Consider the following 57,671-nt stretch of genomic DNA (forward strand, 5'->3'; position numbering starts at 1 on the left):
ACGGCAACTGGAGCGTCACCGCCAAAGTTGTCTTAAGCGGTGAGCTGGATCACCAGGGGAGCGAGTCCCTCAATTTGCCGCTCACCGTAACCCTGACCGACAAGGACGGGGACAGGGTCTCCACCGACTTGCCGCTCATCGTCAAGGACGGCAATGCGCCCGTCTTCGTGGCAGGCAGCGGGGTGAGCCTGGATGAGCGCCATCTCGACGGCAGCAACCCCCTGACCGGCACCGGCCACTTCCAGATCAATGCCGGCTCGGATCGGGTGAGCGAGGTGTCGTTTGCCGACATCAGCGAGCAGCCGGCCCTGACCGCCCTGGGTCAGAGCGTCAAATACGAGCTGGTCGACGGCGATGCCAGCATCCCGGGCAATCAGGTGCTGAAGGGCTATGTGGAAGTCAACGGCCAGCGCGTCGAGGTGCTTCAGGTCGAACTGGTGGGCAAGCTGGACAACGCCGCCAGCAACGGTTTTGACTACAAGGTGACCCTGTTCGAGGGGGTTCACCAGAGCGGCAACACCGTGACCGACCTGCCGTTCAAGCTCAATATCGTCGACAGCGACAAGGGCAGCGGCAACAACGACAGCACCACGGGCACCCTCAACGTCAGCATCGTCGAGGGCGATACCCCGACCCTCACCCTGACCGGGGTGACGCTCAGTGAAGGCCGCTTCGACGGCGCCGCCAACAACCAGACGGCGGACGATCAGCAGGCCACCGGCAGCCTGACCATCACGGCGGACTCCGATCCCGTGGTGGACGTGCGGCTGACCCTCTCGGGCCAAGTCGTGGATGGGAGTGGCAAGGCCATCACCCACAACGGCGAGACCCTCACCTGGCAAGAGGTGGCGGGCAGAAACGGTCACGGTTTCCAGGCAGTGACTGCGAGCGGCACCCTGGTGCTGACGGTGACCCTGCCGAGCGTGCCGGGGCGCATCGAAGCCCACACCCAGGCGACGCTCGACTACCAGGTGAAGGTGCACACCAACCTGGATCACGTGGCCGACGACAGGCTCGACCTGACCCTGCCGGTCAAGGTGACCGACAGCGATGGCTCGGTGATCACCGGCAGCACCACGGCGGTGATCACCGATGCCGCCGACCCCGTGATCTCGGCCATAGAGTCCGTGCGGGTCGAGGAGGCGGATCTGGATGGGAGCAGTATCCAGCATCCTGGCACCACTCCGACCGAAAGTGGGGAGACGGCCGGTGGCAAGGTGACCATCAGCGCCGGCTCGGACCGTGTTGCCTCTCTTGAACTCGATGTGGCGGCCTTCAATCAGGCGAACCATCTCAGCTCGGGTGGCAAGGCCGTGACCCTGGCGGCCCATAGCCCCGGCTGGTATCTGGCGAGTGCGGAGGGCGGCAAGTCGGTGTTCTGGATCCATCTCGACGTCAATGGCAGCTACAGCGTGCATCTGGTGGGCCAGCTTGATCACGGCGCCCAGGGCAAGGATGAACTGGGTATCGACATACCTCTGTTCGTGACCGACTTTGATGGGGATCGCAGCCCCAATGTGACGGTGGAGGTGAAGGTGCAGGATGACATGCCCATCGGCACGCATCTGACCCATCACCTGAGCGAGACCGGCAGCGCCGTGAGCGGCGATCTGCTGCCCCCCGCCAACGAGGGGGCCGACGGCGCCAGAGTGGCCTCGGTCACCGTGAACGGCCAGCAGCATGCCATCAACGGCAGCCTGACCCTGGATGTGATGAGCCCGGACGGCAAGCAGGTGATGGGATCCCTGACCATAGGGCAGGACGGCAACTACAGCTTCACGCCGAGGCCAGGCTTCGATCACGATGCCGCCAGCCTCAGCCAGATCATCAAGGCTCAGTTGGTGGACGGCGACGGCGATACCGCCGAGAGCACCCTGACCCTCCACCTGCAGGATGAGGCGGTGAGCTTCACTGTGAAGGCGGTCACCGGGCAGGAGGATCAGGGAGCCCAGGATCCGAGCCAGGGCATTGCCATCGACATGCGCCTCGATATCGGCGATTTCGACCGGGGCGAACACGTGGATCAACTGCTGATCCAGGCGCCGGCCAACGCCCACGGTACCTTCTACTACCACGGGGTGGCCCTCACCACCACGGCCGATGGCAAGTGGTTCATCGTGCCGCCGGCGGCCATGGTGACCGCAGACAACGTCAACTACCGGACCCAGGGTCTCACCTTCGTGCCGGCTGATGACTGGTCCAGCTGGAGCAACAACAAGCAGCCGCTGCACTTCCAGGTGCAGCTGCAGGTCGGGGTAAGCGAGGGAACGCCACCGCCCGCCGTGACCGGCGATCTCGCCATCACGGTGCAGGGCATTGCCGACAAGCCGCTGTGGGATGCGGGCAGCACGCACCAGCACTACAGCACGGACGAGGACAGCAGCGGCATCGCCCTCAACGTCAAGGCCAGCCTCACCGACACGGACGGCTCCGAGACCCTGAGCTACCAGATAGAGTGGGCTTCCGGTGAGGGCTCTCTGACCCTGAACGGCAAGGTACTCCAACCGGGTAGCAACGGCCTCTACACGGTGACGGCAGGGGATATCAACAAGATCACCGTGGTGCCCGGCAAGGACTACAGCGGTGACATCAGGCTCATCGTGACCCCGGTGAGCACGGAGAAGAGCCCTGTGGTCAGCGGCCAGAACAAGGCGCTCGGGGATCCCCAGGATCTGGTGATCAACGTCAACCCGCAGGCGGATGACGCCAAGCTCACCGTGCGCGAGATCCAGGGCAAGGAAGACACCCTGATCGATCTGGGCAGCAAGATATGGCTCGCCCATCTGGGAGACACCACAGATGGCTCCGAGCAGCTGTTCGTGCGCATCAGCGGCCTGCCCGCCGGCGCCACCCTGCTGCTGGGTGGGGTGGCGGTCACCCTGGATGCCAACGGCTATTACGAGGTGCCCTATGACCGCATCAATGACCTCAAGCTGCAGCCGCCCAAAAACAGCAACGTCGACTTCGATCTCACCATCAAGGGGGTGGTGAAGGACACCGCCATCCTGACCGATGCCAACGGCCAGACCCACACAGTGGTGAACGAGAAGGAGACCGGCAGCCAGAGCCTGCACGTGGATCTGGTGGGGGTGGTGGACGAACCCCATTTCGATCTCAATACCAGCGACTGGACCCAGGATGGCAACGGCTACAGAATCACCATCCAGGAGGATGGCCGGGCTCCCCTTGACTTCAAGCTCACCTCGGGGGAGTGGACCGACACCCCGCTCGATCACTCGGAAACCCTCAACCTGGTGCTGGAAGGGCTGCCGGAAGGGGCCAGGGTGTTCGACGGCAGTGGCAAGGAGCTGACCCTGACCTTCGCCGGACTCGATGGCAAGGGCAATCCTCTCTATCAGGTGGATGTCTCCAGCCTCGGCAACCTGCAGATCCAGCCGCCCCCCAACAGCACCGCCGATCTGCACCTGGTCGGCCACGTGGTGGTGACCGAGAATGACGGCGATCACAAGAGCTTCGACGTGCCCCTCACCATCAAGGTGGAGCCGGCCATCGACGCCACCGACTATGCCAGGACTAGCCATGGCCTGGAGGATCAGTTCACCGTGCTGGACTGGCATCCGGACCTGACCGACGGCGCCGAGCAGGTGACGCACCTCGGCCTCTCCGGTATCGAACCCGGTTATGAAGTCTGGATCCGGGCCGGGGGCGTGGATACCCAGCTGACGGTCACCGGTGGCGCCGTGGATCTGACCCCGAGCCAGCTCGACAGCCTGTTAAACGGCGGCCAGCTGCTGGTGAAAGGGCCCGAAGACAGCGACAGGGACACCACCCTCCAGAGCCATGTCACGGTGACGCAAGTGGATGTTGACTCCAGCGCCACCGCCCAGAAGGTGATCGACGGCACCCTGCACCTGGATATCCAGGCGGTGGTGGAGCCCGATGGCAACCTGGTGCAGACCGGCCAGCTGGAGAGCCCGGACGGGCACGCCATCTCGCTGGACGGCGTCTTCGTGTTCCAGGATCTGGATCCCAGCAGCGATGAGGTCATCGACTACCTGGTGATCAGCGATCTGCCCCCCGGCTTCGTGGTGGTGGGCGGCATCAACGATGGCAAGGGCAACTGGACGGTGCCCCACGACGCCCTCGGCAACTATGCCCTGCGCTCGCCGGACGGCTTCACCGGCACCGTCACCTTCAAGGTCAGTGCCAGGGTGATCGACCTTGGCGACAACAACGAGGGGGATGTGAGCGCCCCGGCCTATCGGGAGATCACCGCCAGCGCCGACTTCCATGCTGCGACCCACTCGGGCCAGGTGGCCGCCGATGTCGATTTTGACAACAGCGTCCCCATCACCGGGGTGGAGGATCAGGGCATCAACTTCGGCAGCCAGTTCAAGGACATGGTGACCCTGGGCACGGCGGACATCGGCGACGACGAGCTCAGCATCGTCATCACAGGTCTGCCCCCGGGCGTCAACGTGCAGGGGCTCACCTTCGACTTCGTCAACGGCGAGTACCTCATCAAGCTGCCGGGCGGCCTCGATGATCTCGACAAGCTGACCCTGACCCTGCCGCAAGACTATGCCGGTGACGGCCTGCACTTCAACGTGCGCCTGGTCAACACCGACACCGTGAGCGGCGACACCAAGATGGTGGAGAAGGACGTCACCCTCTCCATCACCCCGGAGGTAGACATCCACGGCGGGGCGGACGGCCTGCCCGAGCTGCAACTGGACGTGAAGGATGTGAACGGCGACGGCCAGTCTGACAACCTGGAAGACACCGAGATCCACCTCGATCTCTCGGTCAAGCTCGCTGACATCAGCCCCTCGGTGGCCGATGGCGGTCTCGAGACAGTGGAGCGGGTGGTCGTGACCGTGGATCCCCAATATGGTCACTTCCTCGACAAGAACGGCCAGCCGGTCTCCACCCTCAGGGTGGACGACCCGGCGGATCTCAAGGATCTGGTGTTCGTGCCCAAGGAGCACTTCAGCGGCAAGGTGCCGCTGGCGGTGACGGTGGATATTCTCGATACCGCCACCACTGGCACGGATCGGGGGAGCTGGAGCGGCAACGTGAGCTTCGAGGTGCTGCCGGTCAACGATCCGGCCCAGCTCACGGTCCAGAACGTCACGGGCCAGGAAGATGGCAGCGTGAGCCTGGGGGGGCTGGGGGCCAGCCTGATCGACAACGATGGCTCCGAGCAGATCGTCGGGCTGCAGATCAAGGGGGTGCCGGATGGCTTCACCCTGTCCGCCCCGGCGGTCAACAACGGCGGCGGGGTGTGGCAGGTGCCTGTTGGCACCGACTTCTCCACCCTGACCCTGATCCCGCCTGCGGACTTCAGCGGCACCCTGGATCTGACCCTGAGCGCCTTCACCCAGGACTTGGGGCTGACCCTGCCCCTTGAAACCAGTGCGGGCTTCACCGTCACCGTCAATCCGGTGGGGGATGCGGTCATCACCGACATGCAGGAGCAGGCGAGCGGCACCGAAGGGGATGTGATCACCCTGAACCTGGGGGTGGAGACCCGGGACACCCAGGCCACCGGCGGCAGCGTCGGCAATGTGCACGAGAACGGGCCCGAGCAGGTGCGCGTCACCCTGGAAGGGGTGCCAGACGGTGCAGAAATCCGCCTGCCGAGCGGGGTGAGCGGCACCGTGGTGGATCTCGGCGGTGGCCGCTGGCAGGTCACCACGGATGGGGGCAAGCTCGACGCGGTGGAGCTGGTGACCCATGACGCCAACGGCGCCATGGCGATCAAGGTGACGGCCCTGAGCCTGGACAACGGCGCCCTCGGCCCCGAGGTGAACGGCAGCATCCAGGTGGACGTGAGCCCGGTGAACGACGCCCCCGTCAACGTGCTGCCCGGGGAGCCCCAGGTGGCTCAGGAGGACGAGCCGTTCGTCATCCAGGGTCTGCAGGTCAAGGACGTGGATGCGGGCAACGGCATCATGGAGGTGCGTCTCTCGGTGGAGCACGGCACCCTGACCCTGCCGGCCGGCAGCGGCGTGACCCTGACCGGCAACGGCACCGGCGATGTGGTGCTGACCGGCACCCTGGCGGATCTCAATGCCCTGCTCGCGGGCGGGGTGACCTATCAGGGCGAGCGGGACTTCAACGGTCAGGATGCCCTGACCATGGTGACCAACGACAGGGGCAACACCGGCAGTGGCGGCGCCCTGAGCGACACCGACGTGCTGCCCATCGAGGTGCAACCGGTCAACGATGCCCCGATCAACCAGGTGCCGGACGCCATGGCGGTGAAGGAGGACGGTTCGCTGTCGCTTTCCGGCATCAGCGTCAAGGATGTGGATGCGGGCAGCGCCCCCATGTCCATGGTGCTGCGGGTGGAGCACGGGGTGCTGACCCTGCTGGGGACGGCCGGCGCCGTCTCGGTGCAGGGGGCGGGTACCAACGTGGTGACCCTGGTGGGGTCGCTCGATGATCTCAACAGCCTGCTCAACGGCAATCTGCACTACGAGCCGGCCAGGGATTTCTGGGGCGAGGACAACCTCACCATCACCACCTCGGATCAGGGCAACACGGGGGCGGGCGGTGCGCTGACCGATACCGCCACCGTGGGCATCACGGTGACCGCCGAGGCCGATGAGCCGCGGCTCGGCCTCGGGACCCACGACATCCACGCCCTGCAAGGGGCCTGGGTGCCGCTCAACCTGAGCGCCAGCGTGGTCAACCCGGCAACCGGTGAGCTGTCGGTTCGGATCCAGAACCTGGGCGGTGCCCAGGTGGTGGACGAGCACGGCCAGAGCATGGGCCATGCCGACAACAACGGCGACTGGTTGCTACCCATGGATCACTCGGTGCCGCTCTATGTGAAAGACCTGGCGGCCGGGGAGCACAGCCTGATCCTGACCGCCGAGTCGAGTGCGGGGGGGCGCACCCTGAGTTCGGCCCAGGAGACCCTCAACATCCACAGCCAGAGCGGCCACGACCTGGTTGGCTCGGATCAGGGAGACTGGTTGTTCGGCTCCACCGGCAGTGATCGGATCCTGGGCGGTCTGGGAGACGACCTGATCCGGGGGGGTCAGGGCAACGATAGCCTGAGCGGCGGTGCGGGCAGCGATCTCTTCGTGTGGGGTCAGGGGGACGAGGGCACGGCGGCGCAGCCTGCCATCGACACCATCACCGACTTCCGCCCCGAAGAGGGGGACAGGATCGATCTGGCGGACCTGCTCAAGGGGGTGACCGGCAACAGCCTGGATGGCTTGCTCAATCACCTGTCGGCCTCCGTCACCACCGGCAACGGTGGCCTGGGAGACGTCAATCTCTCGGTGTCGCCGGCAGGGGATGGCCACGTCACCCAGCAGATCACCCTGAAGGACGTGGATCTCAGCGGCTGGAACCTGAGCGGCGGCTCCTCCTCCCACGAGATCCTCCAGTCCCTGCTGGATCAGCACAGCCTGATCATCCAGCATCCCTGATGGGAGCGCGCTGAATAAAAAGAGCCGGCAATTGCCGGCTCTTTGTTTATCTGGGTGGAGGACTATGGCTAGCTCATGCCTGCGCCCGGGCCAGCAGGTGGCAGGGGCGTTCACAGGGGAGCATGGCGGTGCTCATCTCAAGCCAGGGCTCTTGCCAGCAGGTGGATCGGATGTTCACAGGGGAAGGCAGTGCTCATCTCGATCTGCCACTTGCAGGTTTCGCAGTCGGTGATGACCAGATCGGGCTTGAGCCGGTTTATCTGATCAAACAGCCCCTGGCCTATGGCCTGGCTGGTGTCGTAGTTTTCCGACTTGAAGCCGTAGGTGCCGGCGATGCCGCAACACTGGGAATCGAGCACCGTCACCTTGACCCCGGGAATGGCGCGCAGCAGTTCCAGGGTGTAGATGACGCCCCCCATCTTCTCCATGTGGCAGGGGGTGTGGTAGGCGATGTGCAGATTGAGCGGCTTCATCGCCGGCTTGTTGCCCTGATAGAACTCGTTCCAGATAAAACGGGTTACCAGCGAGATGCGATCCCGCACCTTGTGGTTGTCCTGCTCCAGCAGGTGGGGATATTCGTCGCGCAGGGTGAAGCCGCAGGTGGAGGAGGTGGCCAAGAGCGGCATCTCGTTGCCGAGCAGGGTGTTCTCCAGTTGCTGGATGTTGAAGGCCGCCTGCTGCTTGGCCTTGTCCATGAAGCCGTTGGCAATCAGCGGCACGCCGCAGCACTTCTCCCGCGCCAGCAGCTGGACGCCGATGTTCATGGCGTTGAGCACCTGCACCAGCTCCTTGCCGAGCTGCGGGTGGTTGTAGTTGACGTAGCAGCCGTGGAAGTAGGCGATTTGGCGCTCGAAGCGGGCCTGACTCGCTTTCTGCTTCTTGTACCAGCCGCGGAAGGTGCCCTGGGAGTATTTGGGCAAGGAACGGTGGGAGGAGACCCCCAGTGCCTTGTCCAGCACCAGCTTCATCGGCTTGAGGCCGGTGGTGAAGTTGACCACCGGGGCCATCAGGGTGGACATGCTGCCCATCAGATCGGTGTGGGAGAGCACGAACTCGCGGATCCCCGGTTTGAAGCCGCTGTACTGGTGCTTGGCCCGGGCTATGATGTCGCCGATGCGCACCCCGCTCGGGCAGACCACTTCGCAGCGCTTGCAGTTGGTGCAGTATTTGAGGGCGCTGTCGAAGAGTTCCGGGCTCTTGATGCGCAGCCGTTCCCCATCCGGGCCCGCCTGCTTGGGGCCGGGGTAGGCCGGGTTGGCCTTGGCCACCGGGCAGTAGGCGGTACAGACGGTGCATTTGATGCACTGATCGAAAGTTTGGTTGGCATGATCCAGTAGCATGTCAGTTCTCCTCCCGTAGGATGTGAAGGCACGGGATATGGGACAAATACATCATTGTGCTGCGTTCAGAATATGGCCGGCGGCCTGCCAGCCGGTGGCGACCGCCACGCCTGAGCCGGAACCCTCCTTGGATTGGGCATCGTCGTGGGCCAGCACGCCGTGTCGTGCGAGTGGGAATGTGTGATTCATCTCAGCCCTCCGCCAGAATATGGCCGGCGGCCTGCCAGCCGGTGGCGACCGCCACGCCTGAACCTGACCCTTCCTTGATGGGGTCATAGTGGGCCAGCACGCTGCCGGCGCCAAAGAGGTTGGCGAGGGGCTTGCCGCCCCGCAGCACCCGCAGCTGGTCGTCCGTCTTGACCCCGAAGCCCATGAAGGGGTGGTGATCGAACAGGCGGCGACCGGCCCAGGCGTCGCGCTCGGACAGGCTCAGTACATCGGCGTCGAAGATGGGCTCGCGGATGCCGCCAAGGCGTGACTCCAGGCCGCGGCTGAAAAAGCTGCCGGAGGCGAGCACGAAGTTATCCGCCTCGAACAGCTGGTCGTCGCCGTTCTGGCTGTGCACCCCGAGCACCCTGTCCCCCTGGTAGCGGGCACCCAGCACCCGCTCGCTGGTGAGGAAGGTGTCGCCGAGGGCCATGAAGCGCCGCTTGAGGGCCTCCTGCATCCGCATCCCGATGAGGGACGGCGGCATGGTGGCGACTTCGCGAATGGTGCAGCCGGTGCGCTTCTCCAGCTCCGCCAGGCGGGGCCCCACCAGCCCCAGCGACAGGCAGGCGGGCAGCACTATATGGCGGCAGCCCGGCTCGCCACACTCCTTGACCATGCGGCCTATCTCGCGGGCCAGATCCGTCAGCAGGTCCTGCTGCTGCCTGTCAAACAGACGGGCGATGTCGGCGGAGCGAAACTCGTGGGGATTGCGGCTGAACGCGGCGAGCTGGGGCAGGCGGATCTCCCCGGTGAGGATCCGGCTGTGGGCGAATCGCGCGTGGGTCGCGAGATTCGCCGCCGCCAGCGCCGGATGAAAGTCGCGAAAGCCGGCCAGGGTGGCCAGCAGCAGGACGTCCGGTGCGGGGGCCTCTGTGATGCAGGCGCAGGTCTCGGGGGAGAGCCAGGTGGATTTGAGGGTGCCGATGGGGGTCAGCCGCTGGTGGTTGCGCTCCTGGCGAATGAGGGGCAATCCCTGCAGGGCGCAGTGGCGCTGCAGGTCATCCAGGCTCGCCATGATGTTGGTGATGCCGACCTTGGCATAGGGGTGTTCCGGCCGCTCGGCCATAAAGGCGGGCAGGGCGGCGCGGGGATCGCCGTCGCTCTCCAGCAGATCCACCGAGCCGGAAGAGAAGTGCAGGGCGCTCTGGCCCGAGGCCATCAGCAGCGCCTTCTGGCCCGCTTCGGCCAGGCGCAGGGCCGCCGACAGGCCCGCCATGCCGCCGCCTATCACTATGCTGTCAAATTTCATGGCTGCACTCCTTGGTGGAATTGGCGGTGCTGGCATCGAGCGGGAAGGGGGGCTCGCTCACCAGGTGGGGGGCCGTCCACTCACCAAGGCCGAACAGCCCCTCGTAGATCCAGTAGGTAAATTCCGCTTCCCGCAGGGCATCGCCCCAGAGCACGGGTCGGGTGCCCTTGTAGCGCTCCTCCAGGAACTGGCGCAGCATGACGCAGGCCTGACGACCGTCCGCCTTGCCGTACTCCTGCATCAGGCCGGCGGCGCGATAGGCGCACAGCTCCCCCTGACAGGGGCCCATGCCGAGGCGGGTGCGGCGGCGCAAGTCCACCAGGTTGTCCACGTCGAGCTCGCGCAGGGCGTATTCAATCTCCCCTGCGGTCACCATCTCGCATTCGCAGATGAGGGCGTTGGCCTTGGGGTTGTCGCGGAAGAAGGCGATGACCCGCTCGCCGTGACGGTATTGGGCCGAGCCTTCGGCGGGCACCGAGAGACCCGGGGCTGAGACCTTCTCCGGATCCCGCGAGCCCGGCAGGGCCAGCTCGGCGGTGCGGCAGGGCTTGCTGTTGCCAAGCTTCCTGGCCAGCAGGTCGGTGGCCCATTCGGCCATCAGGCGGTAGGTCATCAGCTTGCCGCCGGTGATGGTGTTGAAGCCCTGAAGACCGTCGCGCTCCGCATGATCCAGCAAGACGATGCCGCGGCTGATGTTGCGGCCCGACTCGTCGCCGTCCACCGCCACCAGGGGGCGTACACCAGCATAGGCGCGCAGCAGCCGGGTGCGCGCCATGACGGGGGCGAGCTTGATCCCCTCGCGCAGCAGCACCTCCACCTCGCCGGGCTCGACGGTGAGCTGGTCAATCTTGTCGTAGTCGATGCGGCTCGAGGTGGTGCCGATGAGGGAGATGGTGTCGCCCGGCACCAGGATGTCCGCATCCGCCGGCTTGCGGCAGCGGTTGAGCACCAGCTGGTTGAGGCGGTAATCCATGATGAGCAGGGAGCCCTTGGCCGGGAACATGCGGATGCCGAGGTCGGCGTACTCGCAGATCTGCTGGCCCCAGATGCCGGCGGCGTTGATCACCTCCCGGCACTCCACCTCGAACGCCTCTCCGGTGCGGGTGTTGATGGCCCTGACCCCGTGCACCCTATCCTGGGTGCGCAGCAGCCCCAGCACCTTGCTGTGGGTGAAGATGCGGGCGCCGTGTTCTTTCGCGTCCAGCACGTTGGCGGCGGCCAGGCGGAAGGGATCGACCGTGCCGTCCGGTACCTGTATGGCCCCGATCAGCGCCGGGTTGACGTTGGGTTCGAGGCGCAGCGCCTCTCGGGGATCCAGCTGGCGAGTCTCGATGCCCGCCAGGGCGCAGGCATCCATGAAGGTGCGCTGAAAATGGAGGTCATCTTCCGGCAGGGTGATGAAGAGGCCGCCGGTATCCTCCACGCAGTGGCTGGCGATCCGCTTGAGGATGCGGTTCTCCTGAATGCACTCGCGGGCGGACTCCTGATCCGTTACCGCGTAGCGGGCCCCCGAGTGGAGCAGGCCGTGGTTGCGCCCCGTGGTGCCGGCGGCGATGTCGTCCCGCTCCAGCAGGATGCAGTCGATGCCGCGCAGCGCGCAATCGCGCATGATGCCGGCACCGGTGGCGCCCCCCCCTATGATGACGACTTCCGTGGTTATTCTTTTCATTCTTGCCCGTCTCATCTCTTCCAGATGGGGCCAGTGTGGCGCTTCCCTGGTTGGAAATGTTTGATATGGGCCAAGTTAATGTTCGTAAACGCTCATAAAAAGGGGTGTTAATGAGCAAAGCGTGATTGTTGTCACACTCCAGCAACAGCAGAGGGGGCCACCGGGCCCCCTCTGTCGACACGAGTCACGGCGCTCAGCCGCAGCACTTCTTGAACTTTTTGCCGCTGCCACAGGGGCAGGGGTCGTTGCGACCAACCCGCAGCGGCGCCGGATCCTGCTCGCCGTCGGTGTAGACCCAGCGCCCCTGATGACGCACGAAGCGGGATCGCTCGTGCAGGCAGTGACGCTCGTTCCCCTCCAGGAACCAGGCCTTGAACTCCACCGTGCCGGTCTCATCAAGGGGGCCGCCCTGGCTGGCGAGGATCTCGAGGCCGTCCCAGCGGGTATCGGTCCGGGAGAGCTCGGCCGCCGTCAGGCCGTGCAGAAAGTCAGGGTGCCAGCTGTGGACCAGGTACTCCCCCAATCCCAGCACGAAGGCGCTGTAGCGCGAGCGCATCAGCTGCTCCGGGCTGGCGGCGGGCTGGCCTGCGTGGAGCACGCCACAGCACTGGGAGAGGGGGAGGGAGGAACCGCAAGGACATTGGCTCATGGGTCAGCTCATCGGGTCGATAATAAAAGGTGGCGGGATTGTAGCGAAGGCACTCCCCCCTCGGCCAGCACTCCATGGCTGAGCGAGTAGGAACGAAGCACCCACAATAAAATGGCTAAAGGAAGTACAAGATGACGCTAAAGCAGAAAATTCTGTTGCTGGGGGCCATCCCCGTGCTGCTGATGGCTCTGGTGGTCAACCTCAGCAACTACCTGGTGGCCAGGAACGGTCTGGAGTCCGATCTGGTGGTGGCGAGGGAGAAGGCGGTCAAGGAGCGCAAGGCCCTGCTCAGCAGCTACCTGATGCTGGCCAAGACGGCCATCGAGCAGGCCTATGCCGGGCCAGACAACCCAGAGACCCGCCAGCGGGTGACCGAGATCCTGCGCCCCTTGCGCTATGGCAGTGACGGTTACTTCTTCGTCTACGACTACCAGGGGAACACTGTGCTGCTGCCGACCCGCCCCGAGATGGAGGGCAAGAATCGCTGGCAGGACAAGGATGCCAAGGGCACCTTCCTGATCCAGGGGATCATCAAGTCGGCGCGGGAGGGAGACGGCTTCTCCGAATACTGGACCAACAAGCCGTCCCTCGGCCGGGATGCCCCCAAGCTCTCCTTCAACCTGGTGCTCGACAAGTACCAGTGGGTGGTGGGCACGGGTTTCTACATCGACGATATCGACAACGAGCTGGCGGCCCTGCGCAGCGAGCGGGAGGAGACCATGCACGCCTCCCTGCAAAGCAGCGTGCTACTCATCCTGGTGATCTTGGGGGTGACCCTGGCCGCCACCGTGGTGATCGGCAACCGGGTCACCCGGCCGCTGGCGGACGCGGTCTCGGCCCTCAACGACATCGCCGACGGGGAAGGGGATCTGACCCGGCGCCTCAAGGTGCAGAGCAAGGATGAGGTGGGTCAGCTGGCCACCGCCTTCAACCGTTTCGTCGAGCGGATCCAGTCGGTGGTGAGCCAGGTGGGGGAGACCAGCCATCAGCTGCTCGGCGCCGTGGACAGGTTGCACAGCCTGAGCGAGCACGCAGACAGGCAAATGCAGGGCCATGGCAAGGAGACGGATCAGGTGGTCACCGCCGTGACCGAGATGAGTTCCACCGCCCAGGAGGTGGCGGCCAGCGCCTCCAACGCGGCCTGCGCCACCAGCGATGCGGCCCGCGAATCTGACGCCGCCCGCGGTGTGGTGAACAGCGCCATCGGCAGCATCAACCGGCTGGTGGACGAGGTACACGTGGCCGCCGGTGTCATTGAGCAGCTCGCCCACGAGACCGGCAAGATAGGGTCCGTGGTGGAGGTCATTCGCGGCATCGCCGATCAGACCAATCTGCTGGCGCTCAACGCCGCCATCGAGGCGGCACGGGCCGGCGAGCAGGGCCGCGGCTTTGCGGTGGTGGCGGACGAGGTGCGCTCCCTGGCCGGTCGCACCCAGCAAAGCACCAAGGAGATCAACGAGATGCTCCAGCGGCTGCAGGGCGGGGTCAGGCAGGCGGTGGAGGTGATGCAGGCGAGCGAGGCCCGCAGCCAGGAGACGGTGCAGGAGGCGAGCCACATCGCCAGCTCCCTCGACAGCATGGTGGCGGCCGTCGGTACCATCAACGACATGAATATCCAGATAGCGACCGCCGCCGAGGAGCAGCACGCGGTCTCCGAGGAGATCAACAAGAACCTGGTGGCCATCCAGCAGATCGTCAGCGAGCTGACCGAGGCGGCCGGGGAGTCCAACACCACCACCCGCGCCCTGGCCGGCACGGGTGACAAATTGCGTCAACTCGTCTCCCGCTTCCGTTACTAGTCACATTTTTGCCGTCTGGACGGGATATCCAGACGGCAAATTTGGGGATCGGCACAGAATGTGGGAAAATCGCGCCATTCGTTCCTTTCGTTAGCCCCAACCCTATGAATGAGATCGTGAAAGGCAGTATCGATTTGATCCGTCAGCTCAACTACGGCCTGGTCTACGCCAGCCTGGAGGAGCACAAGGAGCTGTCCCGTACCGATCTGTCCCGTTTGACCGGCCTATCTCCCGCCAGCATCACCAAGATCACCCGCGAGCTGCTCGATGGCGGTCTGGTGGTTACCTGTGGCGAGAGCTCGGTGGGCCGTGGCCGCCGTCAGACCCTGCTGCGCATCAACGAGCGCCGCTTCCAGTTTCTCTCCATGCGCCTTGGGCGCGGCTATGTGGACATGGCCCTGTTCGATCTGGCGGGCCGCTCCATGGCGCGCCATCGCCACGTCTTCAACGAGGGGGAGCGGGCCTCCCTGCTGGCGAGCCTGGTGCGGGCCATCGAGGGCTTCCTGCCCAAGAAGGCGCTGCGCCTGGCCTGCATCGCCCTCTGCCTGCCGGGGCAGGTGGAGCGCCACTCCGGCATGGTCAAGCACTTCCCCTATTACGATCTGCGCAACTGGCCCCTCGGGCCCACCCTGCAGGAGGCCTTCTCGGTCCCCGTGCTGGTGAGCGGTGACGTGCGCACCTGGATCCAGGCCGAGCGGGAGTGGGGTGCCGCCAAGAACTGTGCCGATGCGGTGCTGGTGTTCGTGCACAACGACATAGGGGTGGGCATGGTGGTCAACGGCCAGCTCATCGAGAGCGAGGCGGCCCTGCTCGGGGATCTCAGCCACCTGCAGCTCGAGCCCTACGGCCAGCGCTGCTACTGCGGTGGCTTTGGCTGCGCCTGCACCCTGGTGACCAATCAGGCGCTGGAGGCCCAGTACCGGGACCTGCGCGAGCGGATGCAGGAGCACGATCTGCCCGAGGTCGTCACCATCCGCGAGCTGTGCGAGCTGGCGCTGGCGGGCAACAGCCTCTGCCAGGACATCTTGCACCAGGCGGCGGGGCGCCTCTCCCGGGTGCTGGCCAACCTCATCTGCCTGCTCAACCCGGGCAAGCTGCTGCTGGGGGGGGAGATCACCCGGGCCGATCGCCTGCTGTTCCCCATGCTGCACCAGTCCCTGGCGAGCCAGCTGCCGGCCGAGTACCTGGTGCGTCTGCAGATCGAGTCCACCCATTTCTATGAAGACCCCACCAAGCCCACCTCGGTGCAGGTGCACAAGGCCCTGCGAGACGGCAGCCTGCTGCTCGAGCTGCTGCGAGGCGAAAAGGAGGCCTGACTGCCTGCCGCAGTGCCGCTCCATCCTGCACTGGCCGTCTTAACTCCGTGGGAGGAGGGGGGCTCTGATTAGGGGGCAAACAACAGGCGGGCCTTCCGAGGAAGGCCCGCCTGTTGTTTGCAAACGCCGGGTGGCGGCTCTAGGACTTGGTCTCCTTGGCGGTCGCCTTGTCGGCGGGTTGCTCCTGCCGTTTGAGGGTCTCGCTGGCTTGCTGTCTCAGCTGCATCTGCTCCATCACCAGCTTGTAGGCGATGTAGTACTTGTAGATGTTGCCCACATAGGTGACGGTCTCGGCTCCTATCTTCTCCGCCGCCACGTATTCGACGTTGTGGAACCAGACGTTGGGATCCAGCCCCCGTTTCTTCGCCTCGGTGCGCAGCCGCGCCACCCGGGCGGGACCGGCGTTGTAGGAGGCAAACGAGAATAATGCCTTGTCGAGGGCGGTCATGGGCTCGTCGGCGTAGTAGTGATCGATCATCCAGCGCATGTATTTGACGCCGCCGTGGATGTTGGGCTCGAGCTGGCGGATGTCGCCCACCTTCAGCCCCTTGCCGGTGGCGGGCATGATCTGCATGATGCCGATGGCGCCGACATGGCTGCGCGCCTTGTGGTTGAGGGCGGACTCCTGATAGCCCTGGGCGACGACCAGCAGCCAGTCCACGTCGTATTTCTCGCCGTATTCACGAAACAGTTCCACCACCTGCAGGAACTTCTTGCGCTCGGCCTCGGCGGCGGCGCTCTTGACGAACTTGTTCTGCTTGAGATAGCGCGCCAGTACGTCCTCCCCCGTCGCCTTGCCGCGGATCGCCTTGATCTGCTCGTTGAGCATGGCGAGCAGCTTGGGACTGTCCTGGCGTACCGCCCAGGCGATGATGCCCCCCTCCCGGAACACCGGGGTTTCATGAATGGTGATCTTGGGGAAGATCTTCTGCCAGAAGCGGGCCTTGTGCTCGTCCATGACGATGAAGGGAAGCAGGCCCGCGTTCACCATCTCCACCAGATCTTCATCTTCCAGCACTTCGGAGGCGGGCTGGATGTCGATGAGGGGCTCTCCCGCCGCCTTGCGGGCCTGGTTATAGGCCATGAGGCTCTCGAAATAGCTGGAGGAGGGGCGCACGAAGATGGTCTTGCCACCCAGATCGGCGGCACTCTCCACCTTGGGGGAATCGGGGCCCGAGACGAGCAGCTCCCGCACGTTCTCGAGCAAGGGATCGCTGAACACCACCCCCTGCTTCTTGCGCTTGTCCGTGATGGTGAGGTTGGCGGCGGCGATATCCCCCTTGCCTTCGATGAGGGAGGTCAGCAGGGCCTCGCGGGCGACGGGAATGAAGACGAAGTGCACCTTGAGGTGACGCTTGATGGCCTTCTGCTTGCGCAGTTGTTCGTTGAGGCGTTTCTCCACCTGCATGAAGGCGTCGTAAGTGACCCCCCGTTGCACCCCCTTGTTGATGAAGTAGCCGGTCTTGTTGTAGGTGGTGAGCACCCGTATGGTGCGCCGCTCCAGCATGGCGTCGAGATCCCCCAGCATGGGTTTGGCGAGTTCCTCGCTGTCAAAGGCCAGGGCGCTGCGCTCCTCTTCTTCCTCGGTGGTGGCTTTTTTATCTGGCTCGGCACTCCAGGCCGGGGACAGGGAACAAAGCACCCAAAAAATGACAATCCATAAGCGTTTCATGATGTTCACCTCACTCGTTTTATTGAGTGTAAGCGTGGCTCAGAGGACCCCTTAGCTCGTTGGGTTTGATTGCGCTCGGGTGATAGCACGATCTTCACTATCGGTTGGGGGCCTGGCCGGGGAGAACACCAAATGAAGAGGGAGCCCGTGGGCTCCCTCTTTTCATTGCATATTCAAGACCCGAGCCGGCCTAGAACCAGAAGCCGATGATGAAGGAGCCCGCCAGGGTCAGCATGACGTTGGCCACCGCATAGGTGCCGGCATAGCCGAGCGCCGGGATGGAGCTGTTGGCTGCCTCGTTCACCACGTCCATGGCCGGGGCGCAGGTGCGGGCCCCGGTGATGGCCCCCAGCAGCAGGGCCGGGTTCATCTTCAGCACCCAGACCCCGAACAGGTAACCCACCAGCACCGGCAGTGTGGTTACCAGCATGCCGGAGAAGAGCACCACCATGCCCACCTCGCTCAGGTGATCCAGGATGCCGCCCCCCGCTTTCAACCCGGTGCTCACCATGAAGACGGCGAGGCCGAGATCCTTGGCCAGACGCAGGGCGCCCGGCGGCACATAGCCCACAGTGGGGTGGTTGGCCCGAAGATAGCCCATCAGGATGCCCGCCAGCAGCAGGCCGACGGCGTTGCCGAGGCCGAATTCTATCTGGCCGAACACCAGGGAGACGGAGCCTATCAGCAGGCCCAGCACGAAGAAGGTGGTGAAGGCCACCAGATCCGTGGTCTGGCTATGGATGCTGATGAAACCGATCTTGTTGGCCAGGAGCTTGACCCGCTGTTTCTCGCCGCTGATCTGCAGCACGTCACCCTTCTGCAGCATGATGTTGCGATCGAACGGCATCTCGATCTGGGATCGCACTACCCGGTTGAGGAAGCAGCCTTTCTCGGTGAGGTTGAGCTCCACCAGGTGGCGACCCACCACAGCGTCGTTCTTCACCACTATCTCTTCGGTGACGATCTGCAGGTCAAGCAGGTTGCGGTCGAACACCTCCTTGCCGTTGCGGTAGTTGACGTCGAGCTTCTCGTGACTCTCGGGGTAGCCCACCAGGGCGATCTCGTCTCCCTCCTGGATGACGGCGTCACCATCCGGACTCGCCAGGATGCCGTTGCGGCGGATCCGCTCCACGTAGCAGCCGGTGTGAGGATAGATGCCGGTCTCGCGCAGGGTGCGACCGCCGATCCAGGCGGCGAGCTCCGGGCCGACCCGATAGGCGCGGATGATGGGCAGGTAGGTCTTGCGGCTCTCGCTGTCGGAGAGGCCCCGCTCGCGGGCGATCTTCTGGGCCTCGGTGTTGAGGTCGAGCCGCGCCAGGGAAGGCAGGTAGCGCACCACCAGCATCAATCCCACCAGCCCCACCAGATAGGTGAGCGCATAGCCGATGCCCATGTTGTCGAGCACCGACTGCATGTCGGTCTGATGGGGGAGGTTGAGCAGGCCGCTGCGCAGGGCATCCTGGGCGCCCACCAGCGCCGGGGTGGAGGTGAGCGACCCCGCCAGGATGCCGGCCGCCATGCCGGGCCCCAGGTTGAAGAACTTGGCCAGCCCCACGGTGAGCAACAGGGCGCTCAGCAGGATCACCAGGGTCAGGGTGATGTAGTGGATGCCGTCGCGCAAGAAGACGCTGAAGAAGTGCGGCCCCGCTTCAATCCCCACGCAGAAGATGAACAGCATGAAGCCGACGTTTTCGGTGGAGGTGGAAAACTGGAATCCCATCTGGCCGAACAGCAGGGCGGTGAACAGCACCCCTATGGTATTGCCTATCTGGAAGTTGCCGATGCGGACCTTGCCCAGCAGCAGGCCGAAGGCCAGTACCACGAACAGCAGCAGGGAGTCGCTTTGATGTAGCAGTGTCACGAAATCTATGGTCATGCCCGGAAAAACCGAGGAAAAAAGTGGGGCCGATATTGTGCCGTATCCCTTGGCAAGAAAGAAGCGCCAAAGCGGATCGACAGCCAGTTAAGTGGCGCCTCGACCAGAGGGGTGAGGGATGCGCGGCGCCCAGGAGGAAAAATACTCTACTTTACGCTGCCGGATCCGGTGTCAATGAGTGATTTCTGCTGTCGGGAGGGGAAGGGCCGACGGCCCTGTGGACAATTTATTACCTGCTGTATGGGGAGCGATTGGGCATGGTTTTCAGCATTTTTCACTGAGGTCAGTGAAGGGATACAAAAGAACCCCATTTGTCGTCCGGCGAGGGCTGACCCGTGGCACGGGGCATGGCGAAAAAAGACCGCGCCGGGGTGGGGGCGTTGCCCTGGTTGACCCCATTTAGGGGGGCGGACAAAAACAGCAGAAAATGGGGCGAGCGGTGCGTCGCCTCGCCAAACCGGAGACAATCGCTGCCAACCCAGATGAACATTGGCTTTGGTCAACTTACCCACAGAAACTGTGGATAACCCTGTTCATGAAACTTGGTGATCAGGCTGTAGCCCGCGCTATTACTGGGCTTCAAGGGCTGTTCAAAAAATACCGGCAATAAATTGTTTCTATAAAAATCAAATAGTTATGCGCGACAGAACAAAACGCTGCCGGTCAGTGACGGGGGTTCAAAAGGGAGGCGTGCAGCAAGGCAGGGCTTGTGCATTAAAATTGGCAGAGGAAAGCACTAAAGTGGATAACTTGCACCGAGATGGTGAGGAATTGGCTCCCCCGACTGGACTTGAACCAGTGACATACGGATTAACAGTCCGCCGTTCTACCGACTGAACTACGGGGGAACATCAGGCAAGGAGGTGCATCATACAGAGGTCGTATTTCGGGGTCAATAGCCATCAGGGCAGGCCGGCGGATACCCAGGCCCGTCAACTCGGGGTACACTGCACTCTTGCCGTTTTTTGCCGGGAGTCGTCATGAATAAGCCTTTCAAGCTGGCCAGCCAGTTTCAACCCGCCGGGGATCAGCCGAGGGCCATCGCCCAGCTGCTCGACGGCATAGAGTCCGGGTTGGCCCACCAGACCCTGCTCGGGGTGACCGGCTCGGGCAAGACCTTCACCATGGCCAACGTCATCGCGACTCTCAATCGCCCCACCATGATACTGGCGCCCAACAAGACGCTGGCGGCCCAGCTCTACGGGGAGATGAAGGAGTTCTTCCCAGATAACTCGGTTGAGTATTTCGTCTCCTACTACGACTACTACCAGCCGGAAGCCTATGTGCCGACCACGGACACCTTCATAGAGAAGGATGCCTCCATCAACGATCACATCGAGCAGATGCGGCTCTCGGCCACCAAGGCGCTGCTGGAGCGGCGCGACGTGGTGATCGTCGCCTCGGTGTCGGCCATCTATGGCCTGGGGGATCCCCAGGCCTACCTCAGCATGATGCTGCACCTGAAAGTGGGGGACCTGATCAATCAGCGGGATATCCTGCGTCGCCTCGCCGAGCTGCAGTACACCCGCAACGACATGGCGTTCCAGCGCGGTACCTTCCGGGTACGGGGGGAGGTGATCGACATCTACCCCGCCGAATCGGACAAGCTGGCCCTGCGGGTGGAGCTGTTTGACGAAGAAGTGGAGCGCCTCTCCCTGTTCGACCCGCTGACCGGCGCCATCGAGCAGACGGTGGTGCGCTACACCATCTACCCCAAGACCCACTATGCCACCCCGCGCGAGACCATACTCGGCGCCATCGAGCACATCAAGGAGGAGCTCAAGAGCCGCCGTGAGCAGCTGTTGTCGCTGGGCAAGCTGGTGGAGGAGCAGCGCATCAGCCAGCGCACCCAGTTCGACATGGAGATGATGCAGGAGCTCGGCTACTGCTCCGGCATCGAGAACTACAGCCGCTACCTCTCCGGCCGCGCGCCGGGGGAGCCGCCGCCCACCCTGTTTGACTACCTGCCGGGGGACGGCCTGCTCATCATCGACGAATCCCACGTCACGGTGCCGCAGATAGGTGCCATGTTCAAGGGCGACCGCTCTCGCAAGGAGACCCTGGTGGAGTACGGCTTTAGGCTTCCCTCGGCGCTCGACAACCGGCCGCTGAAATTCGACGAATTCGAGGCCCTGATGCCGCAGACGGTGTTCGTCTCGGCGACCCCAGGCCCCTATGAGCTGGAGAAGTCTGGCGGCGACGTGGTGCAGCAGGTGGTGCGTCCCACCGGCCTGCTGGATCCCGAGGTGGAGGTGCGGCCCGTCAGCACCCAGGTGGACGACCTGCTCTCCGAGATCCGCAAGCGGGTGGCCGTGGAGGAGCGGGTGCTGGTGACCACCCTCACCAAGCGGATGGCGGAGGACTTGACCGAATACCTGGCGGATCACGAGGTGCGGGTGCGCTACCTGCACTCCGACATCGATACCGTGGAGCGGGTGGAGATCATCCGCGATCTGCGCCTCGGCAAATTCGACGTTCTGGTGGGCATCAACCTGCTGCGCGAAGGCCTCGACATGCCAGAGGTCTCCCTGGTGGCCATCCTGGATGCGGACAAGGAGGGCTTCCTGCGCTCCACCCGCTCGCTGATCCAGACCATCGGCCGGGCGGCGCGCAACCTCAACGGCAAGGTGATCCTCTACGGGGATACCATCACCAACTCCATGCAGGTGGCCATTGAGGAGACCGAGCGGCGCCGCGCCCTTCAACACGCCCACAACCTGGAACACGGCATCGTGCCCAAGGGGCTCAACAAGTCCATCGGGGACGTGATGGACATGGGGGGCAGCCGCACCGCGGGCAAGGCCGGGCGGGGCAGCCGCAAGGCCGCCGAGCCGCAGGGGGAGTACCATGCCCGCTCCGCCAGCGAGATCGCCAAGGAGATCAAGCGGATGGAGGAGCAGATGTTCCAGCATGCGCGGGATCTGGAGTTCGAGCAGGCGGCGGCGCTGCGGGATCAGATCCAGCGGCTGCGCAGCGAGTTGATCGAGTCGTGAGCGCCAGACGCTGGCTTATCTGGCGGCGGCTGCGCCGCCTCTACCTGGGGTTTCGCCATCCGTCCACCCCCTGGTGGGCGCGGGGGCTGGTCATCTTTATTCTGCTCTACGGCATCAGCCCGGTGGATCTGGTGCCCGACCTGGTGCCGCTCTTTGGCTGGCTCGACGATATCAGCCTGTTGCTGCTTCTGTTATGGGGCTGGGAGAGGTGCTTGCCCGATGCCGTGCTGACCTCTCTGGACAAGGCCGATTGACCCCGATCTGACCCCGTTCATGGCAGTTTTTTTCTTGCCACCGGGGGCGCCAGTTAAGGGTATTGAATGGCTCCTTTTGTATGGGGGCGAAAAAGGGGACCCTGGGGTGATTGTGAGCCAGGTCTCATTGGCGTAGACTCCACGCCGTTCACTTCATGAGTACCCAAAAAATGGATCTGATCCTCTTTGCCATCGACTTTATCCTGCACGTTGACGTGCACCTGAAAGAGCTGTTCGAACACTACGGGATCTGGGTGTACGCCATCCTGTTTCTCATCATCTTCTGCGAGACAGGCCTGGTGGTCACCCCCTTCCTGCCTGGCGACTCCCTGCTGTTTGCCGCCGGGGCCCTGACGGTGGGCAGCGTGCTGGACGTGCATACCCTGGCAGGGGTGCTGATCATCGCCGCAGTGCTCGGCAACGTGGTGAACTACACCATAGGACACTTTTTCGGCGAGCAGCTGTTCCGCAATCCGGACTCGAAGATCTTCCGCCGCGATTACTTGGTCAAGACCCACGCCTTCTATGCCAAGCACGGGGGCAAGACCATCATCATCACCCGCTTCCTGCCCATAGTGCGCACCTTTGCGCCCTTCGTGGCGGGGATGGGTGCCATGACCTATCCACGCTTCCTGGCGTTCAATCTGGTGGGCGGCCTCCTGTGGGTGCTCTCCTTCGTCTATGCGGGTCACTTCTTCGGCAATCTGCCGGTGGTGCGTCACAACTTCACCCTGCTCATCTTCGGCATCATCGGCATTTCCCTGCTGCCCATGGTGGTCGGCATGGTGAAGGCTAGGATGGATGCCGGCAAGGTGGCCTCCTGAGCTTCTTGTTCCGTGGCGCAATGAAATGAGAAAGGGAGCCGATGGCTCCCTTTCTGTTTGTGGCCTGCTCACTGTCAGATTGCCGATGGTCACGATGGCAATCGGCAATCTGGAGACGAAGATGGCAACTCACCGCTGAGGAACCAGAGTCCAGGCGTGATCTGACGCATAAACAAAGGAGGGAGCCATCGGCTCCCTCCTTTGTTTATGCGTGCCTCCCGGCTCAGTTGCAGCAGCGACCCTTGATCAGGTTGCCGATGGCGACCACCACAAAGACCAGCAGGTATGCGGCGAAGATGGCGACCAGCCACTGGGGCATGGAGAAGCCGAGGAATTGCCAGCTGATCTCGCTGCAATCTCCGTCCGGATAGAACATCCAGGGGATCCACTGATCCAGCTGCGCCCAGCTGGGGAAGTCGACAAAGCCCTCGCACACGTTGAAGGGGGAGGGGTTCATCTGATAATCCACATGCTTGAGCGCCAGCTTCAGGCCCCAGAAGGCGCTGTAGCCCCACAGCAGCATGGCGCTCCAGCGCACATACCACTTCTGGGGCGCCACCATGCCGAGCAGGCCGGCCACCAGCACGCCCAGGATGGCGATCCGCTCGTAGATGCACATGACACAAGGGTGCAGGCCCAGCACGTGCTGGAAGAAGAGGGCGCACAGTTCGAGAAAGAGGGCGGACGCGGCCAGCAATCCCCAGGCCAGGCGATGGCTGGCAATGCGGCGAAGAAACTCGATCATCTGATTGATCTCACAGAGAAAATAGTGGCTGAATTAGAGCAGAGCCCCATCCAAAAAGAAAGGGGCCGTACAGCCCCTTTCACCATCAGTGTGCCGCCGGCGCCGACAGGGGCACGGCGGCGTGCTCCATCAGCCAACCCGCCTGGTAGAACCATTCGGTGGCGGGGCCGAGCAACAGCTCCACGGAGAAAAAGCCGACCAGGCCCAGCACCAGGGTATAGGGCAGGGCCATCCATACCATGCGGCCGTACGAGAGGCGCAGCAGGGGGGCCAGGGCCGAGGTCAGCATGAACAGGAAGGCGGCCTGGCCGTTGGGGGTGGCGACCGAGGGCAGGTTGGTGCCCGTGTTGATGGCCACCGCCAGCAGATCGAAGTGGGCGCGGCTGATGGCCCCGTTGATCAGCGCCGTCTTCACCTCGTTGATATAGACTGTGCCGACGAAGACGTTGTCACTGACCATGGAGAGCAGGCCGTTGGCCAGATAGAAGAGGGCGAGCTGATCCTCGGGCTTGGCCGCCAGCACCCACTGGATCACCGGCTTGAACAGCTGTTGATCGATGATCACTGCCACCACGCTGAAGAAGACGGTGAGCAGGGCGGTGAAGGGCAGCGCCTCATGGAAGGCCTTGCCGAGGGCGTGTTCCTCTGTGATGCCGGTGAAGGCAGTGGCGAGCACGATGACGGTCAGGCCGATCAGCCCCACGGCGGCCAGATGCAGGGCCAGCCCCGTGATAAGCCAGGTGGCGATCAGTGCCTGGACGATCAGCTTGGCCTTGTCTTGCGGGGTACGCTGGGCTTCTTCCTCGCGTTCGTACGCTTCCATGATGTGGCGTACGGGCTCGGGCAGCCGGGTGCCATAGCCGAACCAGCGGAACCTTTCGACCAGGATGCAGGTGAGCAGACCGCAGAGGAACACGGGGATGGTGACGGGAGACATGCGAACAGCAAACTCGCCGAAATGCCAACCCGCCTGCTCGCCGATGATGAGGTTCTGGGGCTCGCCGACCAGGGTACAGACGCCTCCCAGTGCGGTACCGATGGCCGCGTGCATCATCAGGCTGCGCAAGAAGGCCCGAAATTCGTTCAGATGCCGACGGGAGAGCTCGTCGATCTCCTCGTCATCGTGGTGCAGATTGCCGGACTCATCCCGTGAGGCCACCTTGTGGTAGATGGCGTAGAAACCGGTGGCGACGCTGATCACCACGGCGATCACGGTCAGGGCATCGAGGAAGGCGGACAAAAAGGCCGACACCAGGCAGAAGGCGAGGGAGAGCAGCGTCTTGGAGTGGATGCGCACCAGCATCTTGGTGAAGACATAGAGCAGCAACTGCTTCATGAAGTAGATGCCGGCCACCATGAAGACCAGCAGCAGCAGCACTTCTATATTGGCCACCAGCTCATGCTTGATCTGGTCGGCCGAGGTCATGCCGATGAGTACCGCCTCGATGGCCAGCAGACCGCCGGGTTGCAAGGGGTAGCACTTGAGGGCCATGGCCAGGGTGAAGATGAACTCGACGACCAGCAGCCAGCCAGCCAGGAAGGGATCAAGGTGAAAGACGATCGGATTGATCAGCAGGAATAGGACGATGGCAAGCTTGTACCATCGCGGGGCATTGCCCAGAAAATTCTTTGTAAACGCGCGCCCTAGGCTGATTGGCATAATGATGGTTCTCGGTTCTGTTGTTGGTATCTGCGTCTATGCAGTCGAGCCCGGCTCGACCCGAACTTCCGGATATTCACCTGTATCAGATTGATTGCACATGATTTTAATCAAGGGAGCGATAACTATAAATAACGTGGCGAAACTTGCACAGGGATGAAGTGCGTATTACACCCCCATTGGGGGTTGGTTGGCTCTCGCGTTGTCGCCGCATACATATTTTTAACAAAAAGATCGGGTTAATGTGAGCAGAGGACTGACCTTCTGCTTGCCAGCATGACCGGCTTTGCTATTATTCGTGAGCCTTTTTACGTACTACAACAGAGTCACTACATGGTCATAAAAGCGCAAAGCCCTGCCGGGTTTGCCGAGGAATACATCATCGAGTCCATCTGGAACAATCGCTTTCCTCCTGGATCCATTCTGCCGGCGGAGCGTGAATTGTCCGAGCTGATTGGCGTGACTCGCACTACCTTGCGCGAAGTGCTGCAGCGCCTTGCCCGCGATGGCTGGCTCACCATCCAGCATGGCAAACCGACCAAGGTGAACAACTTCTGGGAAACCTCAGGCCTCAATATCCTGGAGACCCTGGCGCGCCTCGATCAGGACAAGGTGCCGGATCTGGTGGCCCAGTTGCTGTCGGCTCGCACCAACATCTGCACCATCTTCATCCGTGGCGCCATTCGCAACAATCCGGATCAGGCCGCCGAGATCCTGCGCGGTGCCGACGAGGTGGAGAACACGGCCGAAGCCTATGCGGACTTCGATTACCGTCTGCACCACCAGCTCTCGTTTGCTTCGGGTAACCCCATCTATGCCTTGATCCTCAACGGGTTCAAGGGGCTCTATAGCCGCGTCGGGCGTTATTACTTCTCCGACAAGCAGGCGCGCGAGACGGCGGATGCCTACTACAAGACGCTGCTGAAACTGGCCGAGACCAAGGACCACGAAGCCGTGTTCATGACGGTGCGTCAGTACGGCATCGAGTCGGGCAAGTTGTGGACCCGGTTGCGCCAGGACATGCCAAGCAATCTGTGTGACAACTGATTGCCGCGATCAAGAAAAACGCGCCTGATGGCGCGTTTTTTTATGCTTGCGACTCCCGCCTTGCCCATCAGGTCGCGCTCTTGCGATCCGGGCAGCGACCTATGATGTCCGCGGAGAGCTCGCCGTTGTCCTGCTCCAGTATCACATCGAACCCCCACAGCTGGTGCAGGTGCTTGAGCACCTCGTGGCGCGACTCACCCAGGGGAATGCGGTTGTGGGGCACGTAGCGCAGGGTGAGGGAGCGATCGCCCTTCACCGCCACGTTGTAGACCTGAATGTTGGGCTCCAGATTGCTCAGGTTGTACTGGGCTGACAGCGTGTTTCGCACCAGCCGGTAGCCCTCCTCGTTGTGGATGGCGGAGACCCTGAGGTAGTTCTTCAGATCGTCGTCGTCGATGGCAAACAGCTTCATGTCGCGCATCACCTTGGGACTGAGGAACTGGCTGATGAAGCTCTCGTCCTTGAAGTTCTGCATGGCGAAGTGCAGGGTATCGACCCAGTTGGTACCGGCATAGTCGGGGAACCAGTGCCTGTCCTCCTCGGTCGGGTGTTCGCAGATGCGGCGCAGGTCCGTGAACATGGCGAAACCGAGGGCGTAGGGGTTGATGCCGGAGTAGTAACGGCTGTTGTAGGGGGGCTGGTATACCACATTGGTGTGGCTGTGGAGCACTTCTATCATGAAGCGGTCGCTGATCTTCCCCTCGTCATAGAGGTGATTGAGGATGGTGTAGTGCCAGAAGGTGGCCCATCCCTCGTTCATCACCTGGGTCTGTTTCTGCGGGTAGAAGTACTGGCTGATCTTGCGCACGATGCGCACCACTTCCCGCTGCCAGGGCTCGAGCAGGGGAGCATTCTTCTCGATGAAGTAGAGAATGTTCTCCTGGGGCTCGGCCGGATAACGCCTGTCCTCGACACCGGAGATCTTGTGCTGCTTGGGCAGGGTGCGCCACAGCTCGTTGACCTGGGTCTGCAGATAGTCTTCCCGCGCCTTCTGGCGCCGTTTCTCTTCGGCCAGCGAGATCTTCTGGGGGCGCTTGTAGCGATCCACCCCGAAGTTCATCAGGGCATGACAGGAGTCGAGCAGGCGTTCGACCGCATCGATACCGTGTTTCTCCTCGCACTCGGTGATGTAGTTCTTGGCGAACAGCAGGTAATCGATGATGGAGGAGGCATCGGTCCAGGCCTTGAACAGATAGTTGTTCTTGAAGAAGGAGTTGTGGCCATAGCAGGCATGAGCCATCACCAGAGCCTGCATCGGCATGGTGTTCTCCTCCATCAGGTAGGCGATGCAGGGATCCGAATTGATGACGATCTCGTAGGCCAGCCCCATCTGGCCGCGCTTGTAGTTGCGCTCGGTGTGGATGAAGCGCTTGCCGAACGACCAGTGCTGGTAGCCGATGGGCATGCCGACGCTGGAGTAGGCATCCATCATCTGCTCCGCCGTGATCACCTCGATCTGGTTGGGGTAGGTGTCCAGCCGATAGAACTTGGCAACCCGGGCAATCTCCTGGTGATAGATCTCCAGCAGATCGAAGTTCCAGTCAGGACCATCGTCCAGCGGCGCTATTTTTCTCGCGGTTTCTACCATATGTGATCCCTCAAGCCGCTTGCTTCTTGAACAGCTCCCGGAAGACCGGATAGATGTCTTCCACCTTGCGGATGTGCTCCATCGCGAAGTGGGCATACTGCTCGGCCACCGCCTCGTACTCGTGCCACAGGGTCTGGTGGGCGCGGGTGGTGATCTCGATGTAGGAGTAGTAGCGCACCCTAGGCATGATGTCGCGCATCAGGATCTCCCTGCACTGGGGGGAGTCATCAGCCCAGTTGTCCCCGTCGGACGCCTGTGCCGCATAGATGTTCCACTGATTGGCCGGGTAACGCTCGTTGATGATGTCGTTCATCATCTTGAGTGCGCTGGAGACTATGGTGCCGCCGGTCTCCTGGGAGTAGAAGAACTCGTGCTCGTCCACCTCCTTGGCCTGGGTGTGGTGACGAATGTAGACCACTTCCACATTCTTGTAGGTCCGACTCAGGAAGAGGTAGAGCAGAATGTAGAAACGCTTGGCCATCTCCTTGGTGGCCTGATCCATGGAGCCGGAAACATCCATCAGGCAGAACATCACCGCCTGGCTGGAGGGAACGGGTCGTTTGACGAAGTTGTTGAACTTGAGATCGAAGGTGTCGATAAAGGGCACTGCCTCGATGCGCCGCTTCAGCTCACGGATCTCTTTCTCGAGCTGGGCCATCTCGGCGAAATGGTCGTTGGGTTCGCGAACCAGCTGGGCCAGCCGCTCCTCCAGTTCGCGCAGCTGGCGTTTCTTGCCTGCCTGCAGCGCCATGCGGCGTGCCAGCGAGTTCTGCAAGGATCTCACCACGTTGATGTTGGCGGGCACCCCGTTGGAGGTGTAGCCCGCCCGGTAAGTCTTCATCTCCATCAGCTGGTTGAGCTGGGTCTTTTGCAGCCGTGGCAGCTCGAGATCCTCGAACAGCAGATCCAGATACTCGTCCTTGGAGATCTGGAAGACGAAATCATCGACTCCCTCTCCTTGATCCGAAGCCTGGCCCTCGCCACTGCCCTGGCCGCCGCCCCCCCCTTTGGGCCGGTCAATCTTGTCACCGGAGACGAACTGGTCGTTGCCCGGATGCACCATCTCCCGTTTGCCGCCTTGCCCCTGATGAAAATGGGGTTCCCCGATGTCCTTGGTCGGGATGCTGATGCTCTCTCCCTTGTCCACGTCCTGAATGCTGCGCTTGGAGACAGCATCCGAGACCGCTTGTTTTATCTGCTTCTTGTAGCGGCGAATGAAGCGCTGCCGATTCACAGCGCTTTTGTTTTTGCCGTTGAGCCTGCGGTCGATAAAATGCGCCATAACTCCCCCTTGAACACGGCAGGGTCAGGATGACTTGCGTACCCTGAGATACCACTCGGAGAGCAGGCGCACCTGTTTGCGGGTGTAGCCCTTCTCCATCATCCGTTCGACAAAGTTATCGTGCTTCTTCTGCTCCTCGGCCGAGGTTTTGCTGTTGAAGGAGATAACCGGCAGCAGCTCTTCCGTGTTGGAGAACATCTTCTTCTCGATCACGGTGCGCAGCTTCTCGTAACTGGTCCAGTTGGGGTTACGGCCTGCGTTGTTGGCCCGGGCACGCAGCACGAAGTTGACGATCTCGTTGCGAAAATCTTTCGGGTTGCTGATCCCGGCGGGTTTTTCTATCTTCTCCAGCTCGCTGTTGAGGGATGCGCGGTCAAACAGCTGGCCGGTCTCGGGGTCACGATACTCCTGATCCTGGATCCAGAAGTCGGCGTAGGTGACGTAGCGATCGAAGATGTTCTGGCCGTACTCGGAGTAGGACTCGAGGTAGGCGGTCTGGATCTCCTTGCCGATGAACTCCACGTAGCGCGGGGTCAGATAGCCCTTGATGAACTCCAGATAGCGATCGTGCAGCTCCTGCGGGAACTGTTCCCGCTCGATCTGCTGCTCCAGTACATAGAAGAGGTGCACCGGGTTGGCAGCTACTTCCGCGTGGTCGAAGTTGAAGACGCGGGAGAGGATCTTGAACGCGAAGCGGGTCGACAGGCCGTTCATGCCCTCGTCCACCCCGGCGTAGTCGCGATACTCCTGATAGCTCTTGGCCTTGGGATCCGTGTCTTTCAGGCTCTCGCCGTCATAGACCCGCATCTTGGAGTAGAGGCTGGAGTTTTCCGGTTCTTTCAGGCGAGAGAGCACCGAGAACTGGCCCAGCAGCTCCAGGGTCCCCGGGGCGCACTTGGCATCGGTCAGCTCGCTGTTGAACAGCAGTTTTTCATAGATCTTCACCTCCTCCGAGACCCGCAGGCAATAGGGCACCTTGACGATGTAAACCCGGTCGAGGAAAGCCTCGTTGTTCTTGTTGTTGCGGAACTGCTGCCACTCGGATTCGTTGGAGTGGGCCAGCAGGATGCCGTCGAAGGGCAGGGCGGACAGCCCCTCGGTGCCGTTGTAGTTGCCCTCCTGGGTGGCGGTCAGCAGCGGGTGAAGCACCTTGATGGGGGCCTTGAACATCTCCACGAACTCCATCATCCCCTGGTTCGCCTTGCACAGGGCGCCGGAGTAGGAGTAGGCGTCGGCATCGTCCTGGGCATAGTGTTCCAGCATGCGGATGTCGACCTTGCCGACCAGGGAGGAGATGTCCTGGTTGTTGTCATCGCCAGGCTCCGTCTTGGCGATGGCGATCTGATCCAGGATGGAGGGGTTGACCTTCTCCACCTTGAACTTGGTTATGTCGCCGCCAAATTCGTGCAGGCGCTTGGCGACCCAGGGGGACATGATGGGCCTCAGGTAGCGGCGCGGGATGCCGTATTCCTTCTCCAGGATCTCGCCATCCTCTTCGATGTCGAACAGGCAGAAGGGGTGATCGTTGACCGGTGAGCCCTTGATGCGATAGATGGGGACTTTCTGCATCAGGGACTTGAGTTTTTCTGCCAGCGAGGATTTACCACCGCCGACGGGGCCAAGCAGGTAGAGGATCTGTTTCTTCTCTTCCAGGCCCTGGGCCGAGTGCTTGAGATAGGAGACGATCTGCTCGATGGCATCTTCCATGCCATAGAAGTCTTTGAAAGCGGGATAGCGCGCGACGACGCGGTTGGAAAAGAGGCGGCTGAGGCGCGGATTGGTCGAGGTATCGATCATTTCCGGCTCGCCGATGGCGGTCAGCAGGCGTTCTGCGGCGGAGGCGTAGCAGGATTTGTCCTGTTTGCACATATCCAGAAACTCCTGGATGCTGTACTCCTCCTCTCTGGCCTTCTCATACCGCTGTTGATAGTGCTCGAAGATGCCCATAACTTAGCCCTCGTTATAGTCGCTTGCCCTGAAAAAGAGTGGATCACTACTTTTGTTCTGTTTACCTCTTAAGCCTAGTCAACAGCCCCCAGTAATCCATCGCCATCATTGGTTTAAGTTTGTACGGGAGCTTCCCGATCCTGGTGCGGGAAGAGACAGCCAATGACATACCTATGTTACTGACTGTTAAATTATTTTTGCCACGACAATGATGCCGATGTCAAAGACATAAAAAAATAAATATTTGTGCGGTACGGGCGGAAAACGCAGGTTGTCCGCCTTGCGGTGGCGTGCAGCAGGCGGGGCAAGGGATAGACGCGTAAGGAGAGGAAATGCGGTGTCGTTTACGTCAACGTAATGCACTTGGTTTGGTGTTTTGACTCTAATTTTTACATTGACGCTACATTTTGGCTGCTTTAGATTGGCCCTGTGTCGAGCAGCCATCGCTTTAGCAAGAGAGTGGGTGACTGTGCAGATACTAAGCTCTGTTTAAGCACGTTTCCGTTGGCTTGACCCTCGCACCCGCGAGGGTCTTATTTTTTCAGCGTCCGGCAGATCAGGATTCGTCGGGATAGAGGCGGGAGACCGCCGTCAGCACGTCCGCGAAGGGATGGGCCGCCAGCTGGCCAAAACCGGCCAGGCTCCTGGCCTTGAGCCGGGTGGTCAGCGGGGTGGCGATGCCGCACAGGAAGCGGGTCAGCAGGCGGGGATCCCGGCTGTGACACAGGGCCACCAGGGGATCGCACCAGGCGCGCAGGCCATGCTCGTTCGGCAGGGCGGGCGTCGGCAACGGGGGCAATAGAGCGACCTCTCCCCGGCAAACGGAGCAGTGCCCGCACCGCTCGGGGGCCGCATCATCGGCAAAATAGCGGGCCAACTCATGGCTGAGGCAGGTGGTCGAGGAGAAGAAGGTCAGCAGGGCTTGCAGCCGGGCCAGTTCACTCTGCTCTTTTTGCTCGAACAGGGCATGGAGCTGATCTGCCAGCGACGCCACGTCGATCCCCTGGCGCAACACCCTATACACCTCGGTCATCTGTTTGCTTTCAAGCTCTATCCAGCCCTGCTGCTGCAGATAATCCAGCGCTGCCGCGGCGCGCTGGCGTTCCCCCTGATAGCCTTGCCACAGCGCCTCGAAGTCCATGGTGCACCAGGTGCGCGCCTGGGGGGCGCAGGCAAACACCTGCTCCAGAAACTGGCGGCGCTTGGGATCGAACCGGGCCAGGATCGCCTGCTTTTCCAGCACGAACCTGAAGCGGTACTCGGCAAAGTAGTTGTAGGCCGGCGCTATGATGCCCGCCATCTCCAGATAGACCAGCAGGGTCTTGAGGGGCAACTGGCGGATGTTGGTCTCGTTGGAGAGGCGCAGCAGACCAAATTCCCACTCGCTGCCAGCCTCTTGCAGGATCCCGAGCAGCCCCAAGATGGCGGTGCGGTCGGGTGTATCCCCATAGACGAAGTTTTCCAGTACCGGCAACTGGACGCGGCTTGCCAGCACGGTGCAGCGGGAGGGGAGGCCATCGCGCCCGGCGCGGCCTATCTCCTGGCTGTAGTTCTCGATGGATTTGGGCAGATCGTAGTGAATGACCCGGCGAATGTCGGCCTTGTCGATGCCCATGCCAAAGGCGATGGTGGCGACGATGCAGTCTAGCCTGCCCGCCATGAAGTCGTGCTGGATCTGGCTGCGCAGGGCGGGATCCAGCCCCGCATGGTAGGCACACGCCCGGATGCCGCTGGCCTGCAACTGCGCGGCGCACTGCTCTGCACTGTGCTGCAGGGTCACATAGACGATGGTGGGGGCGGCCGGATCCCGGTGCAGCTCCTCGCGCAGCCAGGCGTCGCGGGCGCTGCCGGCCAGCGGGATGACGGCCAGATCCAGGTTCGGACGATAGAAGCCGGTCACCACCAGATCGTCCCCGTCGATGGCGAACTTGGCCTGCATGTCGGCCATGACCGCCGGGGTGGCGGTAGCGGTCAGCAGCAGCACCTGGGGAATGGCCAGCTCGTGGCGATGATCCGGCAGCTTCAGGTAATCGGGGCGAAAGTTGTGGCCCCACTCCGAGATGCAGTGCGCCTCGTCCACCACCAGGAGGGACAGGGGGATCTGGGCAATGAAGCGGCGAAAGCGCTCGTTCTTGAGGCGTTCCACCGAGATCATCAGGATCTTGAGCCGGCCATCGCTGGCCTGCTGCATCACGCGCCGGCTCTCCTCCGGCGTCTGGCTGGAGTCCAGGGTCGCGGCGGCGATCCCCTTGCGCTGCAAGAAGGCGAGCTGATCATGCATCAGGGCGATCAGCGGCGAGATCACCAGAGTCAGGTGGGGCAGGGCGAGGGCGGGTAGCTGATAGCAGAGGGACTTGCCGGCCCCGGTCGGAAAGATGGCGGCCGCACTCTTGCCGGCCAGCAGACGGCTGATCACCGCTTCCTGCCCGGGCCGCAAGCGATCGAAACCGAAGTGTCGGCTTAACAAAGAGGTGATCATGGCAAGGCTCCCTGAGAAAGGGCCGCATCATACCACTTCTGGTCCAGCGTTGACCGAGGATCGGACTGGTTTGGTGACATTTTGGTCGCGGTTGATATTGTGTTATCACATTGTTGTAGATTTTTTGTGAGGTGACCCTGATATTTTTCAGTGATTATGTGGAAAAAAACGGTGGCAGATGGGATATTCCTTGTCCGCAACCCCACGCGAACGGACGGATCCAGCAGAAGATCTGCCGACGGCGCCATGGTCCCCGGACCGGTGTCCTTGCGTGGGCGGGTTGCCAACAGGACTAATGATTCACGCACCATGGGTGCACAGGGACTATTTGATGACACAACAACACCCCCTCATTCGACTGGTGAACAGCACCAGTCTGGTTAGCCAGATCCTGGTCGGTCTGGTACTCGGTATCCTCCTTGCCATGTTCATGCCGGAATGGGCGAAGGCGGCGGGCCTGCTTGGCAGCCTGTTCGTCGGTGCCCTGAAGGCGGTTGCACCCTTGCTGGTCTTCGTGCTGGTGATGGCGGCGATCATCGGGCACAAGCAGGGTCAGAAGACCAACATGAAACCCATCCTGATGCTCTATCTGCTGGGAACCTTCCTGGCGGCTGCCGTGGCCGTGGTCGCGAGCTTCCTGTTCCCCTCCAACCTGCACCTGGTGGCCAACAGCGCCGAGATCTCCCCGCCGGGCGGCATCACAGAGGTGCTGCAGACCCTGCTGTTCAACGTGGTGACCAACCCGGTGAAGGCGCTGCTGGAGGCGAACTACATCGGCATCCTGGCCTGGGCCATCGGCCTTGGCATCGCCATGCGCCACGCCAATGAGAGCACCAAGGCGGTGATCACCGACCTGTCCCACGGGGTGTCTACCATCGTCAAGGCCGTGATCCGCTGCGCCCCGCTTGGCATCCTGGGCCTGGTCGCCTCCACCCTGGCCGAGACCGGCTTCGATGCGCTGTTCGGCTATGCCCAGCTGCTGGTGGTGCTGATCGGCTGCATGCTGTTCATCGCCTTCGTGGTCAACCCGCTCATCGTGTTCTGGAAGATCAAGCGCAACCCCTATCCCCTGGTGCTGACCTGCCTGAAAGAGAGCGGCGTGACCGCCTTCTTCACCCGCAGCTCCGCCGCCAACATCCCGGTCAACATGGCGCTGGCCGAGAAGCTGCGCCTGCCGGAAGACACCTATGCGGTCTCCATCCCGCTGGGTGCCACCATCAACATGGCCGGTGCGGCCATCACCATCACAGTGCTCTCCATGGCGGCGGTGCACACCCTGGGGATGGAAGTGGATCTGGCTACCGCCATTCTGCTCTCCGTGGTCGCCACCGTCAGCGCCTGCGGCGCCTCCGGCGTGGCCGGTGGCTCCCTGCTGCTGATCCCGCTGGCGTGCAGCCTGTTTGGCATCAGCAACGACATCGCCATGCAGGTCGTCGCCGTGGGCTTCATCATCGGGGTGCTGCAGGACTCCGCCGAGACGGCCCTCAACAGCTCCACCGACGTGCTGTTCACCGCGGCCGCCTGCATGGCCGAGGATGAAAGCCTGCTGGACATGGCCCCGGTCCCCAGCCGCGAAGCCTGATCCCCTCGCGTGCCATGAGTTGCCAGCGCCCTCCTCGGAGGGCGCTTTTTATTGCTGGCCCTGTCCTCCACATTCCGCATGTCCCGCATTCCCTGGATCTAGCCTTCCACCCCACAGGGTCGCCATGGCCGCGGTGGGGGCTCCCCAAATTGACCTTGGGCCGCCAGCGTGCCGCTGCCAAGGCCGGTCTGCGTGCGCGGCTTCCCGTGGTTCCGCCATGAGTGACGTTGCTTCCTGCTGCCTGAGCGGCGGCGTGGCGCATCGCATCAGAGGATGGGCAATCGCGGGGGCAGGCGATACGGCCGGGCAGCCTGTACGGCGAAGTGCAGGGCCACGCCACCGGAGCGCGCCTGCGCCCTGTGGCCACCCCATCCCTTGAGTCGGAGGGCTATTGCCAAGCGGGATCCTGCCGTCCTGCGCAACCCGGTCAGAGGGACACGTCGTGCTGGGGCCTGATCCGATGCAAGCCGATGCCGCTGCGCCTGCAAGGGCCAGGGCAAAAGGTTGGTGAGGGGAGAGGGCAGGAGCCCCTCTTTGGGTGAGGGGGATGGGCAAGGCGGAGCTGGGTACTCAAGAAGGCTGGGAGCTGGGCCGAGGAGTGCGCCATGAGCCGCGGGAAGGGACTATCTGAACGCCTGCTCCCGGGAGCATGATCCTCACAACGAACACAGCCCGGCAGAGGGGATCTGCCGGGCTGCGGGGAGTGTCGGGCCAGAGGCTGGCCCGACGCTATCGGTGGCGGGATTAACCGACCAGCTGATACAGGATGGCGGAGATGGCGATGAGGCCCATGACTGCCACGAAGACGTTGCTGATCTGACCCTGGTATTTCGCCATGGCCGGCACGCGCTTGATGGCGTACATGGGCATGAGGAACAGGATGGTGGCGATGATGGGGCCACCCAGGGACTCGATCATCCCGAGGATGGAGGGGTTGATCACGGCCACGGCCCACAGGGTCAGGATGAAGAAGGCGATGATGAACAGCTCGATCTTCTTGTGGTTCGGGGTCTTGCCGGAGTTGCGCATGTTCTGGACGATCATCCCCTTCAGGCCTTCACGGGCACCCAGGTAGTGGCCGAAGAAGGAGGAGACGATGGCCACGAAGGCAACCAGCGGGCCGAAGTAGGAGATGATGGGGCTCGCATGCTGGTTGGCCAGGTAGGAGAGCACGGCGATGTTCTGGGACTTGGCCTCCGCCAGCTGGGCCGGTGTCAGGCTCATCACGCAGGAGAAGACGAAGAACATCACGAAGCCCAGCAGGATGACGGCGGTACGCTTGAGGATGGCGTCGGACTTGGCGACCGCATGGTCACCGTGATCGCGGCGCTGGGCCAGGGCGAAGCTGGAGATGGCCGGGCTGTGGTTGAAGGAGAAGACCAGCACCGGAATGGTCAGCCACAGGGTGGTGGCGAAATCCTTGGCGCTCGGCACTTCACTCAGGGCCGCGCCGGTCCAGTCCGGAATGAGGTAGAGGGAGATACCGGCCAGGATGGCGATGAGCGGGTAGACCAGGAACTCGGTGACCTTGAGCATCAGCTTCTCGCCGGCCAGCATCACGGACATCATGGCCATGATCAGCACGATGGAGAGGATCCAGCGCGGCGGCGCCGTCATTTGCAGCTGGTTGACCAGGAAGCTTTCCACCGTGTTGGTGATGCCCACCCCGTAGATCAGCACTATGGGGTAGATGGCGAAGAAGTAGAGCAGGGTGATGAGCTTGCCGGCACCCATGCCGAAGTGCTCTTCCACCACCTCTGTGATGTCGGCATTGGGCTGCTTGGAAGAGAGCACGAAGCGCGCCAGACCGCGGTGGGCCAGGTAGGTCATGGGGCCGACCAGCAGCGCCATCACCACCAGTGGCCAGAAGCCGCCCATGCCGGCGTTGATGGGCAGGAACAGGATGCCGGCGCCGACGGCGGTACCGAACAGGCTGATGACCCAGGTGGTGTCTTGTTTGCTCCAACCGCGAGCCTGGGTTGAGCGGGTTCCTTGCTCCTGTACGGCTGCAACATCCTGTGCGCCAGTGACTGTATTGGACATGTGTCTCACCCCGAATGTGTGGTTTTAATTAATCGGCGCAAGAATACTTTTTTTTTCATCAAAAATGTTGATCAAATTCACCTTTATGAGGCAGAAACCCGTACTTCCTTGTAGAAATGTGATCAAAAGAATAAAAAATCAAAATTTATTTATCAAATGCAGTGTTATTTGAATGTTAATTGGTCGATTCTTCATCCCTGCATGTTGTCAATATGTTGCTCGGAGAGGTGTTGGGACAGTTGGCGGATCATGCTGGCGGTCGCCCCCCAGATGAAAGAGTGCTCCCAGGGGATCCAGTAGATGGTGTGGCGTTTTCCCGCCCTGGGCAGGGTCAGGGCGATGTGATGGGCCGGATCCAGCACATGGCTGAGGGGCACTTCGAAGGCCTGATCCACCTCGTCCGGGCTCAGGGTCACCCGATAGCCGGGATCGAGCATGGCCAGCACCGGCAGCACATCGTAGCGGGAGATGGTGTTGAGGGGGGTGAGGCTGCCGATGACCCGGATCTGGGAGGCGGGAATGCCGAGCTCCTCCTCGGTTTCTCGGAGCGCCGTGTGGATGAGGCTCTCATCGTCCGGATCCTGGCGTCCGCCGGGGAAGCTTATCTGCCCCGGATGGTGGCGCAGGGCGGGACTGCGACGGGTCAGCAACAGGTGCAGGCCCCGGGGGCGCTCCACCAGGGGGATCAGCACAGCCGCCGGTTTGAGCCCCCCCAGCGCCAGGCGATGGGCGGGGGCGGGGCGTTGCAACAGGAAGCGGGTCAGCAGCTCGCTGCTCGTCATCTCCATGGGTCTCCATATTGCGGCCCTGAGGGCCTGGGTTCACAGGGTATCCAGCAGCGGCAGGATGCGGGCCACCTTGTCGAAGGTCTCCTGGTACTCGGCGTCGGGGTCGGAGTCGGAGATGATGCCGCCCCCCGCCCAGCAGTGGAGCTGGCCGGCCTCGGCTATCAGGGTGCGAATGCAGATGCTGGTGTCCATCCGCCCGTGCTGGCTCAGGTAGCCGATGCTGCCGCAGTAGGCGTTGCGTCTGTGGGGCTCCAGCTCCTCGATGATCTCCATCGCCCGGATCTTGGGGGCGCCTGTGATGGAGCCGCCGGGGAAGCAGGCCCGCAGCAGATCCACCCCTTGCCAGCGCGGGTCCAGCTCCCCGTGAATGGTGGAGACCAGGTGATGCACCGCGGGGAAGGACTCCACGGCGAAGAGGTGCGGCACAGTGACCGAACCCGGGCGGCTCACCCGGCCGATGTCGTTGCGCAGCAGATCCACGATCATCAGGTTTTCCGATCTGTCCTTGTCGGCGTGGGCGAGTGCGTCGGCCACCCGGGCGTCGATGACGGGATCCTGATGGCGGGGGCGGGTGCCCTTGATGGGCTTGGTCTCGATATGGCGCTCGTCGAGCAGCAGGAAGCGCTCCGGGGAGAGGCTCATAATGGCGCTCCGGGGCAGGCGGACAAAGGCCGAGAACGGCGCCTTGTTGGCGGCGCTGAGGGCGCAATAGGCGGACCACTCGCCTCCCTCATAGGGGGCACTGAAACGCTGGGTCAGGTTGATCTGGTAGCAGTCTCCCGCCGCCAGATATGCCTGGATGCGGGCAAACTTGTCACCGTATTCGGCTCGCGTCATGTTGCTCTGCCAGGGGCCCAGCAAGGCGAGAGGGGCAGATGAGCGCCCGGTCTGCGCCATCAGCCAGGCGAGGCGACGGGCGAGTCCGGTCTCGTCTCCCCAGTGCACCAGTTGCCAGCGGTCGGTCGCCACGTCCCGCAGCAGTGCCCAGTCGTAGATCCCCACCGCCATGTCCGGCACCTGGATGTCCGCCTGTGCCTGCGCTGGCAGGCGCTCGAATCGCCGTCCCAGATCGTAGCCAAAGAGCCCCATGGCACCCCCGATAAACGGCAGACCCGAGTCATCGTCAACCAGATCCCCGAGCAGGGCCCGCTGGACGTCGGCGAGCAGGGCGAGGGGATCGTCGTCATGGTGGCTCAGGTTGCCAGCCTGGTTCAGGCAGGTACTGTCACCCCGGGTCTCCAGGGTGGCGAGGGGATCGGCGCTGACGATGTCAAAGCGGTTGTCGGGCCCCTGGGGACCGGCGGACTCCAGCAGGATGGCCCAGGGCTGGTGCTGCAACCGGGCGAACAGGCCATGCAGCGAGGTTTGCGGGTCGAAATGGTGGATATGCAGTCTTGGTTTCATTTTTTGTTACATAGGCAACAGTTTGCACCCGGCTCCCTAGCCGGTTCGGGTGCTCAAGCGTATCATGGCCGCCGGCATTTTTAAGAAAAACACCGTTATAAAAACACGCCGTAGTCTGCCGGCTCCGGGCGCGCCTGCCGCCTGCCGAAGGCCCGGCTCATATGGAAGCCCTTGCTCGCGCAAGCGAGGACAAGGACCAGTGAGGATGATATGAGCATCATTAGAAAACAGGACTTTATCGATTCCATTGCTGACGCCCTGCAGTACATCTCCTTCTACCACCCCCTCGATTTCGTTCAGGCCGCCAAGGCCGCCTATGACAGGGAGATCAACCCGGCTGCCAAGGACGCCCTGGCCCAGATCCTGATCAACTCCCGCATGTCCGCCGAAGGTCATCGTCCGCTCTGCCAGGATACCGGCATCGTCACCTGTTTCGTGAAGATCGGCATGCAGGTGCAGTGGGACAGCGACATGACGGTACAGGAGATGGTGGATGAAGGCACCCGCCGTGCCTATACCAACCCGGACAACCCGCTGCGCGCCTCCGTGCTGGCCGATCCGGCGGGCAGCCGCAAGAACACCAAGGACAATGCCCCTGCCGTCGTGCACATCGACATGATCCCCGGCGACAAGGTGGAGGTGAGCATCGCGGCCAAGGGGGGCGGCTCCGAGAACAAGTCCAAGATGGTGATGCTCAACCCTTCCGACGACATCGTCGAGTGGGTGCTCAAGACGGTGCCGACCATGGGGGCCGGCTGGTGCCCACCCGGCATGCTGGGCATCGGCATCGGCGGCACCGCCGAGAAGGCGGCCGTGCTCGCCAAGGAAGCCCTGATGGAGCACATCGACATCCAGGAGCTGATCGCCCGTGGTCCGCAAACCACCGAAGAGAAGCTGCGGGTCGAGCTCTACGATAAGGTCAACAGGCTGGGGATAGGTGCCCAGGGCCTCGGCGGCCTCACTACCGTGCTGGACGTGAAGGTGAAATCCGCGCCGACTCACGCCGCCTCCAAACCCGTGGTGATGATCCCCAATTGTGCCGCTACCCGTCACGTGCATTTCGAGCTCGATGGCTCGGGCCCGGCCGAGCTGACCCCGCCCAAGCTGGCCGATTGGCCCGAGATCACCCGCGAGGCGGGGGGCAACGTGCGCCGGGTCAACGTCGACGGTATCACCAAGGCCGAGCTCGCCAGCTGGAAGAGTGGCGATACCGTGCTGCTCTCCGGCAAGATCCTGACCGGTCGCGACGCCGCCCACAAGCGCATCGCCGACATGCTCAAGAACGGTGAAGGGCTGCCGGAAGGGGTCGATTTCACCAACCGCTTCATCTATTACGTGGGCCCTGTCGATGCGGTGCGTGACGAAGTGGTCGGCCCGGCCGGCCCGACGACCTCCACCCGGATGGACAAGTTCACCGACATGATGCTGGGAGAAACCGGCCTCATCGGCATGATCGGCAAGTCCGAGCGCGGCCCCAAGACGGTCGAGAGCATCAAGCAGCACCAGGCCGTTTATCTGATGGCGGTCGGTGGCGCCGCCTATCTGGTGGCGAAAGCCATCAAGAAGGCGCGGGTAGTGGCCTTTGCCGATCTCGGCATGGAAGCCATCTACGAGTTCGAGGTGGAAGACATGCCGGTCACCGTGGCGGTCGACTCCCAGGGCAACAACATCCATGAAACCGGGCCGGCCTACTGGTCCGCCAAGATTGCCGAGCTGGATACCAAGCTCGCGTGATCCGCAGCCCCCGTCGGGGGCCGGGCAGGGAAACTGCCACCGGTATGGAGATGACAGAAGGCGACCTCAGGGTCGCCTTTCTTGTGCGCCTCGTTTGCCGATCGCCACGCCTTGATAATGGTGCTCTGGTCTTATGACCCTATGACGCAAGGGGCTTTTCAGAGACCAGCCCGGAGCCGTAGGCCTACTCAATGGTTCAGGTAGACATCCTGGCCGCCGTAGCCAAGGGCGCCTCCCCGGGAGGGCACGGGTTCGAAGAAGCGGGTCAAGACGCCGGCGCGCTGGCCCAGGGTGTTCAGTCTGCCGCGATCCAGGGCAACCTGTTCGGGCAGCCAGGTCAGCACGGCGGCACAGTGGCCATTGATCAGGCTCTGCTCCAGCAGACGCTGCCAATTCTTGATCTTGCGACCGTGCACGACCAGCACCCTGGCAGGGTTGATCCCCTGTGCCTGCAACTGCTCGGCGACGGGCAGGCCGGGCGGCGCGATGAGCAGGATCCAGCCGCGGTCGCTCTGGCTCAGGCGGCCCAGCGCATCGAGCAGCGGTGTCTCGTGAAGGTTGGCACCGAGCCGCTGATCATGCCCCATCTTGCTCTGATGGCGGGTGGGCCAGGTGGTGATCAGACCGGCAGAGGAGGAGAGAGGGCGGTGACTCAGGGGCTGGCTCATATGTCGTTCCTGTATGAATAACCATGCTGTATGTGCATACAGTAGTTCCATCTTGCGGGAGTGACAAGTCGCTTGTGGCTAAAAATGTGAGCGGATTGGCAATATCAATACTTAAGGTTATGAATAAAAAGAATATTTTTATTTGGCATGAGGTGGGTGTTTTGTGAGCTGTAGACAAATAGCGGGTCGGCGCCCATGGTTATACAGTCTGTATGACGAGAGGAGGGAGCAAGATGGACGTCAGTACCTTGCAGCGGCTGGATGCCAACATTCTGCTCGGGATCATCAACGAGAAGCTGCGGCTGGAGTGCGATGGTCTGGAAGAGCTGCTGGCTTATTACGACATGACGGAGGATCAACTGGCCACCCGTCTGCAGCAGATTGGGTATCACTATGATCCCATGAGCAACCAGTTCAAGGCCCATGGCTAATTGGCAGGGCAGGGTGCTCCGCTTGGAGCACCTTCCTTTTATTGCCGCCTGAACATGGCAAGCATTGAAAGCGGTTTCACCTTCAATCATATTGGCAGTTATTTTCACGTATTTTCAGCCGCAGGCAAACATTGAAAACCTATTCATGAATTTATCTTTTGTGAATTCATGCATTGTGTTGATTTAAAAGGTTATTTTTATTTCCCGCCCCGAAATTTAAGGAAAGGGTTTTCATGGTGAAACTGTCATTTTTATGCGTTAAAGTGTGACTCACGTTAACTTTTCAACCCCTGGCTTTAGCTAGTATGCCCACGCCGGAGCATATTCTGAGATAACAACAGCGCCGGTCCCCAATGGGATGACATTTTTATTTGTAACGAAGGAAAATGGTTTATGGCTACCAAGAAGAAGACAGACCAGGATCTCCAACTGGATAAAGATCAGCTCAAGGCGAGTATCGTGCGTCACCTGCGTTCTACCTTGGGTACAAGCGAACAGAAAGCCTCTCCGGATGCCTGGTGGAAAGCGACCGCTGCCGCCGTCAATGAACAGGTGTACGAGCGCCTGACCCGCACTCAGCAGACTCACTTCAAGAAAGATACTCGTGCGATTCACTATCTCTCTGCTGAATTCCTGATGGGGCGTTTGACCTCCAACAACCTGCACAACCTCTCCCTGTACAAGATCTGCGAAGAGGCGCTGGGTGAACTCGGTCTGGAACTGACCGATCTCTGCGAGCAAGAGCCCGACATGGCCCTCGGCAATGGCGGCCTGGGCCGTCTGGCCGCCTGCTTCATCGATTCCCTGGCCACCCTGAACTACCCGGCGGTGGGCTATGGCATCCATTACGAACACGGCCTGTTCCGTCAGGAAATTCAGGATGGCCGCCAGATCGAGCGTCCGGACTCCTGGCGCGAATATGGCAACCCCTGGGAGATCTGCCGCCCCGAGTCTGTGCAGGAGATCCCGCTCTACGGCTACGTGGAGACAGTGTTTGGTGACAAGGGCGGCCTGAAGAAGGTGTGGCACGCCGGTCGCAAGATCAAAGGGGTGCCCTGGGATATCCCGGTCGTCGGTTTTGGCGGCAGTACCGTCAACATCCTGCGCCTGTGGGAATCCCGCGCCTCCGAGTTCTTCGACTGGGACGTGTTCAATGCCGGTGGTTACGTCGACTCCCAGGCCGAGAAGGCCCAGGCTGAGACCATCTCCAAGGTGCTCTACCCGAACGACGAAACAGACGCGGGCAAGGAGCTGCGCCTGATCCAGCAGTACTTCTTCTGTGCCTGCTCCATCAAGGACATCATGCGTCGCTACAAGCGGGTCCATGGCGCCGAGTTCGGCAACTTTGCCGCGCAGATCGCCATCCAGCTCAACGACACCCACCCCACAGTGGCCATCCCCGAGCTGATGCGGGTGCTGGTGGATGAAGAAGGGCTGACCTGGGATACCGCCTGGGGTATCTGCTATCAGGTCTTCTCCTACACCAACCACACCCTGCTGCCCGAAGCGCTGGAGAAGTGGTCCGTCAGCCTGTTCGAGAAGGTGTTGCCCCGTCATCTCGAGATCATTTATGAAATCAACGCCCGCTTCCTGAACGAGCTGGTCGAGCCGAAATGGCCGGGCAACGACGCCATCAAGGCCAAGCTCTCCATCATCGAAGAGGGTGACGTGCGCAAGGTGCGCATGGGCAACCTGTGCGTCATCGGCTCCTCCAAGGTGAACGGCGTGGCCGAGATCCACTCCAAGCTGGTGAAGGAGGATCTCTTCCCCGAGTACGCCGAGCTGTGGCCGGAGAAGATGTGCAACGTCACCAACGGCGTGACCCCGCGTCGTTGGCTGCTGGCCTGCAACCCCGAGCTCGCCGAGCTCTACAACGAGGTGGTGGGCAAGGAATGGCCGCTGCAGCTCGACAAGCTGCGCAGCGTGGTGAAGTTTGCCGACGACCAGGCCTTCCAGCAGCAGTTCATGACCATCAAGCGTCACAACAAGGAGAAGCTGGTCAAGGTCATCAAGGCCGAAACCGGCATCGAGGTGAGCGCGGAGGCGATCTTCGACGTCCAGATCAAGCGTCTGCACGAGTACAAGCGCCAGCAGCTGAACCTCATCCACATCATGGCGCTCTACCGTCGTCTGCTGGCGAACCCCGACTATGACATGCACCCGCGCGTGTTCATCTTCGGCTCCAAGGCGGCGCCTGGTTACAAGCTGGCCAAGGATATCATCTACGCCATCAACAAGCTGGCGGAGCGGGTCAACAACGACGCCCGCATCCAGGGCAAGCTGAAAGTGGTGTTCATGCCGAACTACCGCGTGAGCCTGGCCGAGAAGCTGATCCCGGCGGCCGACGTCTCCGAGCAGATCTCCACCGCCGGTTATGAAGCGTCCGGCACCGGCAACATGAAGATGGCACTGAACGGCGCCATCACCATAGGTACCCTGGACGGCGCCAACATCGAGATCGCCGAGGAAGCGGGCGCCGAGAACTGCGCGATCTTCGGCCTGAACGTGGACGAGGTGAAGTCCCTGAAGGCGCGCGGTTACAACCCGTACGACTTCTACTACGCCAACTCCGAGCTCAAGGCCGTACTGGACTGGTTCGATACCGACTACTTCACGCCGGGTCGCCCGGGGGAGCTCGCCTCCATCAAGCGCTCCTTGCTGGAAGGGGGGGATCCCTACCTGACCCTGGCGGACTTCGAGTCCTACTCCGAGGCGCACAAGCTGATCGATGCCTGGTATCGGGATCCGGCCCTGTGGGCGAAGAAGGCCATCATCAACTCCGCCACCATGGGTAAGTTCAACTCCGACCGCTCCATCCAGGACTACGTGGACCGGATCTGGAAGCTCAAGAGCTGTAGCGTCGGCTGATCGCCACCCCTATGAAAAACCCCGCGATGCGGGGTTTTTTTATGCCATCAGCTCCAGAGCTCTGTCATCAGGGTCTGTCGACCACCCGGGTGCCTGCCGGCACGCGCTTTTTGCCGGTGATCATCCCCCTGACGAGATCCCCCCGCACCAGGCGATCGAGGGCGATGACCGCCAGCACATGGACGAAGATGGCGATCTGCAGCGCCTTGGCAAAGAACTCGTGCACCTCCTCCATGAGATGGCTGCCCGCCAGCGGCCCGTATTCGGTCATGATCCCGCTCGCGGCGGTGCCTGCCAGGCAGGTCAGGAGCAGCAATACCATCAGGGAGCCCAGCGGATTGTGGCCGGCGTAGTAGGGATGCCGTCCCTGCAGGGTGCTCTTGAGATAGGCGATGACGCCAGCCGGCGTCGGCAGCCACTGGGCAAACCTGGCATGGTAAGAGCCGATGAACCCCCACAGGATGCGCAGCACCAGCAGTCCGGCCAGCGCATATCCCGCATAACGGTGGTTGCGCTCCCCCTCCTCGAGGATGAAGAGGTTCAGCACGCATAAAAGCACGGTGGCCCAGTGAAAGCCCCTGACCACCCAGTCCCACACCTTGATTTCATTGCCGCTCTGCATCGTGTTCCCCATGACATGATCCTCTCGTCGTGATGTGTCGAGCCCTCCGCGTCACGGGTGGCTCGCCTGTCGTTGTCCTGCATCATGGGAGGGATTTCTTAAGGCAGTGTTAATGCGAGCACGGCCGGGAAGCCGAGGGGGCTGGTTGCCATGTCGGCGCGATGAGGGAGGCGACCGCGGGAAAAACAAAGCCCCGGCGAAGCGGGGCTTTGAGGGTCATCAGGGCCGCCTGCGGGCGAACATCAGTGGAGGATGTCCCCCATGAAATAGGCGAGCAGGGTCAGAATGACGGTGAACACCAGGTTCAGCACCAGACCGGCCCGCATCATCTCCCGCTGCTGGATGTGACCGCTCGCAAAGACGATGGCGTTGGGCGGGGTGGCCACCGGCAGCATGAAGGCGCAGGAGGCGCCGACCGCGATGAGCACGGACACCACCACGGGGGAGACCCCCAGCGCCTCGGCCACCCCGGCGAACAGCGGCACCAGCAGGGCGGCGGTGGCAGTGTTGGAGACCAGCTCGGTCAGGAACACCACGAAGGCGGCCAGGCAGAGCAGGATGACGAAGATGGGCATGGCGGAGAGGCCGCTGGAGAGGTGCTCCGCCAGGAAGGCGTTGGCCCCGGTCTGTTTCAGGATGGCGCTCAGGGTGAGGCCGCCTCCGAACAGCAGCAGCACGCCCCAGTCGGTGTTCTGGTTGATGTCATCCCAGCTGGCGACCCGGCTGACGGCGATGGCCAGGATGGCACCCATGGCGATTAGGGTATCGAATTGGGGAATGCCGCCCAGGGCCGCGGCGAGGGGCTGGGAGCCGATCCACAGCAGCACAGTAGTGAGGAAGATGAGCAGGGTCGTCTTGCGCTGGCCTGTCCACTCTATGGTGACCCGCTCGGTGCTGACCTGGTGGGAGAGATTGGGACGGGTCACCCAGTAGAGCAGGCTTATGCCTACCGGCATGAAGATGAGCACCACAGGGATGCCGAATTTCAGCCAGTCGGTGAAGCCAAGGCCCATCTGGGCGGCGGCGATGGCATTGGGCGGGCTGCCCACCAGGGTGCCGATGCCGCCGATGCTGGCGCTGTAGGCGACACCGAGCAGGACGAAGACCAGGGTACGACGCTCCTTGTGCACATCCAGGCCCTTGAGCATGCCGAGGGCGAGCGGCATCATCATGGCGGCGGTGGCGGTGTTGCTGATCCACATGGAGAGGGCTGCCGTGATGGTGAAGAGCACGATGGCGGCCCAGCCGAGGTGCCCCTTGGCGAGCTGCATCACCTTGCCGGCGATCTGGGTATCGAGTCCCTGCTTGGAGAGCGCCGCCGCGAGGGCGAAGCCGCCGAAGAAGAGGAACAGGACGGGGTTGGCGAAGTCGGTCAGCGACTTGCTCATGTCAAAGACCCCGAGCAGGGTGGCGAGCACCGGGATGGAGATGGCGGTGATGGTGATGTTCACCGCCTCGGTCAGCCAGAGGATGGCGATGAAGATCAGGATGCCGAGCCCCTTGTTGACCATGGGATCAAACGGGAGCCAGGCGAGCATGGCACAGAGCAGCAGGAGATCCAGGATGACGATCCCGGACTTGATGTCCAGCCAGCGTGAGGGGGTGGAAGGCAGTGCAGAGGTTGGCATGTTGTTCTCTCGGTTAATTTATGGTTGTTGTTGTGTTGCCGAGATTACATTCAAGCCCCTGTTTGAAACAGGGGCTTGTGGTCAAACCATGTGGCGACTCACAGAGTCAAGTGAAAATGGATCTGAAATTAAACACAAATAAAACATTTCATTTTCATTCTGGCGTGATCGCGAAGGAGAGCAGCCACTCCTTGAACATCCCCTTGGGCAGGGCCCCGCTGCGCTGGGCCAGGATCTCCCCCCGCCGGAAGATCATCAGAGTCGGAATGCTGCGAATGGCGTAGCGGCTGGCGATGGCCGCCTCCTGCTCGGTGTCGAGCTTGACGAAACGGATGCGGGGTTCGAGCTCCCGGGCCGTCTCCTGAAAGACGGGGGCAAATTGCAGGCAGGGGCCGCACCAGCTGGCCCAGAAGTCGACCACCACCGGAATGTCGGACTGGATCAGGGCATCGAAGTGCGCCAGCCGGCCGGTGACGGGGGTGTGCGCAAACAGGGGATGCTGGCAGCGACCACACTTCGCATTTGAGTCTGTTTTTTCGGCGGGCAGGCGATTGCGGGTAAAGCATTGGCTACAATAGGTAGTGACAAGTGACATATTTGCTTCCTTATTTCATGGCCCGGCAACATCTTTATTGCATTCAGAGCGCCGACTAACGGTAACATAGCACCCAGTTGTTTTTCACAGTGGGCCCTCCGGCCGTGACCCCGTGTCACCGGATGGCCGACCATGACATGAGAATCGAGACGGGATGAAGAGTGTGGCACGGGTCAATCGTGTGGTCTTTGGCCTTATCATCGTATCGCTGCTGGCGTTTTCTGCCTATTGCTGGCAATTGCTCAGCCAGCAGCAACGCGCCTTCGATCTGAGTGTGGCCGCAGAGTTGGTACTCAATCGGGTCAATGCCGACACCGTTTATCTGCTGGGGCGCGAGAAGGCCAGCGATGGCAGCGTGCAGCAGCGTCTCAGCCTGCTGTCGAGCAGTCTGGACCGGTTCGTGAGCCAGGTGCGCGACGATCCGGCGTCGGCTGAGGATCCAGGCGCCCAGACCCTGCAACGGGACATCGACGGCTATCTGCTGGATCTCGCCAGGCTCTACACCATGGAAATGACCATAGAATATCTGGCGCCTCGCTTTCAGGGCCAGCTCAAGGCGCTGCAGACGACCCTGCCGGCCGGGGAGGGGCAATACCGCGACCTCACCGAGCTGGTCCGGCTGAGCCACTATCTCAGGCGCAGCTGGGACACAAACGAGCAGAAACACCTGTTGCAACTACAGCAGCACCTGCTGGACACCTATGGCGGGCAGCCCAGGATGGTGGCGGTGGTCCGGCTGAGCCAGGAGCTCAACCAGCAGGTGATGGAGTACCATCGCCTGCGCAACCAGATCGTCGAGATGAAGGGGCTGAGCTCGCTGCCGGCCTGGAAGCAGAGCAAGCTGGAGCTGGCCTCCTCCCTCAAGAGCCGCTTCTATCTGATGGTGCTGGGGGGCGCGCTGCTCTGCTTCTCGCTGGTGGCCGCGACCCTGTGGCGCCGCAACCAGAAGTTGAGCGATCTTTCCCGCCATGCCGGCTTGCTGGCCCAGGCCAAGAGCGACTTCCTGGCCAACATGAGCCACGAGATCCGCACCCCCATGAACGCCATCATCGGCTTCAGCGCCCTGGCGCTGCAGACCAACCTGGATCCGCAGCAGCGGGACTATCTCAACAAGATAAAATCCTCGTCTGACACCCTGCTGCTGCTCATCAACGACATCCTGGATCTCACCAAGGTGGAGTCCGGCAAACTGACCCTGGAGGAGATCGACTTCGATCTCAGCGAACAGCTCGACTCCCTGGCCGCCATGTTCGCGGATCTGGCGGAGCGCAAGCAGATCGAGGTCATCATCAACAAGTCCCCCGCCGTGCCCGACTTCCTGCGCGGGGATCCGCTGCGCCTCGGCCAGGTGCTGGTCAACCTAGTCAACAACGCCATCAAGTTCACCGAGCGGGGGGAGGTGGAGGTGGCCATCACCCTGGTCAACCAGCACCCCATGCGGGTCTGTTTCAGCGTGCGGGACACCGGCATCGGCATCGCACCGGAGAAGGTGGCGCAGCTATTCCAGCCCTTTACCCAGCTGGAGGCGGGCAACACCCGCAAATACGGCGGCTCCGGGCTGGGCCTCAACATCTCCCAGCGGCTGGTGGGACTGATGGGGGGCGAGATCCGGGTGCAGAGCAAGCCCGGTGTGGGGTCCACCTTCCGGTTCGAGATCCCCATGTCCCAGGCGGTCTACGGGGTCTCCGGGCGCCGGGTCTTCTTCGATCACCAGCCCCTCATCCTGATGATGGATGACAACGAGCTGGTGCTGGAGCTGGCCAAGGACATCCTGGGCCGTGCCGGCGCCTCGGTGATCGCGGTCAACAGCCTCTCCCGCGCCCGCCAGGTGCTGCGCGAGGAGGGGCACCATATCCGGCTCGCCATCCTCGACTGGCGCATGGGTCAGGAGGACGGCCTGGATCTTGCGCTCGAGATGTACCAGCACAGCCAGTGGCGGCGCCTGCCCATCCTGATGACCAGCGCCTGGTCCAGGGAGGGGCTGCACGGGCGCATGGAGAGCATGGGGCTGACCCACTTCCTGGCCAAGCCGATGACAGAGAACGCCCTGCTGGCCAAGGTGGACGAGCTGCTCAATGGCAGCTCCCACGACAGCAAGGTCCGCCAGGCCGAGGTGCAGGGGGATCAGCAGCATTTTCGCGATCTGCTGCGCGGCACCCGGGTGCTGCTGGCCGAAGACAACAGGGTCAACCAGCAGCTCATCCTGGAATATCTGCGCCGGGTGGAGGCCAAGGTCACCGTGGTGGACAACGGACGCGAGGCGGTGGAGCAGGTGGCGGAGCAGCCGTTCGACGTCATCCTGATGGACTTGCAGATGCCGGTGCTGGACGGGCTGGACGCGACCCGCCAGATCCGCAAGATGGTGGACAAGCACGACGTGCCCATCATCGCCCTGACCGCCAGCGCCATGCCCGGGGATCGGGAGCGCTGCCTCGGGGTGGGCATGAACGGCTATGTCACCAAGCCGGTCAGCAAGCTGGATCTCTACAACAACCTGTTGCAGTGGGTGAAGAGCAGCGGCGGGGAGTCCAAGGTGCCCCTCGAGGTCAAGCCACCGGCTCTGATGGGGGTGCTGGATCTGGACGATGCCCTGCGCCGGCTGGAGCAGGACAGGGAGGCGCTGCAGCTCCTGTTCAAGTTGTTCCTCTCCGAACACAAGGACGATCTGTGGGACATCCGCTCCGCCCTGCGCCGCCAGCAGCCCGAGGTGGCGTGCCGGCTGTTGCACACCCTGAAGGGGGTGTCGGCCAACATCTCCGCCTCCCGCCTGCAACTGCTGGCCGGGGAGCTGGAGTGGCGGCTGCGGCTGCAGGAGGAGCTGAGCGAGGGGGATCTGAACCAGCTGCAGCAGGTCTTCACCCAGACCCGGGAGGAGGTGTCCCACTTCCTGCTCACCGGGGAGCAGCAGGAGTCGGTCGCCTTCCCGTTCTCCTCCTCCGACAAGCGGATCTGAGAGGCAAAGATAGCAATCGTTCTCAAGTCGCCCGCTTCAGGCTATGATGATCGACCCAATCGCCCCCGCCACGGGGGCGATTGTATTGGGCTTTTTTCACGATCACGCGGCAGCGCGCCGCGACCAAGGACTTCTCTGTGAGCGTATTTCTGCGGCTAGGCTGGTTTTTCAAGGATCAGTGGCGGCGTTATCTGGTGGCCATCTCATTGCTGATGCTGGTGGCCCTGTTGACCGTGATCCCCCCCAAGGTGGTGGGCTGGGTGGTGGATGGCATCGCCAAGGGCGGGCTCGACGGCAGCACCCTGACCGGCTATCTGGCTGGGCTCTTCGGCCTGGGCCTGCTCATCTACCTGCTGCGCTACGTGTGGCGGGTCATGTTGTTTGGCGCCTCCTATCGCCTCGCCTATGTGCTGCGCAACCGGCTGTTCACCCACTTCACCCGCATGAGCCCGGATTTCTACCAGCGCCACCGCACCGGCGATCTGATGGCCCATGCCACCAACGACATCCAGGCGGTGGAGATGACGGCTGGCGAAGGGGTGCTGACCCTGGTGGACTCCTTCATCGTCGGCATCCTGGTGCTCTCCATCATGTGCAGCCAGTACTCCTGGCAGCTGACCCTGCTCTCCCTGCTGCCCCTGCCGGTGATGGCCTTCTTCATGAACCGCTTCGGCACCCAGATCTACAAGGAGTTCAAGGCGGCGCAGGGGGCCTTCTCCCGCCTCAACAACAAGACCCAGGAGGCCCTCTCCGGGGTGCGGGTACTGAAATCCTATGCGGTGGAGTCCCTTGAGGATCAGGGTTTTGCCGAGCTGACCCGTCAGGCGGGGGAGCGCAACATGGCGGTGGCGCGCATCGACGCCAAGTTCGACCCCGTCATCTACCTGTGCATCGGCTGCTCCTATTTCCTGGCGGTGGCGGGCGGCAGTGCCCTGGTGCTGCGTGATGAGCTGACCCTGGGGGAGCTCACCAGCTTCACCATGTACCTGGGCCAGCTCATCTGGCCCATGTTCGCCATCGCCTGGTTGTTCAACATCATCGAGCGGGGCAGCGCCGCCTACTCGCGCATCGAGAGCCTGCTCGGCGAGCGCAGCGACATCGAGGAGCCTTCCTCCCCGCTGCCGTTCACCTCGCCCTTCCCCCTGGTGATGAAGGGGGTGGCATACCGGCTGGAGTCGCGCACCTTGCTGCTGGGAATAGACTTCACCCTGTCAAGGGGCGGCATGCTGGGCATAGTGGGACGCACCGGGGCGGGCAAGAGTTCCCTGCTCAAGCTCCTGATGCGTCTGGCCAACCCGGGGGCCGGACAGATCACCATGGGGGGGCAGGCCATAGAGCAGCTCTCTCTGGAGGCGTTGCGCAGCCAGTTTGCCTATGTGCCGCAGGAGCCCTTCCTGTTCTCCACCACCATAGCCGCCAACATCGCCCTTGGCCGGCCGGACGCCAGCCAGGAGGAGATAGAGCGGGTGGCCCGCATCGCCTGCGTGCACGACGACATCGTCCGCTTCCCCAGAGGCTATGAGACCGAGGTGGGGGAGAAGGGCGTCACCCTCTCCGGCGGCCAGAAGCAGCGGCTCGCCATCGCCCGCGCCCTGTTGCTGGATGCCCCCATCCTGGTGCTGGACGACGCCCTGTCGGCGGTGGATGCCCACACCGAGCAGCAGATCCTGCTGGCGCTCAAGGCCCACAAGCGCACCCTTATCCTGGTCAGCCACCGCATGACGGCGGTGGAGCAGGCGGACGAGATCCTGGTGCTGGAGCAGGGAGAGATCAGCGAGCGAGGCCGTCACGACGCCCTGATGATCCACAACGGCTGGTACGCGGACATGGTCCGCTATCAGCGCCTGGAACAAGACGTGGAGGAGAGCCTGTGAGTTTGATGATGAGACGAGTGGTTCCCCTCATCCCCACTGCTCCTGCGAGGGGGGAGGGGAACAAAGAAGGGAGCAAAGAGAGTCAATCCCATTGGAACGCTGCGCTGGAGGCAAGTCTGTGAATCCCACGATCAAACGCCTGCTGGCCTACTGCGCCCACTATCCCCGCTGGCTGGTGCAGGCGGGCATCTGCCTGCTGCTGGCGACCGGTGCCGAGGTGGCGGGCCCCTTGCTCATCAAGCTCTTCATCGACGACTACCTGGCGCCGCGCCGACTGGAGTGGGGGGTGATCGCCGCCATCGCGGCGGGCTATCTCGGCTTGCAGGTGCTCTCGGCGGCCGGCTTCTATCTGCAATCCCTGCGCTTCAACCGCATCGCCCAGGCGGTGGTGCAGCGCCTGCGCGAGCAGGTGTTCGCCACCGCTATCCGGCTGCCGGCCCGCTACTTCGACAAGCACCGCTCCGGCTCCCTCATCTCCCGCATCACCAACGACACCGAGGCGATCATGAACCTCTACGTCCAGGTGATAGGGCTCCTGGTGCAGAAGGTGGTGCTCCTGTGCGGCATCCTCCTCTCCATGGCGCTGCTGGACTTGCGCCTGATGCTGGTGTGCGCCACCCTGCTGCCGGCGGTGGGGGCCGTGATGTGGCTCTATCAGCGCCTGAGCGTGCCCGTGGTGCGGGCGACCCGCTCCTTGCTCTCCGATATCAACAGCCGCCTCAACGAGTCGCTGCAGGGGATGCCGGTGATCCAGGCCATGGTGCAGGAGCACCACTTCGCCAACGCCTTTGCCGGGGTGAACCAGCAGCACTGGCAGGCGCGGATCAAGAGCCTCAAGATCAACGGCATCCTGCTGCGCCCCCTCATCGATCTCTTCTACATGATGGTGCTCATCGGCCTGCTGGCCCTGTTTGCCCACGAGGGGCTGAGCACGGCAGGGGCCATCCAGGTGGGGGTGCTCTACGCCTTCATCAGCTATCTGGGGCGGATGATCGAGCCCCTCATCGAGATGACCAACCAGCTCAACCAGTTGCAGCAGGCCATGGTGGCGGGGGAGCGGGTCTTCGCCCTGCTCGACGAACCCCGCGAGAGCACTAAGGGCGAGACGCTCCCCCTGGAGGGGCGGGTGCGTTTCGAGGGGGTGAGCTTCTCCTACGACGGGGAGCAGCCCGTGCTGAGGGACGTGAGCTTCGCCACCCGGCCCGGCCAGATGCTGGCGCTGGTGGGTCACACCGGCAGCGGCAAGTCCACCATCATCAGCCTGCTGATGGGTTTCTACCCCCTGGATCAGGGGATGATCCACTTCGATGATCACCCCATGACGGGGCTGTCGCTCGCAGCGGTGCGCCGCAGCATCGGCCTGGTGCAGCAGGATCCCTTCATCTTCGTCGGGACGCTGGCCGAGAACCTGCGTCTCGGGCGTGACGGCATCGCGGAGGAACGGCTCTGGCAGGCCCTGGAGGAGGTGCAGCTCGCCGACTTCGTGCGCCGCCTGCCGGATGGCCTGGCCACCCTGATGGAGGAGGGGGGCAAGAACCTCTCCGCAGGCCAGCGCCAGCTGCTCTCCTTTGCCCGCGCCCTGGTGGGGGATCCGCGCATCCTCATCCTGGACGAGGCGACCGCGAGCGTGGACTCCCAGACCGAGCTGGCGCTCTCCCAGGCGCTGGCGGCGGCGCGCCGTGGCCGCACCACCATCGCCATCGCCCACCGCCTCTCCACCATAGTCGATGCCAACGAGATCCTGCTGCTCTCCCGCGGCCAGGTGAGCGAGCGCGGCACCCACAACGAGCTGATGACCGAGGGAGGCCACTACGCCCAGCTGTTCGAGATGCAGAGCCAGGGGGCCTGGCTCGAAGAGAAGCGGGCCTGAGGCCTTTCATGAAGAAAACAGCCGACATCTGCCGGCTGTTTTGATTGGGGGGGTTACACCGTGGCCTTGCTGCGGGCAACCAGCTTGGGCTCCAGGGGCGGGAAGTCATCGTTGAAGAAGGTGTCCGCTTCTTCAATTTGCGCCTTGCGCTGCTTCTGGATGAAGCTGTCGAAGTCGCGCTTGATCTCGGGATCCTTGAGCGCCTCGTAGTCGAACACGTTGGCGGCATAGAGGTAGTTGAAGTGGATGTCGACAAACTCGGCGCTGGCACAGGCGGAGGTGAACTTGCTGTTCTGGCGGTCGAAGTTGACGCGGTACTGCTTGATCTTCGGCACATAGACCAGCTCGTTGCCCACCTTGAACACTTCCACCGTGACCCCCACAGTGATGGTCTTGTAGAAGTCCTTGTTGTTCTCCACCCCGAAGCGGATGGCATCCCCCTGCTTTTGCAGGAACTTGTTGAAGCTTGCCAGCGCCGTGGTGCCCTGGCTCACCACCACATCCATGATGAAGTTGATGAAGTCGGTGGCGATGCTGAGCCCCTTGATGTGGCGGCTGTAGCTCTGCTGATCGATCTTGCTCGGCCCCATCAGGGGGATCTTGGAGAGGGCCCTGGCCCAGAGATCCGCATCCGTCTTGTACTGCTCGCCATAGGCTTCGGCGTAACGGTTGATGTAGGCGGTGACCACAGAGGTGATGGCGATGAGGTAGGCCTTCTGCTCCGCCAGCCTGGCCATGACGGCGGGATCGTCCAGCAGCTCGTTGGCCACGATGAACTCCACCAGGCCGTCCTTGTCGGCATAGGGATCGCTCCCCACATTCTTGGCAGTGGTGAGCAGGTTGACGTCGTTGAAGAAGGCCTCGGCCTCGGCGAACTGATCATGGTTGCTCAGGCGGTTGGCCGGTGCCTCGCGCACCAGCTGGCAGAGCACCAGCTCGGCCTCGTAGTCCGACTCGCGCCACAGGGGAGCCTGCAACTGGTTGCCGAAGGTCTTCTTGTAGGCGAGGTTGAAGTCAAACAGCACCGAACTGCAGCCGCAATCCATGGCGAAGTCGACGGTGTAGCTCAGCGGCCCGGTGGGCAGGGGCTTGCTCATCCGGCCCTTGACGCCGAGGTTGGCGTAGCACTTGAGGTACTCCCGGCCAAACAGCTCAAAGGCGCGGTTGTTGTTGAAATTGAGCTGGAAGGTGCCGGCGCTCTCGCCCCCGTTGAACAGCTGTTGCACGTTACTCATCTCTCTGTCCTTATGTTGAGATTGGTGTCGTATGGCTCGGTTCCATCCGGCCAGTCACGAGCCTGCAAGAGCCTAGCGAGGGGTCGGGCATTTGGTTACTGTGACTATTGTCAGTGGCGTGGCCAGGTTCTTGAGCTAGCACCCGGGGGGAAGAATTTGTCGTTGCGTTTCATTCGGCTAGGGCTGTCATGCTCCCGTCATCCAGCGCCGGGCGCGATCGAGGGACCGCTAAAAATCAGGACGCAATAGAGCCCATTCACGGCGCTCGGTCGCAGGGGGGCTGTGCCATTGACCGGTCAAATGCCACTGGCCTGCGGCATGAATCAGGCAAATACCTTTGGGGGCTTGCTCACAGGGTGGAGAGTGGGGGCTTGTCTATTGGGGAGGGGGCTGGCAACATTTCGGTCACACTCACTCATCGGATCAGTTTGCAATGGACCTGCAACGCCTCAAAGCCAACCTCGCCCTGCGCCTGTTTGCCTGGCGCTACATTCCCGTCATCGGCTTCTGCGCCCCGGTCATCGAAGAGATGAACGCCAGGGCGCTGCGCATCCGCATTCCGCTGGGCTGGCGCACCCGCAACCACCTTGGCAGCATGTATTTCGGGGCGCTCGCCACCGGCGCCGATCTGGTGGGGGGCCTGCTGGTGATGGAGAAGGGGCGGGCGCGGCGCAAGAAGGTGCACTTCGCCTTCAAGGACGTACAGGGGGAGTTCCTGAAGCGCCCCGAGGGGGATGTGCAGTTTGACTGCGAGGCGGGGGAGCTTATCGACGCCATGATAGACGAGTCCCTGGCGAGCGGTCAGCGCATCAACCGTCCCATCCAGGTAGTGGCCACCTGCCCGTCGCTCAACGGGGATGAGGAGATGGCACGCTTTGTGCTGACCCTGTCGATCAAGGCCAGCTGAATGCTAACGGGCGCGTTGGCGCCCTTATTCAAACAGGGATCAGAGGATCTCGGGGCTGACGCCTTCCTTCACCACCACCTTCATGCCGTTGAAGTTGACCACCTGCTCGGCGACTGTGCTGGGTAGCGCTTGCGGAGGCTGACCTCGGGCTTAGAGGATCTCGGGGCTGACGCCTTCTTTCACCACCACCTTCATGCCGTTGAAGTTGACCACCTGCTCGGCGACTATCTTGCAGCGCTTGCGGGTCTCCACCTGGCCGTCCACCTCCACCAGGCCCTCGGCGACCAGCGCCTTGGCCGCACCGCCGCAATCGGCCCAACCCTGATGCTTGATCAGGTCACACAAGGCAACGAAGGGGTGACCTTCGAGCAGAAACGTCTCCATGGGAAATCCTCTAGCTGGATGAATGGCTGAAAACAGCGGGGGCTCATTTTAGGCAGTTAGGCGGGGCAGGGAAAGGGCCT

38 protein-coding genes, 1 tRNA gene and 1 pseudogene are annotated in these 57,671 nt (G+C 62.5%); 15 read left to right on the top strand and 25 right to left on the bottom strand.

The features are described from left to right. Positions 1 to 7,406 (top strand): type I secretion C-terminal target domain-containing protein (locus tag AB5Y72_RS15010; RefSeq protein WP_368199150.1); only part of this gene is annotated, 7,406 nt, incomplete at its 5' end. A gap of 137 nt (positions 7,407 to 7,543) precedes the next feature. Here the strand turns inward: AB5Y72_RS15010 and glpC are convergent. From glpC to AB5Y72_RS15035, 5 genes are all read right to left on the bottom strand, one after another. Then, positions 7,544 to 8,746 carry an anaerobic glycerol-3-phosphate dehydrogenase subunit GlpC gene (gene glpC / locus AB5Y72_RS15015; RefSeq protein WP_325782585.1) on the bottom strand — a complete coding sequence of 401 codons (1,203 nt, stop codon included), beginning with the start codon at positions 8,744 to 8,746 and terminating at the stop codon, positions 7,544 to 7,546. A 51-nt stretch (positions 8,747 to 8,797) separates the two neighbouring features. After that, positions 8,798 to 8,935, bottom strand: a complete 138-nt coding sequence (locus tag AB5Y72_RS15020) for a hypothetical protein (RefSeq protein WP_325782587.1) — start codon at positions 8,933 to 8,935, stop codon at positions 8,798 to 8,800. A 1-nt stretch (position 8,936) separates the two neighbouring features. Beyond that, the gene (gene glpB, locus AB5Y72_RS15025; RefSeq protein ID WP_368199152.1) at positions 8,937 to 10,205 is read right to left on the bottom strand and encodes a glycerol-3-phosphate dehydrogenase subunit GlpB; all 1,269 of its coding nucleotides are present in this window, start codon (positions 10,203 to 10,205) and stop codon (positions 8,937 to 8,939) included. Continuing rightward, a complete protein-coding gene (gene glpA, locus AB5Y72_RS15030; RefSeq protein WP_325782589.1) occupies positions 10,195 to 11,874 on the bottom strand; it encodes an anaerobic glycerol-3-phosphate dehydrogenase subunit A in 1,680 nt (559 codons plus the stop codon). Before glpA ends, glpB begins: the two co-directional genes overlap by 11 nt. 193 nt (positions 11,875 to 12,067) lie before the next feature. Then, the gene (locus AB5Y72_RS15035; RefSeq protein ID WP_325782590.1) at positions 12,068 to 12,523 is read right to left on the bottom strand and encodes a YchJ family protein; all 456 of its coding nucleotides are present in this window, start codon (positions 12,521 to 12,523) and stop codon (positions 12,068 to 12,070) included. A gap of 131 nt (positions 12,524 to 12,654) precedes the next feature. Here AB5Y72_RS15035 and AB5Y72_RS15040 point away from each other — a divergent pair, with 131 nt between their 5' ends. Together AB5Y72_RS15040 and AB5Y72_RS15045 are read left to right on the top strand one after the other, a co-directional pair. After that, positions 12,655 to 14,322 (top strand): methyl-accepting chemotaxis protein, encoded by a 1,668-nt coding sequence (locus tag AB5Y72_RS15040; RefSeq protein WP_325782591.1) that lies wholly within the window; start codon positions 12,655 to 12,657, stop codon positions 14,320 to 14,322. A gap of 104 nt (positions 14,323 to 14,426) precedes the next feature. Beyond that, positions 14,427 to 15,638, top strand: coding sequence for an ROK family protein (locus tag AB5Y72_RS15045; protein ID WP_325782592.1), 1,212 nt, complete (start codon positions 14,427 to 14,429; stop codon positions 15,636 to 15,638). A 139-nt stretch (positions 15,639 to 15,777) separates the two neighbouring features. On the opposite strand, the gene AB5Y72_RS15050 is transcribed toward AB5Y72_RS15045, so the two are convergent. The 3 genes from AB5Y72_RS15050 to AB5Y72_RS15060 form a co-directional block, all read right to left on the bottom strand. Beyond that, positions 15,778 to 17,310 (bottom strand): lytic transglycosylase F, encoded by a 1,533-nt coding sequence (locus AB5Y72_RS15050; RefSeq protein ID WP_325782594.1) that lies wholly within the window; start codon positions 17,308 to 17,310, stop codon positions 15,778 to 15,780. 190 nt (positions 17,311 to 17,500) lie between these two features. Beyond that, positions 17,501 to 19,186: an aspartate:alanine antiporter gene (locus AB5Y72_RS15055; protein WP_042076971.1), complete on the bottom strand. Its 1,686-nt coding sequence runs from the start codon at positions 19,184 to 19,186 to the stop codon at positions 17,501 to 17,503. 772 nt (positions 19,187 to 19,958) lie between these two features. Further along, positions 19,959 to 20,034: transfer RNA gene (locus AB5Y72_RS15060), tRNA-Asn, on the bottom strand. A gap of 132 nt (positions 20,035 to 20,166) precedes the next feature. Between AB5Y72_RS15060 and uvrB the strand changes: the two genes are divergently transcribed. From uvrB to AB5Y72_RS15075, 3 genes are all read left to right on the top strand, one after another. Then, entirely contained in the window at positions 20,167 to 22,179 is a 2,013-nt protein-coding gene (uvrB, locus tag AB5Y72_RS15065) for an excinuclease ABC subunit UvrB (protein WP_318161461.1), read from the top strand. Continuing rightward, positions 22,176 to 22,433, top strand: a complete 258-nt coding sequence (locus AB5Y72_RS15070) for a YkvA family protein (protein WP_216990357.1) — start codon at positions 22,176 to 22,178, stop codon at positions 22,431 to 22,433. The genes uvrB and AB5Y72_RS15070 overlap by 4 nt, the downstream gene beginning before the upstream one ends. Positions 22,434 to 22,603: 170 nt before the next feature. Then, on the top strand, positions 22,604 to 23,257 hold the full coding sequence (locus AB5Y72_RS15075; protein ID WP_042076968.1) for a DedA family protein: 654 nt from the start codon (positions 22,604 to 22,606) through the stop codon (positions 23,255 to 23,257). A 223-nt stretch (positions 23,258 to 23,480) separates the two neighbouring features. Here AB5Y72_RS15075 and dsbB read toward each other — a convergent pair whose 3' ends face one another. Continuing rightward, positions 23,481 to 24,002 carry a disulfide bond formation protein DsbB gene (gene dsbB, locus AB5Y72_RS15080; protein WP_325782595.1) on the bottom strand — a complete coding sequence of 174 codons (522 nt, stop codon included), beginning with the start codon at positions 24,000 to 24,002 and terminating at the stop codon, positions 23,481 to 23,483. A gap of 85 nt (positions 24,003 to 24,087) precedes the next feature. Continuing rightward, positions 24,088 to 25,662 carry a Na(+)/H(+) antiporter NhaB gene (gene nhaB, locus AB5Y72_RS15085; protein WP_318161460.1) on the bottom strand — a complete coding sequence of 525 codons (1,575 nt, stop codon included), beginning with the start codon at positions 25,660 to 25,662 and terminating at the stop codon, positions 24,088 to 24,090. A 333-nt stretch (positions 25,663 to 25,995) separates the two neighbouring features. Here nhaB and fadR point away from each other — a divergent pair, with 333 nt between their 5' ends. After that, positions 25,996 to 26,709 carry a fatty acid metabolism transcriptional regulator FadR gene (gene fadR / locus AB5Y72_RS15090; protein ID WP_042076965.1) on the top strand — a complete coding sequence of 238 codons (714 nt, stop codon included), beginning with the start codon at positions 25,996 to 25,998 and terminating at the stop codon, positions 26,707 to 26,709. 67 nt (positions 26,710 to 26,776) lie between these two features. Here the strand turns inward: fadR and AB5Y72_RS15095 are convergent, their stop codons facing one another. From AB5Y72_RS15095 to AB5Y72_RS15110, 4 genes are all read right to left on the bottom strand, one after another. Continuing rightward, a complete protein-coding gene (locus AB5Y72_RS15095) occupies positions 26,777 to 28,297 on the bottom strand; it encodes a SpoVR family protein (RefSeq protein ID WP_042076964.1) in 1,521 nt (506 codons plus the stop codon). Positions 28,298 to 28,307: 10 nt separating this feature from the next. Further along, complete coding sequence (locus AB5Y72_RS15100) at positions 28,308 to 29,579, bottom strand: YeaH/YhbH family protein (RefSeq protein WP_325782597.1); 1,272 nt, start codon at positions 29,577 to 29,579, stop codon at positions 28,308 to 28,310. Positions 29,580 to 29,603: 24 nt separating this feature from the next. Beyond that, a complete protein-coding gene (locus AB5Y72_RS15105) occupies positions 29,604 to 31,526 on the bottom strand; it encodes a PrkA family serine protein kinase (RefSeq protein WP_042076962.1) in 1,923 nt (640 codons plus the stop codon). Between the two features lie 556 nt (positions 31,527 to 32,082). Next, positions 32,083 to 34,005 (bottom strand): RecQ family ATP-dependent DNA helicase, encoded by a 1,923-nt coding sequence (locus tag AB5Y72_RS15110; protein WP_325782598.1) that lies wholly within the window; start codon positions 34,003 to 34,005, stop codon positions 32,083 to 32,085. A 331-nt stretch (positions 34,006 to 34,336) separates the two neighbouring features. Here AB5Y72_RS15110 and sstT point away from each other — a divergent pair, with 331 nt between their 5' ends. Beyond that, positions 34,337 to 35,587 carry a serine/threonine transporter SstT gene (sstT, locus tag AB5Y72_RS15115; RefSeq protein ID WP_325782599.1) on the top strand — a complete coding sequence of 417 codons (1,251 nt, stop codon included), beginning with the start codon at positions 34,337 to 34,339 and terminating at the stop codon, positions 35,585 to 35,587. A gap of 266 nt (positions 35,588 to 35,853) precedes the next feature. Here sstT and AB5Y72_RS15120 read toward each other — a convergent pair whose 3' ends face one another. From AB5Y72_RS15120 to pabB, 4 genes are all read right to left on the bottom strand, one after another. Next, positions 35,854 to 35,985 (bottom strand): hypothetical protein, encoded by a 132-nt coding sequence (locus AB5Y72_RS15120; RefSeq protein ID WP_325782600.1) that lies wholly within the window; start codon positions 35,983 to 35,985, stop codon positions 35,854 to 35,856. A gap of 346 nt (positions 35,986 to 36,331) precedes the next feature. Next, on the bottom strand, positions 36,332 to 37,630 hold the full coding sequence (locus AB5Y72_RS15125; protein ID WP_042076959.1) for an HAAAP family serine/threonine permease: 1,299 nt from the start codon (positions 37,628 to 37,630) through the stop codon (positions 36,332 to 36,334). A gap of 191 nt (positions 37,631 to 37,821) precedes the next feature. After that, a complete protein-coding gene (locus tag AB5Y72_RS15130; protein WP_042076979.1) occupies positions 37,822 to 38,412 on the bottom strand; it encodes a CoA pyrophosphatase in 591 nt (196 codons plus the stop codon). Between the two features lie 39 nt (positions 38,413 to 38,451). Then, complete coding sequence (gene pabB / locus AB5Y72_RS15135) at positions 38,452 to 39,822, bottom strand: aminodeoxychorismate synthase component I (protein WP_325782601.1); 1,371 nt, start codon at positions 39,820 to 39,822, stop codon at positions 38,452 to 38,454. 210 nt (positions 39,823 to 40,032) lie between these two features. Between pabB and AB5Y72_RS15140 the strand changes: the two genes are divergently transcribed. Further along, positions 40,033 to 41,556 carry a fumarate hydratase gene (locus AB5Y72_RS15140; protein WP_042076956.1) on the top strand — a complete coding sequence of 508 codons (1,524 nt, stop codon included), beginning with the start codon at positions 40,033 to 40,035 and terminating at the stop codon, positions 41,554 to 41,556. A 188-nt stretch (positions 41,557 to 41,744) separates the two neighbouring features. Here AB5Y72_RS15140 and AB5Y72_RS15145 read toward each other — a convergent pair whose 3' ends face one another. Further along, complete coding sequence (locus tag AB5Y72_RS15145; protein ID WP_325782602.1) at positions 41,745 to 42,224, bottom strand: cell division inhibitor; 480 nt, start codon at positions 42,222 to 42,224, stop codon at positions 41,745 to 41,747. 233 nt (positions 42,225 to 42,457) lie between these two features. Here AB5Y72_RS15145 and AB5Y72_RS15150 point away from each other — a divergent pair, with 233 nt between their 5' ends. Next, on the top strand, positions 42,458 to 42,655 hold the full coding sequence (locus tag AB5Y72_RS15150; protein ID WP_005323525.1) for a DUF4250 domain-containing protein: 198 nt from the start codon (positions 42,458 to 42,460) through the stop codon (positions 42,653 to 42,655). Between the two features lie 393 nt (positions 42,656 to 43,048). Beyond that, positions 43,049 to 45,523, top strand: coding sequence for a glycogen/starch/alpha-glucan phosphorylase (locus AB5Y72_RS15155; RefSeq protein WP_325782603.1), 2,475 nt, complete (start codon positions 43,049 to 43,051; stop codon positions 45,521 to 45,523). 67 nt (positions 45,524 to 45,590) lie between these two features. Here AB5Y72_RS15155 and AB5Y72_RS15160 read toward each other — a convergent pair whose 3' ends face one another. The 3 genes from AB5Y72_RS15160 to trxC all read right to left on the bottom strand — a co-directional run bounded on the left by AB5Y72_RS15160 (position 45,591) and on the right by trxC (position 48,368). Further along, positions 45,591 to 46,157: a cytochrome b/b6 domain-containing protein gene (locus AB5Y72_RS15160; protein WP_325782604.1), complete on the bottom strand. Its 567-nt coding sequence runs from the start codon at positions 46,155 to 46,157 to the stop codon at positions 45,591 to 45,593. A gap of 230 nt (positions 46,158 to 46,387) precedes the next feature. Next, complete coding sequence (locus AB5Y72_RS15165) at positions 46,388 to 47,773, bottom strand: DASS family sodium-coupled anion symporter (protein WP_318161457.1); 1,386 nt, start codon at positions 47,771 to 47,773, stop codon at positions 46,388 to 46,390. Positions 47,774 to 47,927: 154 nt separating this feature from the next. Beyond that, complete coding sequence (trxC, locus tag AB5Y72_RS15170; RefSeq protein ID WP_325782607.1) at positions 47,928 to 48,368, bottom strand: thioredoxin TrxC; 441 nt, start codon at positions 48,366 to 48,368, stop codon at positions 47,928 to 47,930. Between the two features lie 154 nt (positions 48,369 to 48,522). On the opposite strand from trxC, the gene AB5Y72_RS15175 reads away from it, so the two are divergent. From AB5Y72_RS15175 to AB5Y72_RS15185, 3 genes are all read left to right on the top strand, one after another. Continuing rightward, positions 48,523 to 51,321, top strand: a complete 2,799-nt coding sequence (locus AB5Y72_RS15175; RefSeq protein WP_368199158.1) for a response regulator — start codon at positions 48,523 to 48,525, stop codon at positions 51,319 to 51,321. Between the two features lie 137 nt (positions 51,322 to 51,458). Next, complete coding sequence (locus AB5Y72_RS15180; protein ID WP_042076949.1) at positions 51,459 to 53,195, top strand: ABC transporter transmembrane domain-containing protein; 1,737 nt, start codon at positions 51,459 to 51,461, stop codon at positions 53,193 to 53,195. A gap of 118 nt (positions 53,196 to 53,313) precedes the next feature. Further along, positions 53,314 to 55,065, top strand: coding sequence for an ABC transporter transmembrane domain-containing protein (locus AB5Y72_RS15185; RefSeq protein WP_216990351.1), 1,752 nt, complete (start codon positions 53,314 to 53,316; stop codon positions 55,063 to 55,065). 53 nt (positions 55,066 to 55,118) lie between these two features. Here the strand turns inward: AB5Y72_RS15185 and AB5Y72_RS15190 are convergent, their stop codons facing one another. Further along, positions 55,119 to 56,300 (bottom strand): hypothetical protein, encoded by a 1,182-nt coding sequence (locus tag AB5Y72_RS15190; protein ID WP_325782611.1) that lies wholly within the window; start codon positions 56,298 to 56,300, stop codon positions 55,119 to 55,121. A gap of 433 nt (positions 56,301 to 56,733) precedes the next feature. Here AB5Y72_RS15190 and AB5Y72_RS15195 point away from each other — a divergent pair, with 433 nt between their 5' ends. Next, positions 56,734 to 57,207: a DUF4442 domain-containing protein gene (locus AB5Y72_RS15195; protein ID WP_325782612.1), complete on the top strand. Its 474-nt coding sequence runs from the start codon at positions 56,734 to 56,736 to the stop codon at positions 57,205 to 57,207. Between the two features lie 39 nt (positions 57,208 to 57,246). Here AB5Y72_RS15195 and AB5Y72_RS15200 read toward each other — a convergent pair. Both AB5Y72_RS15200 and ybcJ read right to left on the bottom strand, forming a co-directional pair. Continuing rightward, positions 57,247 to 57,321, bottom strand: a pseudogene (locus AB5Y72_RS15200) (ribosome-associated protein); the annotation flags it as partial. Positions 57,322 to 57,357: 36 nt separating this feature from the next. Next, on the bottom strand, positions 57,358 to 57,591 hold the full coding sequence (gene ybcJ, locus AB5Y72_RS15205) for a ribosome-associated protein YbcJ (protein WP_010674882.1): 234 nt from the start codon (positions 57,589 to 57,591) through the stop codon (positions 57,358 to 57,360). Positions 57,592 to 57,671: the final 80 nt, after the last annotated feature.

The organism is Aeromonas sp. R7-4 (assembly GCF_040908055.1).
GTDB lineage: Bacteria > Pseudomonadota > Gammaproteobacteria > Enterobacterales > Aeromonadaceae > Aeromonas > Aeromonas sanarellii.

Coding starts and splice junctions, on each gene's coding strand:
- nhaB (WP_318161460.1), bottom strand. CDS start 25,662: ATGCCAATCAGCCTAGGGCGCGCGTTTACAAAGAATTTTCTGGGCAAT.
- AB5Y72_RS15175 (WP_368199158.1), top strand. CDS start 48,523: ATGAAGAGTGTGGCACGGGTCAATCGTGTGGTCTTTGGCCTTATCATC.
- pabB (WP_325782601.1), bottom strand. CDS start 39,822: ATGAAACCAAGACTGCATATCCACCATTTCGACCCGCAAACCTCGCTG.
- AB5Y72_RS15050 (WP_325782594.1), bottom strand. CDS start 17,310: ATGAAACGCTTATGGATTGTCATTTTTTGGGTGCTTTGTTCCCTGTCC.
- AB5Y72_RS15105 (WP_042076962.1), bottom strand. CDS start 31,526: ATGGGCATCTTCGAGCACTATCAACAGCGGTATGAGAAGGCCAGAGAG.
- AB5Y72_RS15045 (WP_325782592.1), top strand. CDS start 14,427: ATGAATGAGATCGTGAAAGGCAGTATCGATTTGATCCGTCAGCTCAAC.
- AB5Y72_RS15075 (WP_042076968.1), top strand. CDS start 22,604: ATGGATCTGATCCTCTTTGCCATCGACTTTATCCTGCACGTTGACGTG.
- AB5Y72_RS15020 (WP_325782587.1), bottom strand. CDS start 8,935: ATGAATCACACATTCCCACTCGCACGACACGGCGTGCTGGCCCACGAC.
- glpB (WP_368199152.1), bottom strand. CDS start 10,205: ATGAAATTTGACAGCATAGTGATAGGCGGCGGCATGGCGGGCCTGTCG.
- AB5Y72_RS15145 (WP_325782602.1), bottom strand. CDS start 42,224: ATGAGCCAGCCCCTGAGTCACCGCCCTCTCTCCTCCTCTGCCGGTCTG.
- sstT (WP_325782599.1), top strand. CDS start 34,337: ATGACACAACAACACCCCCTCATTCGACTGGTGAACAGCACCAGTCTG.
- AB5Y72_RS15155 (WP_325782603.1), top strand. CDS start 43,049: ATGGCTACCAAGAAGAAGACAGACCAGGATCTCCAACTGGATAAAGAT.
- AB5Y72_RS15125 (WP_042076959.1), bottom strand. CDS start 37,630: ATGTCCAATACAGTCACTGGCGCACAGGATGTTGCAGCCGTACAGGAG.
- AB5Y72_RS15190 (WP_325782611.1), bottom strand. CDS start 56,300: ATGAGTAACGTGCAACAGCTGTTCAACGGGGGCGAGAGCGCCGGCACC.
- AB5Y72_RS15055 (WP_042076971.1), bottom strand. CDS start 19,186: ATGACCATAGATTTCGTGACACTGCTACATCAAAGCGACTCCCTGCTG.
- AB5Y72_RS15110 (WP_325782598.1), bottom strand. CDS start 34,005: ATGATCACCTCTTTGTTAAGCCGACACTTCGGTTTCGATCGCTTGCGG.
- AB5Y72_RS15165 (WP_318161457.1), bottom strand. CDS start 47,773: ATGCCAACCTCTGCACTGCCTTCCACCCCCTCACGCTGGCTGGACATC.
- AB5Y72_RS15130 (WP_042076979.1), bottom strand. CDS start 38,412: ATGACGAGCAGCGAGCTGCTGACCCGCTTCCTGTTGCAACGCCCCGCC.
- dsbB (WP_325782595.1), bottom strand. CDS start 24,002: ATGATCGAGTTTCTTCGCCGCATTGCCAGCCATCGCCTGGCCTGGGGA.
- fadR (WP_042076965.1), top strand. CDS start 25,996: ATGGTCATAAAAGCGCAAAGCCCTGCCGGGTTTGCCGAGGAATACATC.
- ybcJ (WP_010674882.1), bottom strand. CDS start 57,591: ATGGAGACGTTTCTGCTCGAAGGTCACCCCTTCGTTGCCTTGTGTGAC.
- trxC (WP_325782607.1), bottom strand. CDS start 48,368: ATGTCACTTGTCACTACCTATTGTAGCCAATGCTTTACCCGCAATCGC.
- AB5Y72_RS15150 (WP_005323525.1), top strand. CDS start 42,458: ATGGACGTCAGTACCTTGCAGCGGCTGGATGCCAACATTCTGCTCGGG.
- AB5Y72_RS15195 (WP_325782612.1), top strand. CDS start 56,734: ATGGACCTGCAACGCCTCAAAGCCAACCTCGCCCTGCGCCTGTTTGCC.
- AB5Y72_RS15035 (WP_325782590.1), bottom strand. CDS start 12,523: ATGAGCCAATGTCCTTGCGGTTCCTCCCTCCCCCTCTCCCAGTGCTGT.
- AB5Y72_RS15140 (WP_042076956.1), top strand. CDS start 40,033: ATGAGCATCATTAGAAAACAGGACTTTATCGATTCCATTGCTGACGCC.
- AB5Y72_RS15160 (WP_325782604.1), bottom strand. CDS start 46,157: ATGGGGAACACGATGCAGAGCGGCAATGAAATCAAGGTGTGGGACTGG.
- glpA (WP_325782589.1), bottom strand. CDS start 11,874: ATGAAAAGAATAACCACGGAAGTCGTCATCATAGGGGGGGGCGCCACC.
- AB5Y72_RS15100 (WP_325782597.1), bottom strand. CDS start 29,579: ATGGCGCATTTTATCGACCGCAGGCTCAACGGCAAAAACAAAAGCGCT.
- AB5Y72_RS15095 (WP_042076964.1), bottom strand. CDS start 28,297: ATGGTAGAAACCGCGAGAAAAATAGCGCCGCTGGACGATGGTCCTGAC.
- glpC (WP_325782585.1), bottom strand. CDS start 8,746: ATGCTACTGGATCATGCCAACCAAACTTTCGATCAGTGCATCAAATGC.
- uvrB (WP_318161461.1), top strand. CDS start 20,167: ATGAATAAGCCTTTCAAGCTGGCCAGCCAGTTTCAACCCGCCGGGGAT.
- AB5Y72_RS15040 (WP_325782591.1), top strand. CDS start 12,655: ATGACGCTAAAGCAGAAAATTCTGTTGCTGGGGGCCATCCCCGTGCTG.